The sequence below is a fragment of the Lysinibacillus sphaericus genome, assembly GCF_001629735.1.
Lineage (GTDB): Bacteria > Bacillota > Bacilli > Bacillales_A > Planococcaceae > Lysinibacillus > Lysinibacillus pinottii.
This window is the reverse complement of sequence record NZ_CP015224.1, coordinates 2,707,282-2,764,952: the sequence shown is the minus strand read 5'-3', so window position 1 is coordinate 2,764,952 and position 57,671 is coordinate 2,707,282. Positions and strand designations below refer to the sequence as shown.

The 57,671-nt window shown below is 37.6% G+C and carries 47 protein-coding genes, 1 pseudogene and 1 other annotated feature (1 of these 49 running past the window's edge); of the genes and pseudogenes, 35 read left to right on the top strand and 13 right to left on the bottom strand.

The window, feature by feature from the left end:
- The 4 genes from A2J09_RS13455 to A2J09_RS13440 all read left to right on the top strand — a co-directional run.
- A protein-coding gene (locus A2J09_RS13455; protein ID WP_012295720.1) for an amidohydrolase crosses the window boundary here: on the top strand, nt 1-946 show its 3' portion. 266 nt of this gene lie to the left of the window's left edge; only the last 946 of its 1,212 coding nucleotides appear in the window; its start codon lies off the left edge, out of view; it ends in the stop codon at nt 944-946.
- Between the two features lie 169 nt (nt 947-1,115).
- A complete protein-coding gene (locus A2J09_RS13450) occupies nt 1,116-2,021 on the top strand; it encodes a DMT family transporter (RefSeq protein ID WP_036162327.1) in 906 nt (301 codons plus the stop codon).
- 762 nt (nt 2,022-2,783) lie between these two features.
- Entirely contained in the window at nt 2,784-4,052 is a 1,269-nt protein-coding gene (locus A2J09_RS13445; RefSeq protein WP_012295718.1) for an L-lactate MFS transporter, read from the top strand.
- A 268-nt stretch (nt 4,053-4,320) separates the two neighbouring features.
- On the top strand, nt 4,321-5,013 hold the full coding sequence (locus A2J09_RS13440; protein WP_012295717.1) for an AIM24 family protein: 693 nt from the start codon (nt 4,321-4,323) through the stop codon (nt 5,011-5,013).
- A 40-nt stretch (nt 5,014-5,053) separates the two neighbouring features.
- Here A2J09_RS13440 and A2J09_RS13435 read toward each other — a convergent pair whose 3' ends face one another.
- Nucleotides 5,054-6,307, bottom strand: coding sequence for a BaiN/RdsA family NAD(P)/FAD-dependent oxidoreductase (locus tag A2J09_RS13435; protein ID WP_012295716.1), 1,254 nt, complete (start codon nt 6,305-6,307; stop codon nt 5,054-5,056).
- Between the two features lie 286 nt (nt 6,308-6,593).
- Between A2J09_RS13435 and asnB the strand changes: the two genes are divergently transcribed.
- The 4 genes from asnB (at nt 6,594) to A2J09_RS13415 (ending at nt 12,730) form a co-directional block, all read left to right on the top strand.
- The gene (gene asnB / locus A2J09_RS13430; RefSeq protein WP_012295715.1) at nt 6,594-8,441 is read left to right on the top strand and encodes an asparagine synthase (glutamine-hydrolyzing); all 1,848 of its coding nucleotides are present in this window, start codon (nt 6,594-6,596) and stop codon (nt 8,439-8,441) included.
- Between the two features lie 269 nt (nt 8,442-8,710).
- On the top strand, nt 8,711-10,324 hold the full coding sequence (locus A2J09_RS13425) for a putative polysaccharide biosynthesis protein (RefSeq protein ID WP_031418581.1): 1,614 nt from the start codon (nt 8,711-8,713) through the stop codon (nt 10,322-10,324).
- 10 nt (nt 10,325-10,334) lie between these two features.
- A complete protein-coding gene (locus A2J09_RS13420; RefSeq protein WP_012295713.1) occupies nt 10,335-11,048 on the top strand; it encodes a pseudouridine synthase in 714 nt (237 codons plus the stop codon).
- 164 nt (nt 11,049-11,212) lie between these two features.
- Nucleotides 11,213-12,730 (top strand): GGDEF domain-containing protein, encoded by a 1,518-nt coding sequence (locus A2J09_RS13415; protein WP_012295712.1) that lies wholly within the window; start codon nt 11,213-11,215, stop codon nt 12,728-12,730.
- A 58-nt stretch (nt 12,731-12,788) separates the two neighbouring features.
- Here the strand turns inward: A2J09_RS13415 and A2J09_RS13410 are convergent, their stop codons facing one another.
- On the bottom strand, nt 12,789-13,958 hold the full coding sequence (locus tag A2J09_RS13410) for an MDR family MFS transporter (RefSeq protein WP_012295711.1): 1,170 nt from the start codon (nt 13,956-13,958) through the stop codon (nt 12,789-12,791).
- 312 nt (nt 13,959-14,270) lie between these two features.
- Nucleotides 14,271-14,492, bottom strand: a complete 222-nt coding sequence (locus A2J09_RS13405; protein WP_004226074.1) for a DeoR family transcriptional regulator — start codon at nt 14,490-14,492, stop codon at nt 14,271-14,273.
- A 356-nt stretch (nt 14,493-14,848) separates the two neighbouring features.
- On the opposite strand from A2J09_RS13405, the gene pepV reads away from it, so the two are divergent.
- The 7 genes from pepV to A2J09_RS13370 all read left to right on the top strand — a co-directional run bounded on the left by pepV (nt 14,849) and on the right by A2J09_RS13370 (nt 22,276).
- The gene (pepV, locus tag A2J09_RS13400) at nt 14,849-16,255 is read left to right on the top strand and encodes a dipeptidase PepV (protein WP_036162322.1); all 1,407 of its coding nucleotides are present in this window, start codon (nt 14,849-14,851) and stop codon (nt 16,253-16,255) included.
- Nucleotides 16,256-16,282: 27 nt separating this feature from the next.
- Complete coding sequence (dat, locus tag A2J09_RS13395; protein WP_012295709.1) at nt 16,283-17,137, top strand: D-amino-acid transaminase; 855 nt, start codon at nt 16,283-16,285, stop codon at nt 17,135-17,137.
- Nucleotides 17,138-17,367: 230 nt separating this feature from the next.
- Complete coding sequence (locus A2J09_RS13390; RefSeq protein WP_012295708.1) at nt 17,368-18,369, top strand: nuclease-related domain-containing protein; 1,002 nt, start codon at nt 17,368-17,370, stop codon at nt 18,367-18,369.
- Nucleotides 18,370-18,371: 2 nt separating this feature from the next.
- Nucleotides 18,372-19,310: a diacylglycerol/lipid kinase family protein gene (locus tag A2J09_RS13385; protein ID WP_012295707.1), complete on the top strand. Its 939-nt coding sequence runs from the start codon at nt 18,372-18,374 to the stop codon at nt 19,308-19,310.
- A gap of 96 nt (nt 19,311-19,406) precedes the next feature.
- Nucleotides 19,407-20,057, top strand: a complete 651-nt coding sequence (gene trmB / locus A2J09_RS13380; RefSeq protein ID WP_012295706.1) for a tRNA (guanosine(46)-N7)-methyltransferase TrmB — start codon at nt 19,407-19,409, stop codon at nt 20,055-20,057.
- A gap of 11 nt (nt 20,058-20,068) precedes the next feature.
- Entirely contained in the window at nt 20,069-20,932 is an 864-nt protein-coding gene (locus tag A2J09_RS13375; protein ID WP_031418585.1) for a YtnP family quorum-quenching lactonase, read from the top strand.
- Between the two features lie 117 nt (nt 20,933-21,049).
- The gene (locus A2J09_RS13370) at nt 21,050-22,276 is read left to right on the top strand and encodes a carboxylate--amine ligase (protein WP_012295704.1); all 1,227 of its coding nucleotides are present in this window, start codon (nt 21,050-21,052) and stop codon (nt 22,274-22,276) included.
- Between the two features lie 57 nt (nt 22,277-22,333).
- Here A2J09_RS13370 and A2J09_RS13365 read toward each other — a convergent pair whose 3' ends face one another.
- Entirely contained in the window at nt 22,334-22,648 is a 315-nt protein-coding gene (locus A2J09_RS13365) for a hypothetical protein (RefSeq protein WP_008176726.1), read from the bottom strand.
- Nucleotides 22,649-22,812: 164 nt separating this feature from the next.
- On the opposite strand from A2J09_RS13365, the gene A2J09_RS13360 reads away from it, so the two are divergent.
- From A2J09_RS13360 to A2J09_RS13320, 9 genes are all read left to right on the top strand, one after another.
- Nucleotides 22,813-23,889, top strand: a complete 1,077-nt coding sequence (locus A2J09_RS13360) for a M42 family metallopeptidase (protein WP_012295703.1) — start codon at nt 22,813-22,815, stop codon at nt 23,887-23,889.
- Nucleotides 23,890-23,948: 59 nt separating this feature from the next.
- Nucleotides 23,949-24,470 carry a DUF84 family protein gene (locus tag A2J09_RS13355; protein WP_012295702.1) on the top strand — a complete coding sequence of 174 codons (522 nt, stop codon included), beginning with the start codon at nt 23,949-23,951 and terminating at the stop codon, nt 24,468-24,470.
- Between the two features lie 100 nt (nt 24,471-24,570).
- Complete coding sequence (locus A2J09_RS13350) at nt 24,571-25,089, top strand: hypothetical protein (RefSeq protein ID WP_036162320.1); 519 nt, start codon at nt 24,571-24,573, stop codon at nt 25,087-25,089.
- Nucleotides 25,090-25,161: 72 nt separating this feature from the next.
- Nucleotides 25,162-25,986: a DUF1444 domain-containing protein gene (locus A2J09_RS13345; RefSeq protein ID WP_012295699.1), complete on the top strand. Its 825-nt coding sequence runs from the start codon at nt 25,162-25,164 to the stop codon at nt 25,984-25,986.
- A complete protein-coding gene (gene ytpR / locus A2J09_RS13340) occupies nt 25,983-26,597 on the top strand; it encodes a YtpR family tRNA-binding protein (protein WP_012295698.1) in 615 nt (204 codons plus the stop codon). The genes A2J09_RS13345 and ytpR overlap by 4 nt, the downstream gene beginning before the upstream one ends.
- Nucleotides 26,598-26,858: 261 nt before the next feature.
- Complete coding sequence (locus tag A2J09_RS13335) at nt 26,859-29,987, top strand: DNA translocase FtsK (protein WP_036162318.1); 3,129 nt, start codon at nt 26,859-26,861, stop codon at nt 29,985-29,987.
- Nucleotides 29,988-30,214: 227 nt separating this feature from the next.
- Nucleotides 30,215-31,528 (top strand): UDP-N-acetylmuramate--L-alanine ligase, encoded by a 1,314-nt coding sequence (gene murC / locus A2J09_RS13330; RefSeq protein ID WP_012295696.1) that lies wholly within the window; start codon nt 30,215-30,217, stop codon nt 31,526-31,528.
- 108 nt (nt 31,529-31,636) lie between these two features.
- The gene (locus A2J09_RS13325; RefSeq protein WP_031418589.1) at nt 31,637-32,134 is read left to right on the top strand and encodes a DUF948 domain-containing protein; all 498 of its coding nucleotides are present in this window, start codon (nt 31,637-31,639) and stop codon (nt 32,132-32,134) included.
- Nucleotides 32,135-32,271: 137 nt separating this feature from the next.
- A complete protein-coding gene (locus A2J09_RS13320) occupies nt 32,272-32,763 on the top strand; it encodes a YtxH domain-containing protein (RefSeq protein ID WP_012295694.1) in 492 nt (163 codons plus the stop codon).
- A 52-nt stretch (nt 32,764-32,815) separates the two neighbouring features.
- Here the strand turns inward: A2J09_RS13320 and A2J09_RS13315 are convergent, their stop codons facing one another.
- Nucleotides 32,816-34,969, bottom strand: a complete 2,154-nt coding sequence (locus A2J09_RS13315) for a pilus assembly protein PilM (protein ID WP_012295693.1) — start codon at nt 34,967-34,969, stop codon at nt 32,816-32,818.
- A 174-nt stretch (nt 34,970-35,143) separates the two neighbouring features.
- Here A2J09_RS13315 and A2J09_RS13310 point away from each other — a divergent pair, with 174 nt between their 5' ends.
- Complete coding sequence (locus tag A2J09_RS13310) at nt 35,144-36,229, top strand: bifunctional 3-deoxy-7-phosphoheptulonate synthase/chorismate mutase (protein WP_012295692.1); 1,086 nt, start codon at nt 35,144-35,146, stop codon at nt 36,227-36,229.
- Nucleotides 36,230-36,403: 174 nt separating this feature from the next.
- A complete protein-coding gene (ccpA, locus tag A2J09_RS13305; RefSeq protein ID WP_012295691.1) occupies nt 36,404-37,408 on the top strand; it encodes a catabolite control protein A in 1,005 nt (334 codons plus the stop codon).
- 146 nt (nt 37,409-37,554) lie between these two features.
- Here ccpA and A2J09_RS13300 read toward each other — a convergent pair whose 3' ends face one another.
- Genes A2J09_RS13300 through A2J09_RS13290 form a run of 3 tightly spaced genes read right to left on the bottom strand, consistent with a single transcriptional unit; the run spans nt 37,555 to nt 40,019 of the window.
- Nucleotides 37,555-38,715: an acetoin utilization protein AcuC gene (locus A2J09_RS13300; protein ID WP_012295690.1), complete on the bottom strand. Its 1,161-nt coding sequence runs from the start codon at nt 38,713-38,715 to the stop codon at nt 37,555-37,557.
- The gene (locus A2J09_RS13295; protein WP_012295689.1) at nt 38,715-39,362 is read right to left on the bottom strand and encodes an acetoin utilization AcuB family protein; all 648 of its coding nucleotides are present in this window, start codon (nt 39,360-39,362) and stop codon (nt 38,715-38,717) included. The genes A2J09_RS13300 and A2J09_RS13295 overlap by 1 nt, the downstream gene beginning before the upstream one ends.
- 24 nt (nt 39,363-39,386) lie before the next feature.
- Nucleotides 39,387-40,019, bottom strand: coding sequence for a GNAT family N-acetyltransferase (locus A2J09_RS13290; protein ID WP_031418591.1), 633 nt, complete (start codon nt 40,017-40,019; stop codon nt 39,387-39,389).
- A gap of 330 nt (nt 40,020-40,349) precedes the next feature.
- On the opposite strand from A2J09_RS13290, the gene acsA reads away from it, so the two are divergent.
- From acsA to A2J09_RS13265, 5 genes are all read left to right on the top strand, one after another.
- Nucleotides 40,350-42,077 carry an acetate--CoA ligase gene (gene acsA, locus A2J09_RS13285; protein ID WP_012295687.1) on the top strand — a complete coding sequence of 576 codons (1,728 nt, stop codon included), beginning with the start codon at nt 40,350-40,352 and terminating at the stop codon, nt 42,075-42,077.
- Between the two features lie 234 nt (nt 42,078-42,311).
- Nucleotides 42,312-43,346, top strand: coding sequence for an N-acetyl-gamma-glutamyl-phosphate reductase (argC, locus tag A2J09_RS13280; protein ID WP_031418593.1), 1,035 nt, complete (start codon nt 42,312-42,314; stop codon nt 43,344-43,346).
- 44 nt (nt 43,347-43,390) lie between these two features.
- Nucleotides 43,391-44,623: a bifunctional ornithine acetyltransferase/N-acetylglutamate synthase gene (gene argJ / locus A2J09_RS13275; RefSeq protein ID WP_031418594.1), complete on the top strand. Its 1,233-nt coding sequence runs from the start codon at nt 43,391-43,393 to the stop codon at nt 44,621-44,623.
- Nucleotides 44,586-45,371, top strand: a complete 786-nt coding sequence (argB, locus tag A2J09_RS13270; protein WP_031418595.1) for an acetylglutamate kinase — start codon at nt 44,586-44,588, stop codon at nt 45,369-45,371. The genes argJ and argB overlap by 38 nt, the downstream gene beginning before the upstream one ends.
- A 73-nt stretch (nt 45,372-45,444) precedes the next feature.
- The gene (locus A2J09_RS13265) at nt 45,445-46,575 is read left to right on the top strand and encodes an acetylornithine transaminase (RefSeq protein ID WP_012295683.1); all 1,131 of its coding nucleotides are present in this window, start codon (nt 45,445-45,447) and stop codon (nt 46,573-46,575) included.
- 49 nt (nt 46,576-46,624) lie between these two features.
- On the opposite strand, the gene A2J09_RS13260 is transcribed toward A2J09_RS13265, so the two are convergent.
- Both A2J09_RS13260 and A2J09_RS13255 read right to left on the bottom strand, forming a co-directional pair.
- A complete protein-coding gene (locus tag A2J09_RS13260; RefSeq protein WP_012295682.1) occupies nt 46,625-47,506 on the bottom strand; it encodes an NAD-dependent epimerase/dehydratase family protein in 882 nt (293 codons plus the stop codon).
- Nucleotides 47,507-47,618: 112 nt separating this feature from the next.
- Nucleotides 47,619-50,675 carry a transglycosylase domain-containing protein gene (locus A2J09_RS13255; RefSeq protein ID WP_012295681.1) on the bottom strand — a complete coding sequence of 1,019 codons (3,057 nt, stop codon included), beginning with the start codon at nt 50,673-50,675 and terminating at the stop codon, nt 47,619-47,621.
- Nucleotides 50,676-50,777: 102 nt separating this feature from the next.
- Nucleotides 50,778-50,986 (top strand) — a binding site (T-box leader).
- Nucleotides 50,987-51,071: 85 nt separating this feature from the next.
- On the opposite strand from A2J09_RS13255, the gene tyrS reads away from it, so the two are divergent.
- Nucleotides 51,072-52,340 carry a tyrosine--tRNA ligase gene (gene tyrS / locus A2J09_RS13250; protein ID WP_036162315.1) on the top strand — a complete coding sequence of 423 codons (1,269 nt, stop codon included), beginning with the start codon at nt 51,072-51,074 and terminating at the stop codon, nt 52,338-52,340.
- A 53-nt stretch (nt 52,341-52,393) separates the two neighbouring features.
- Here the strand turns inward: tyrS and A2J09_RS13245 are convergent, their stop codons facing one another.
- Nucleotides 52,394-53,197, bottom strand: a complete 804-nt coding sequence (locus tag A2J09_RS13245) for a cobalamin-binding protein (protein WP_012295679.1) — start codon at nt 53,195-53,197, stop codon at nt 52,394-52,396.
- 140 nt (nt 53,198-53,337) lie between these two features.
- On the bottom strand, nt 53,338-54,546 hold the full coding sequence (locus tag A2J09_RS13240) for an iron-containing alcohol dehydrogenase (RefSeq protein ID WP_012295678.1): 1,209 nt from the start codon (nt 54,544-54,546) through the stop codon (nt 53,338-53,340).
- Nucleotides 54,547-55,292: 746 nt separating this feature from the next.
- Here A2J09_RS13240 and A2J09_RS23105 point away from each other — a divergent pair.
- Nucleotides 55,293-55,555, top strand: a pseudogene (locus A2J09_RS23105) (ATP-binding cassette domain-containing protein); the annotation flags it as partial.
- A gap of 506 nt (nt 55,556-56,061) precedes the next feature.
- Here A2J09_RS23105 and A2J09_RS13235 read toward each other — a convergent pair.
- On the bottom strand, nt 56,062-56,418 hold the full coding sequence (locus A2J09_RS13235) for a winged helix-turn-helix transcriptional regulator (RefSeq protein ID WP_012295675.1): 357 nt from the start codon (nt 56,416-56,418) through the stop codon (nt 56,062-56,064).
- 125 nt (nt 56,419-56,543) lie between these two features.
- Between A2J09_RS13235 and A2J09_RS13230 the strand changes: the two genes are divergently transcribed.
- Nucleotides 56,544-57,266: an SDR family oxidoreductase gene (locus A2J09_RS13230; RefSeq protein WP_012295674.1), complete on the top strand. Its 723-nt coding sequence runs from the start codon at nt 56,544-56,546 to the stop codon at nt 57,264-57,266.
- A 107-nt stretch (nt 57,267-57,373) separates the two neighbouring features.
- Nucleotides 57,374-57,553: a hypothetical protein gene (locus A2J09_RS13225; protein ID WP_036162313.1), complete on the top strand. Its 180-nt coding sequence runs from the start codon at nt 57,374-57,376 to the stop codon at nt 57,551-57,553.
- The last annotated feature ends 118 nt before the right edge of the window (nt 57,554-57,671 follow it).

The window sequence follows — 57,671 nt, the reverse complement described above, 5'->3', positions numbered from 1 at the left end:
GAACTTAAAGGAACGCTTGGCTCGTGAAGCACAAGAATTATCGATTCTTGCAACGACTGGTAAACAACGAGCAACAGCCATGATTGAGAAAATTCTCAATCATGGTGCCAATCATATCCGTACACATGTCAATATCGATCCGTACATTGGCTTAAAAAACTTAGAGGGTGTACTAGAGGCATTAGAAGATTATAAAGATGTTGTGACATCAGAAGTTATTGCCTTTCCACAGCATGGCTTACTAAGAGACGATGTGCCTAAATTATTACGTGAAGCCTTGCGCAATGGGGCAACGATGATTGGTGGGCTAGATCCTGCTGGCATAGATAATTCGATTGAGCCTTCTCTTTATGAAGTAATGAATATTGCACAAGAATTTAACGTAGATGTTGATATTCACCTCCATGATGGAGGCCATGTGGGTTATTATACAATCGATAAATGGATAGATATTGTAGAGGATGCAAACTATCAGGGGAGAACGGCTATTAGTCACGCCTTTTCACTTGGAGATGTATCGGCTTTGGAACAGCACAAAATTGCAGATCGTCTAGCACAACAGCAAGTAAAAATTATGTCAACGGTGCCATTTGATTTGAGACGATTAATCCCACCGATTGACTTACTAACAGAGCATGGAGTAGATGTTCGCTTTGGTTGTGATGGCTTTTATGATTCATGGAGTCCAAATGGCTCGGGAGATATTTTAGAAAAAGCAACAACTTTTGCAGATAATACACGTAAGCTAGATGAGCGTTCTATTCGACAAACCTTAAAATATATTACAAATGGTGTCACACCATTGGATGGCAATGGTCAAAAGGTTTGGCCAAACGTGCAAGATGAAGCGAGCTTTGTTTTCTTTGACGCCATTTCTAGCGCTGAAGTCATTGCACGTAAACCATCCAAACGGGTGGTGATGTCAAAAGGCAAGTTTATCAATTAAGTATCAATCTAAATCCCCCTTATTTAGATTACATAGCAAACTAGAAAATTTTCTAGTTTGCTATACTTATGTTTTAATAGATAGGAAGAAATACAAGAAAGGGAAGTAGATTTTTAAAAGAATTCATCATTAACGATGTAGAAGTCTCTTATATACAGGTGTGATAAATATGAAGCAACTAACAATCTATATGATTTTATTTAGCTGTGTATTTTTTTGGGCCAGTAACTTTATTATTGGCTCTATTTTAATTGAACATTGGTCTCCGATCATGGTTGCCATTTTTAGATTAATTGTCATTGTCCTATTTTTAGGCTGCATTAGTTGGAAGGCTATTATTCGTACAAGATTAACACGCAATGACCTCCTATTACTAATCATTGCAGGGATACTAGGTGTTTCCATCAATCACTTTAGCTTTTACGCAAGTCTTCAGCATACCTCTCCTATTACCGCGGCTTTAATTTTAGCCTGCGCACCGATTGTCACGTCTTTGCTTAATAAAATGATGTATCAGGAATCACGAAACGGTATATTTTGGCTAGGTGCAATCATTTCGTTCGTAGGAGTTGGCCTCATCATTACTAAGGGAGCCCTCATCACCATTTCTATAGGGAAGGGGGAGGTGCTAAGTTTAATAACGATGCTAAGCTTTGCCTTATTCCTTATTATTGTGAATCATCTCAGTCTGAAATTGTCAGCTCAGTCCATCACCTTCTATACAAACTTAATCGGTTTGCTAGTGCTTGTACCATTTTCGTTTACAATGTGGACACAAACAAATTGGCAAGTAGCATACCCTTATTGGATTCTACTCATTTTATCAGCGGTTATTATTCATGGGATTAGTAATTTATTATGGAATCAAAAAATGAAGGAGATTGGCTCAACGAATGCTTCGCTATTATTGAATTTTGAGCCAGCTATCGCAATGCTATTAAGTGCAATTTTTTTAAAGCAATTTCCTACAAGTGTCCAAATATACGGCTCCTTATTGATTTTACTAGGAATTCTACTATGTATTTACTATAAGGAAATAAGAACTTTACTTTTTATGAAAAGAAAAATAACTTAAACAATCTTTTTTTCCGTACAGTATGTTGGAAATGTTTCTAGCATGCTGTTTTTTTCTGTATATATTGTTTTTTTGAAAAAATAATATGTCTTAAAAAAGGGTCTTGTTCTGGCATGTTTGTCACCTGATAGAAGCGAATGATTCTGTTACAGAGTGTTGAGTGTTCAACTTTAAGTTGAAAAAATATATATTTGAATAATAAAAATGTAGAGATATTGAAAGTGATTTAAAAATTATACATTCCATGTATTGTTATAAAAATATCATTTTACAAATATAAGTAAAAAAACAGTCGTTATTATATTTTTAAGGTTATTTTTAATGATGAAAATTTTGTTCGTTTCTATTGTAAATTTCTCTCTTATTCTAAAAATTTCTACATTATATCTTTAGCGTCTGCTTCGTTTTAAGTGATAGAGAGGTACTGTTAGAAATGGTGAAAAGAGACGTATACATCTAGTGAATGTGAAAATATGCACAAAAATAATTATCTCAATATAATTAATAGTTATTTATAAAATAGAGTAGAAAAGTAATAATAGCTAAATGGTGTAATGTTTTTTGTAGGATAAACGCTGTTCTGCTTAGAGACTGTAAGGGTTATGTGATGAAATACACTAATGGGAAAACAAAATACTTTTTGGAGAAATAATATTTTTTAGAAAAACATCTTGCATTTGAATAATTCTAAGTGGTAAATTGTTTTACATGGACGTTCATAGAATTTTCACAGGTAGCAAAAGAGGGGAGAAATGAGAATTTATGAATAAAAATAGATGGTTAATTGCATTATCTGCAATCGCTATTCACCTTTCAATCGGTGGAGCCTATGCATACAGTGTATACAAGCTACCGATTGTCACAGAAATGGGATGGAGTGAAACAAAGGTAACGGTTGCCTTTACCATTATGATGGGGCTTGCTGGGTTTTCAGCTGCATTATTTGGTAGTTTAGTAGAGAAAATGGGACCACGTAAATCGGCGATGGTAGCAGCTGTCTTATTTGGAGCAGGACAAGCTGGTGCAGGTGTAGCGATTTCAATGGATTCTGTCGTGTTGTACTGGTTAACATATGGTGTACTAAGTGGATTAGGTATGGGGATTGGTTATATTGCGCCAGTATCAACGCTTGTAAAATGGTTCCCAGATCGACGAGGTCTAGCAACAGGGATGGCCGTACTTGGGTTTGGATCTGGTGCCCTGATTACTGCACCGGTGGCAGCCAACTTAATGGAGGCAGTTGGCATCTCTACAACATACTTTATTTTAGGTGCAAGTTATTTCACGTTAATGATTTTAGGGGCTTCATATATAGCGCCGCCTAAGCCTGGTTATATGCCAGCTAATATGAAGGCAGCAGCCGATAACGGCAAAGAAGTAGTAAAGAAAGATTTAGCAGTTATGTCAGCACGTGAGGCTGTCAAAACAAAGCATTTCTGGATGCTATGGTCTATGCATTTAGTTAATGTTACAGCAGGAATTATGATGATATCTGTTGCCTCACCAATGGCGCAGGAAATTGTTGGGCTATCAGTCGCAGGAGCAGCAGCGATGGTAGGAATCATGGGGTTATTTAATGGTGGTGGTCGTTTAATCTGGGCGGCTGTGTCTGATTATATTGGGCGTTCAAATGTTTTTGTTATTTTCTTTACAGCACAGCTAATCACATTTATCGTTTTACCACATACAACAAACGTAATTATTTTCCAAGCACTTATTTTCTTAGTAGTTAGTTGCTATGGTGGAGGGTTCTCAAATTTACCTGCTTTTGCAAGTGATTTATTTGGAACAAAGCAACTGGGTGTTATTCATGGGTATTTATTAACAACTTGGTCATTGGGTGGTATTTTCGGACCGTTGTTAGTAAGCACAATTAAAAATGCTTATGGAAGCTATATTCCTGTATTCTATGTATTTGCAGGTTTAATCGCTGCTTCATTAATCATTTCATTAACATTACGTGCAGATGTACGTAAACAAACAGCTTTAAAAGCGGCACAAAATGTTGGAGACGTTTCCGCTACTCAATAATATATTTTTGGGATAACTGTATAGGTGTCATTTCGCACGTGGCACTTATATAGTTATTTTTTTGCTTTTGTTGTTATATAACAATATTCAATTACTTATTTAATGTATAACAGCGCATTTCTGATGTCAATACCATTACTGGAAATAAAAAGATTTCTTTATTAAAAGAGAAAATTTGTAACGAAAGAGGAGATAAGGGATAAACAGCTAAAATTTGAATCTTTTCTCAAGGGTAATCGTATATAAAGTATTTAGGGAGGGATTTACTATGGGGAAATTTTCTTTAGATGAATTTGTTCAAAAAACACAGCAGGATGATCTAGAAAATGATTATTTTGAATTGGAAACTGAGCGTGTATTAGAGGTAAATTTAAACGGTGAAGTATGGTCCAAAATGGGCGCAATGATTTCCTATACAGGAGACATTAAATTCGAACGTGAGCGCGTGTTGGAGCACGGACTTGGTAAGATGTTTAAGAAGGCTTTAACAGGTGAAGGTACACAATTGATGAAAGCGAGCGGGAAGGGTAGACTTTATTTAGCAGATCAAGGCAAGAAAGTAACCGTCTTCGATTTGAAAAATGACAGTCTCTGCGTTAATGGTAATGATCTGCTCGCATTTGAGCCTAGCATCAACTGGGATATACGTTTAATGCGAAAAATGGCTGGCATCATGTCAGGTGGCTTATTTAATGTAACGTTACAAGGTACAGGAAAAGTAGCGATTACAACACATTTCGAACCATTAACCTTATTAGTAAAACCTGGCGAAACAGTATATACTGATCCACATGCTACGGTTGCGTGGTCAGGTAATTTAACACCTGAGTTTAAAACAGATATCAGCTTCCGTACATTTATCGGTCGTGGGAGTGGCGAATCAATCCAGATGGCGTTTTCGGGTGAGGGCTTTGTCATTATCCAACCATTTGAGGAAGTATATATGTCTAGTGAAAGCTAAAAAAAGCGTGTCCGTTTTGTCCGGACACGCTTTTCTTCTATTATTTTAATGCAGCGTGCATACCTGCAATGCGTCCTGTTACTAAGGCTGAGGTAATATTATATCCCCCTGTATAGCCGTGAATATCTAGAATTTCACCACAGAAGAATAATCCTTCTTTTCTCTTTGAAGCCATTGTTTTTGGTTCAATTTCTTTTACGGAGACACCACCGCCCGTAACAAATGCTTTATCAAGTGATTGTGTGCCACTTACCGTCAATGTGAAGTTAACGAGTAAACGCGCTAGGTGACGAATTTTATCTTGGGATAATTCAGCCCCTGTTAATTGTACATCGATATTGGCCCGTTCACATAAAAATAATAGCCAACGTTCAGGAGCAATACCTTTCCAAGCATTTTTCACAGCCTTTTTCGGATCTTCTTTAATCAACTTATTTAAATATTGGAGACATGTTTCTTCATTATAATTAGTTAATGTTTGTATACGCATTGTCACGGGCTCGTAGCCTGTTTTCATTAATTCTTTCACAACGAATTGGCTACAGCGTAAAACGGCAGGACCGCTTAAGCCAAAGTGCGTAAAGAGCATATCCATTTGATGGGTAACGAGTACCTTACCTTTTTTATTTAGCACAGAGACAGCAACATCACGCAATGCAAGACCCTGTAGTTCACGTGATAAAATAAAGTCCTCTTTCGATATGACAGGGACTTCTGTTGGGAATAATGTTGTGATTGTATGGCCAGCCCGTTCTGCCCATGGATAGCCATCACCTGTAGAGCCTGTTTGTGGGACAGCCTTGCCACCAACGGCCACAATGACGGCTTGGCTACGAATTTCTGAGCCATCTGCAAGGCGCACACCCAAAATTTTTTCTTCATCCATAACAAGCTTGTTAACGGCTGTGTGTAAACGAACTTCAACATGTAAACGTTGAAGCTGACGAATTAGCGCATCGACAACATCTTGTGCTCGGTTAGATACCGGAAACATTCTACCATGATCCTCTTCTTTTAAAGACACACCAAGCCCTTCAAAAAATGCGATAATATCTTCATTATTATAAACGGTAAAAGGACTATAAAGGAAACGGCCATTACCAGGTATATGTTTTACTATTTCTTCAACAGGCAAACGATTGGTCACATTACAGCGCCCGCCGCCAGAAATGGCTAATTTTTTGCCAAGTTTTGCACCTTTTTCTAACAATAAAACTTTCTTTTTCCGCTCTCCAGCAGCAATCGCCGCCATTAAACCAGATGGGCCACCACCGATCACGATTACATCATACATAGTTAGAAACTCACTTTCTTTTCAATTTAGGAATCTTTCCTATTATACATGAAGTCTATATAGAGGAGGGGCTTCTTTGACATTGAAAATATTAGCAAAGTGTTTTATAATTCTTTATCCCTTCCCTCGTGTAGAAGGGGATTTTATAGTAGAATGAAACACAATAAATTTTATTATACAATTATATCGATGAAAGTTTCCTTTATTAGCATTGTCAGCATGAAATGAATGTCTTTTCATGCTATTATGGTAAAGGTTATGCACTAAATTATGAGGTGAAAATAGAATGTGCGGATTTATAGGTTATATTAATGGAACAAATGTGATTGATCATCATCAAACAATTGAAAATATGATGAATACAATTATTCACCGCGGGCCAGATAGTGGTGGTATTCATAGTGACGATACAGTAACGTTAGGATTCAGACGATTAAGTATTATTGATTTATCGGATGTAGCGAATCAACCACTATATAGTGAAGACGGCAATATTGTGCTTGTATTTAATGGAGAAATTTTTAATTTCCAAGAGCTACGTGCAGATCTGATTGAAAAAGGACATACCTTTAAAACGCAATCAGATAGTGAAGTTATTATTTATGGTTATGTAGAATACGGTGTAGATTTTGTGAAAAAGCTACGTGGTATGTTTGCTTTCTGTATTTGGGATAAAAAGAATGATTTACAATTCATTGCTCGTGATGGCTTTGGCATTAAACCATTGTATTACTCTGAACATACAACAGACGGTACGTTTATTTTTGGTTCTGAAATTAAATCATTTTTACCACATCCTTCATTTATTAAAGAATTAAATAAAAAGGCATTACGTCCTTATTTAACATTCCAATATTCTTCGATGGATGAGACCTTCTTTAAAGGGGTCTTTAAATTACCACCAGCACACTATATGCTTATTCAAAATGGCAAAAAGCAAATTGTGCAATATTGGGATAAAAAATTCCATGCAAAAGAAGCTTCCATTGAAAAATACATTGAAGAAATTCGTACAACTGTTAAAGAATCAGTAGAGGCACATAAAATCAGTGATGTAAAAGTTGGTTCTTTCTTATCGGGGGGTATTGACTCAAGTTATATTACTTCATTATTGCGTCCCGATAAATCATTCTCAGTTGGGTTTGCTGATTATGAAGATATGTTTAATGAAACGAACCTCGCAAAAGATTTATCGGATACACTAAATATTCAAAATGAACGTAAATATATTACAGCAGACGAGTGCTTTGAAGCTCTTCCGAAAATCCAATGGCATATGGATGAGCCGCAATCGAATCCTTCTTCTGTACCACTGTACTTCCTTTCAGAGCTAGCCTCTAAAGATGTAACAGTTGTCCTATCAGGTGAAGGAGCGGATGAAATTTTTGGTGGCTACTCTTGGTATCAAAACTCAGGAAGAATGCAAAAATATGAAAAACTTCCATGGGGTGTTCGTAAAACGTTACGGGGAATAGCAGAAGCTCTACCTAAAAGCCAATATACTAACTTCCTCATTAAAGGTGGTCAAACGGTAGAAGAACGCTTTATAGGAGAAGCAGTAGTTTGGGATGAAGTAGATGCGATTAATGTTTTAAAGCCTGACTATAAAAATGCACCATCTGTAAAATCGATTACAAAACGTATTTATGACGAAGTACCAGGCGAAGATGATGTGACGAAAATGCAATACTTAGATTTAAATCTTTGGATGCCAGGAGATATTTTATTAAAAGCTGACAAGATGAGTATGGCGCATTCGATTGAATTACGTGTACCATTCTTAGATAAAGAAGTTATGGAATTAGCTAAAAATATTCCATCTCAATATCGTGTCAACGACATTGATACAAAATATGTTCTACGCCAAGCTGCACATCAAGAATTACCAGAAGAATGGGCAAAACGTCCAAAGTTAGGCTTCCCAGTGCCAATTCGCCACTGGTTGCGTGAAGAGAAATACTACAATATGGTAAAAGAAATGTTTACAACTGACTTTGCCAATGAATTCTTTGATACAAAACAATTGGTTGGCTATCTAGATGAACACTATGAAGGAAAAGCAAACCGTGGCCGTTATATTTGGACAGCCTATGTATTCCTAGTATGGTATAAAAAGTTCTTTGTGGACATGTAATAATGAAATGAGCTTTAATCGGTGGGGTTTTTGTAATCCTCACCGATTATTTTCAGGTCTTTTTTCATCAAGTATACTTTTAAATGAACTTTTTGTTGTTTTTATGCGTCTCATTTCCTATAAATATGTTAAGATTACAGTTGGTTTACTTATGAAACATACATGCTATAGCGCTTGTATGTTGTTACTTCAAAAAATAATAAAAAGATTTATAGGTCAGCTTTTGAGTATTTCTATAATATTGATTTTACAATGAATGGATGGGTATGATGTCCAATTTAATGAAAGGTACTGCGATATTAACATTGGGGATGTTTTTATCGAAGGTGCTCGGATTAATTTATATTTTCCCGTTTTATGCAATTGTTGGAGAGAAAAATATCGCGCTCTATCAGTATGCATACATCCCTTATTCTATTATGCTGGCAATTGCCATTTCAGGTGCGCCCATTGCCGTCTCTAAATTTGTTTCTAAATACAATGCAATGGGGGACTATCAATCAGGTCGTAAACTGATGAAATCGGGCATAATCATTATGATGATGACCGGTTTTGCAGCATTTATTGCACTCTTCTTCCTTGCTACGCCTATTGCGGGATTGGTTATTAAGAGTGAAGAACAAGTTTTTACAGTAGATCAGATTGCATCGGTTATAAGATGGGTTAGTTTTGCCTTAATCGTTGTACCATTTATGAGTCTTTGGCGAGGTTTCTTCCAAGGCTATGACAAAATGGAGCCTACCGCTGTATCACAATTAGTGGAGCAAATTGTGCGAATTGTCGTGTTACTAGGTGGTTCCTTTATCGTGGTTGTTGTGTTCAAAGGTAAACCTGAGACAGCCATTTCCTTTGCCGTATTTGCAGCCTTTATCGGAGCAATTGGTGGCTTAGGTGTTCTATATTATTATTGGAAAAAATATCAGCCTGAATTTAACTTACTACGCAGTCAAAGTGTAACCTCTACACAGCTGCCAATGTCCAATATTTATAAAGAAGTTATTACCTACTCCATACCAATGGTGTTTGTAGGTGTAGCCAATCCACTATTCCAATTAGTCGATATGCTTACTTTTAACGGGGCCATGACATCTATTGGCTTGGCTGAGGTGACAGATACCTATTTATCGATGATTAACTTTATGACACATAAGGTAGTTATCATTCCTGTCATGCTAGCAACAGGTTTTTCGATGGCACTTGTCCCAACCATTACAAAATATTACACACAGGGTGAATATTTATCCTTGCGTCATGCGATGGATAAAACCTATCAAATTTTAATCTTCATTACATTGCCAGCAGTGGTTGGTATTTCTCTGTTAGCAAATGAGATTTACTTTATGCTTTATTCCGAAAGTGAAATGGGTGCGATGATTTTAGCCCATTATGCACCTGTGGCCATTTTATTTGCGTTATTCCAAGTCACAGCAGCCCTATTACAGGGAATTGATTTTCAAAAATGGATTGTTTTCAGCTTATTATCAGGTATTTTCGTTAAGCTAGCGTTAAATATCCCATTAATTCGTTTGTTGGAGGCAGATGGTGCAATTGTAGCAACTGCTATCGGGTATAGTGTATCAATTCTTATTAATATACTTGTGCTACGTAAAACATTAAATTATCGATCAGAAATGGTCGTTCGGCGAGTCCTGTTAATTGCATTATTGACGATGGCAATGGCAATCAGTGTGTTGATTGTGCATAAGCTACTAGAATTACTAATGGGTCCTGTCGATAGTAAATTCTCTGCATTACTGTTCTCAGTTATTTGTGCAGTTGTTGGAGTGGCTGTCTACGGCTTCTTGTCACTTCGTATAGGTTTAGCACAGAAGCTATTAGGTGAACGGTTGACTCGTATTATGAGCAAGCTGGGAATGAAATAGGAGTGGTAAGATGCGTTTAGATAAATTACTTGCAAATATGGGGTATGGCTCGCGCAAGGAAGTTAAGCAGCTATTAAAGCAAAAAGCTGTCACAGTAGACGGTGCTTCTGTCAAGGATGCTGCCATGCATGTAGATCCAGAACAGCAAAATGTATCCGTCTATGGAGAGCGTGTCATTTATACGGAGTTTGTCTATTTTATGATGAATAAACCACCAGGTGTTATTTCTGCAACAGAAGATTTAAGAGATGAAACAGTTATTGACTTACTGGAGCCAGTAGACCAGCATTTTCAACCTTTTCCGGTTGGCCGACTCGATAAAGATACAGAAGGCTTACTGGTATTAACGAATGATGGCATATTAGCTCATAATTTATTGTCTCCTAAAAAACATGTGCCAAAGGTTTATTACGCACATATTGAAGGTGTTGTAACGGAAGAGGACGTAGAGAAGTTTGCGAATGGTGTGGAGCTAGATGACGGGTATATGACAAAGCCTGGAAAGCTTGTCATTCTCAAATCTGCACCACAATCTGAGATTGAGTTAACCATTCAGGAGGGCAAGTTTCATCAGGTGAAGCGAATGTTCGAGGCTGTAGGGAAACGCGTAACCTATTTAAAACGTATATCTATGGGGAATCTAAAGTTAGACGATCAACTGGAGCTAGGTGAATATCGTGAGCTAACTGTAGAAGAATTAGACTGCTTACAAAATAACCCTTAACATGTTCCTCGGTGCTGACTTAGCATCGGGGATTTTTATATACAGCCTTATAACCGTAACTGTATAATATGTAATGTGTTATCTTAATATAGTGAAGAAACGTATCATTCTCTAAGATATTTCCAAAAAATGATGGTGAAAATAAGTAGAGGGCGGGCCAATAAATGAAGAACCTGCGAATTAAATTATTACTATCTTTAATAGCTTTTGCAGTCATACTTGTTGCTGTGATTTCGTATGTGAATAGGCAAATATTAGCTGACGATATAGAAGAACAAGTAGCCAGAAATAGAGTGTTAATAGAAAATCATATTCTTACAGATATGCGAGCTGTAGATAATGCGCACTTATATTTTGATGCAAATATGTCAGACGAAATGGAGCAGGCACTTAGAGCTTTAAAAAACTATTATCGTGAGAACCCTAATGTTGCTACATGGGATTTACAACAATTGAAAAATAAACATGATATGGATATATACATATTAGATCAGACTAATACAGTGTTATACACAACATTTGATAAAGATATAGGTTTCAATTTTTCTAAGTGCTGTCAACGTTTTTCTGCCTTATTGGATGAACGGCGTGCGAGTGGAGAATTTTTTACAGACGGAATAGACATTTCCACAACGACAGGAGAATACCGAAAATTTGCCTACCTTGCGACACATGATAAGAAATATCTACTTGAACTAAGTATAGACTTATTGAAAAACCCAGTCTTTCAAACCTTTAACTTTGAAAAAACTTCAGAATATTTGGTAGCGAAATATGTTGATTTAGTAGAAGTGCAAACGATTAGTGCTGGTGGGGTTTTCTTTAATGATTCAAAATCGAAGCGGATAACCGTTCAAGAACAATCCGAACAGTTTCAGAAATATTTTGAGCTAGCAAGGAAGAAGATGCAGCCTGTCGAGTATCAAGAAGCATTTAATCAGGGTTATATGGAAACGCATCTTTTTTTACCATATGAAGCAGAGACGGTCAGAGGGGAGTCTTCCCACAGAATTGTTTATGTGAAGTATGCTAATTTCACAAAAATGGAAGCGCTTCAAAAAAACACAAAACAGTTTTGGGTTTTATTAACCATTGCTTTAATAACTGCCTTTGTCATGCTGTTAGTTATCAATAAAATACTCTCTAAAACAATCCATCTCGCCACTTTTGATCCGTTAACAGGTGTCTATAATCGAGCGACCTATATTCGAAAAATGGATAGCTTACTAAAGAAACGAAAATTAAATAGACCTGGACTATTGTTAATCGATTTGGATAATTTTAAACAAGTAAATGATCAATTTGGCCATGCGGAAGGCGATCAGATCCTAATTGGAACAGCCAAAATCCTAAAAAAAGTAGTGAAAAAAGACGGATTTGTCGTAAGATTTGGTGGCGATGAATTTGCCATGGTTTTGTACGATACAACAGAGCATCATATGCAGCAGGTAGCAGATGCTATCTTGACGCAAATAAGGACTCTTAAATTGGAAGATCATGCCATTCAAAAATGGTCCGTTCTATCAGTGAGTATGGGGGGGGCTATCTATCATCATCCCGAAGATTCAGAAATGAGCTTATTTGAACGAGCAGATCGAGCACTCTATCAATCGAAAAATGCTGGTAAAGACCAATATTCTAGCTTTGTCGAAGTGGCAGAGGTCGAAGATACCAAGATTTAAAAAAACGCCCCATACTATAGATAGCAAGGTGAGCTATTTTATAGATATGGAGCGTTTTTTAATGTGTTGATGTTTTAGATCGGTAAAAGATACAGCTACATAATACAAGAATGGCAATAATTGCAAACATGGCACCCATATAGTGCGTTAATAGCCAACCTCCAATAATGGGTCCTATAAAGCCCCCTAAATTTTTAAATTGTGCAGCGCCAAGGTAGGTCGCTTTTTGGGTGTCAGGCGCAATTTCATCAATCATGACATTCATTGTAGGGAAGGCAAAGATTTCGCCAATTGTAAAAATAATCATCGCGATGATATAGAGTGTATAGTTGCTAGAGAACCCAAACATAAATAGTCCGATAGCAAAAAACAGAATACCGACTAATAGAGTGGCGGAGGATGAAAATCGTTCAGACACAATACTAATAGGCAATTGTAATAATAAGACGACCGCTGCATTGAGTGAAATCAATAGGGAATACAATTTTGTCCCATTTTCAACGGTTAATTCAATAACTTGTGGTAATGTCGAATCAAATTGAGAGTAGCCAATATTGATAAGGATTGCTCCAAAAATAAAGCTAAGTAACACACGATTTGTTAAAAGGATTGTGAAGGTATGCAATATTTTTGTTTGAGTTACAGCTTTTTGTTGTTGCATTTGATAACGATTTAACACGAAAAATAAAAATACAGCGTAAATTATATACATAATACCTGTTAGCATAAAAGGTATACTAGGACTTGCTAACTGAGAGATATAGACGCCTATTATTGGACCAATGACTGCGGCAATATTAATGGCCGTGTAACGTAATGAAAAAAGTCTTTTCCGTTTATCAGCAGGTGTAAAATCAATCATTAATGCCTGAGTGGAAGGTTCAAAAAATGAGCGACAAAGACCATTCAAGGCGTTGAATAGAATAAATAACCAAACCGTATGGACAGTGGCAAAGCCAAAGAATACGAGGCTCCACACTATAATCGTTATTAGAATGACACTTTTCCTTCCAAAACGATCCGTTAAATATCCACCGAAAAACCCGCCAACAGTGGAAATAAGGGGTGCAATACCAATTGTCAATCCAATTTGTAAAGGAGTGGCTTCAATTTCATTATGTAAATAAATAGCTAAAAAAGGCATTGCCATAAAGCTTGCAATCCGTGTGAAAACTGTTCCACCTAAAATAATCCAAACTAATGGATGAAACAAATTTGACAGTTTCATATAAAGCCCTCCTCTCAACAATTTAGAATGTTTCGAGTTTAACGGATTGTTAAGCAACTGTAAATAGTCAAAATATTCTCTAGAGATACACGTCAGTGAAATAAACTAAATGACTGAACGAGCTACACTTCATTTAAAAGAGAAAAATGAGACAGAGCTACTACGTAGAAGACCGTTCAATTTGTTAGCTTATTTCCCTGCCGATTCAACACGATAAAAATTATCTAATAATCTTCTAACAACAAAAAAAGAATGACCCCGACGAAAGGTCATTCTTTTCCATACACAATGCTTTACGCATTCTACGTAAAACTAAGACGTCAATTTTACTTTTTTCTTCGTCGTTGTCCATCTGCCTCGACTTGGACTCGTCACCAAATCGTTAAAGGCTAACACGTTCAAATCTCTTTGAACGGTGCGAGGAGTGATACTAAACTCTTCGACTAAATCCTGTGTAGACACGGTTCCTTTGTCTAAAATAAACATGTACACGTCTTTAATACGATTAAGCATTCGATCAGTAGTTGGTTTCATTAAATGAACCACTCCTTCATCTTAATTCTCTTGGCAAAGACTAGCGGACGACAATATGTGCGGAGTGCACTTAGGCTATTAAGTAGCTGCCTTAGACATCCCCTTTTCTAATTTTTATGTCAGAACAATTATTCTGATAACTTCATTATATAGAAAAACTACATGATTTTCTAGTGAATGCAAGAGAAATTTACAATAGAAACATAAAATTTTCACTGTATTTTGTGGGAATACGTGAAAAACATGCTATATGTGGTAGTGTCAGTAGAAGTTACTGAAAATAGTTGTCAGAAAGAGGATTGTCATATATGTTGTAAGGTGTAGAATAATGTTACTACTTGAAGGAGGTACATGGTATGGATTGGTTACAGGCTGCAAAAGAAAGGCAAGATGAATTAGTACAAGAGTTACAGGAGCTTGTGCAAATTAATAGTGTTCTTGATGAGGATACGAAAACTACTGAGGTACCTTTTGGTAATGGTCCACTTCAAGCGCTTGAATGGTTACTTGCGAAGGGCCAAAAAGAAGGGTTACTAACGAAAAATGTTGATAACTATGCTGGACATATAGAAATGGGTACAGGTGAAGAATTATTAGGTATTTTATGTCATGTTGATGTTGTTCCAGTTGGAGATGAAGCTGATTGGACATACCCGCCATTTAGCGGTACTGTAGCTGATGGTAGGCTGTATGCACGTGGTGCAATTGATGATAAAGGCCCTACAGTTGCGGCATGGATGGCTATGAAGCTTGTCAAGGATGCAGGTATTCAATTAGATAAAAGAGTGCGAATGATTATTGGTACGGATGAAGAAACAGGGTTCCGCTGTGTCGACCACTATTTCAAACAGGAGGAAATGCCGTCAATCGGTTTTGCCCCCGATGCAGATTTCCCGCTCATTAATGCTGAGAAAGGCATTGCAGAGCTTGTGTTCTCTCAAAATAAAGTAGGTGATGTAACGAAAGAACAACTACTATTATTTAATGCAGGAAAGCGTCCAAATATGGTACCAGATTTGGCAGAAGCCTCAATTCAGCATGCCTCAGCGGAATTCGAACAGAATTTTCAAACATTCTTAAGCAAAAATCAGCTAGATGGCTCTTTATTAATGGAGGACTCTCGCTATATAATAACTATCAAAGGTAAAGCAGCCCATGCAATGGAACCAGAAAAAGGAATCAATGCAGCTGTTTATCTTGCTGCGTTTTTACAACAAGAGTTGACGACTGAGTCAAGTAAGCAATTTGTCGACTTTATCGCAGATGTTTTTTATCAGGATCATTATGGCCATCAGCTTGAGTTGCAATTCGAGGATGCCATGTCTGGTCAGACAACATTAAATCCAGGCATTGTTAGCTATGATGTCAGTAAAGGTGGCAGTTTAGTGATTAGTATGCGCTATTCTGTGTCCTATCCATTCGATGAAAAAATTACGGAGGCTCAACGTTTAGTTGTAAAAAGAGGATTTTCATTAGATATTCAAGACGACTCCAAGCCCCATTATGTCAGTGAAGATGATCCATTTATCCAAACATTAGCGGCTATTTATAGACGTCAATCAGGAGATACAGAAACACCGTTATTATCTACAGGTGGTGGAACGTATGCACGTGTGCTGAAAAAAGGCGTGGCCTTTGGCATGCTATTCCCTGGGGAGCAGGATGTGGCGCATCGGGCGGATGAGTTTGTAGTGATTGAAAATCTTGTAAAAGCAGCGGCTATTTATGCGGAAGCAATTGTTGAGCTTGCGGGAAAAAAATAACATAAAGACGAAAAGGATGAACGGAAAATGGCATATTCATTATGGAATGATCAAATTGTTGAAGAAGGATCTATTGCAATCTCACCAGAAGACAGAGGTTATCAGTTTGGTGACGGTATTTATGAAGTAATTAAAGTTTATAACGGAAATATGTTTACAGCACAAGAGCACATTGATCGTTTCTATGCGAGCGCCGAAAAAATTCGCCTTGTTATCCCTTATACAAAAGATGTTTTACACAAGTTACTACATGAGCTAATTGAAAAGAATAATCTAGAAACAGGACATGTTTATTTTCAAATCACTCGTGGGGCTAATTCACGTAATCACGTTTTCCCGGATGCAAGTATTCCTGCTGTATTAACTGGAAATGTAAAAGCGGGTGAACGTGCATATGAAAACTTTGAAAAAGGTGTTAAAGCCACTTTTGTTGAGGATATTCGTTGGTTGCGTTGTGACATTAAATCTTTAAACTTGCTTGGTGCAGTATTAGCAAAACAAGAAGCTGCGGAGAAAGGTTGTTATGAAGCGATCTTACATCGCGGAGATATCGTGACAGAATGCTCTTCAGCTAATGTTTACGGAATTAAAGATGGAAAACTTTATACACATCCAGCTAATAATTTCATCTTAAATGGTATTACACGTCAAGTCATTTTAAAATGTGCGGAAGAAATTAATTTACCAGTAATCGAAGAGCCAATGACGAAAGCTGATTTACTAACAATGGATGAAATCATTGTGTCGTCTGTATCTTCTGAGGTTACGCCAGTCATTGATGTGGACGGCAACCAAATTGGGGCTGGAGTTCCCGGTGAATGGACTCGTCAATTACAGCAATCATTTGAAGCGAAATTACCACTTTCAATGAATACCAAATAAAAGAACCTTGTAGAGAACTATCTGTATGGATAGTTCTCTTTATTTATGGGTGTAATGTTGGGTCTCGTCATGTAAAATAAAAAGGATAGTAGAATAATCTTACAGATTGAAATTTGTAGAGCAAATGTCGATGTAATGAATACATAAGAATGCATAGACTCTTTTTTACAAAAGGGATCGAGAAAAAAGAGAACTAAAGAGATGGTAAGTAAGAATGGAGTGACCTTTACATGGCACAATTAGTAAAAATACAAGATTATATTTCTCGCTATCAAATTGACTTAGCAAGATATCCTACACAATTTGTACGCTTGAAGAAAAGCCAATGGGACCGTATTAAGCGTCAATGGGAATTGGGCGAAGATATAAGCGAATGGCAACATATTGATAATGAGACAGAAGCGGATACTTTAGAGGAAAAAGAGCGATTTTCCTTCATAAAAAAAATATTTACTGGACGACAAAAAGAAACAGAAGATGTTGAAGATATAGAAATATCAAACGAACTCATAAGTAGTGAGGATACTATTCCAGAAGAAGAAACAACACTAACATTTGAACCTAAGATTGTGTATGCTCCACAATCCATCCATGAACTGAAGCGTATGTTTATTGATCAATTCTTCCATTTCCAAATGAAATGGGCTAGCTCAACATTACGTGAAAAATCATATGTAGATCCTCGCTTCATGCGTGATTCGTTACTACGTACTTTGTTACAAACATTACCAGATAATTTTTTGTTGTTTTATTATCCTATCCTACAAATCAGAAAAGCACCGATTGAGCTTGATGTCGTATTAATGTCTCCGACGGAGTGTATTTGTATTACCGTTTTAGAAGCAGAAAATCAAGCTGTATATGTTGGTGGCAGTGATCGCTTTTGGATGAAAAAAGTAGGAACAAAGGACTTAAAAGTTTTGAATCCAACGATAAACTTAGCACGTATGGAGTCGGTACTATCTCAATTATTTAAAGAAGAAAACATAGATATGCCCATTCGTAAAGTTGTACTAACGCGGAATGGTTATTTTGATTATCCGGGTTCACCGTATGGGGTTCGTTTTGTTGATCGCCGTAATTATGGAGAATGGATGGAGCATTTGCGAAAGGTTTCTTCTCCAATGAAGCATATGCAAATACGTGCGGCTCAAACAATTTTAAATACTGTACAAACCACTTCGTTTAATCGAGATATTTGGCAGCAAGCATCACAAACAACAGAGGACTAAGTATGCAGATTCTATTTATTGTCAATGAAGCTGCCGGGAACGGAAAAGGGAAGAAAGTTTGGACTCAACTTCAAAAGCACCTAACGATAGACTATCAAGTGACTTTTACGGAATATGAAGGACATGGACGAGAGATTGCCAAACAATGGGTATTACAACAGCTGAATCCAAAGTTACTTATAGTTGTTGGTGGAGATGGTACCATCCATGAGGTGTTTAGTGCTGTTGTACATAATGAATTGTTAGTACTGGGTGTGGTTCGTGCTGGCTCTGGTAATGATTTTGCTCGCTCGTTTCCTACATTTTACAATGCTCAGCAAATCGAGGACTATGTAATGGCTTCTACCATGGCATATACACAAATAGATGCAGGGAACATTCAGCTCAGCGATAGCTGGGATGAATTCTTTGTCAATAATGCTGGCATTGGTTTTGATGCATATGTCACAAAATCGATTAATACATCACGCCTTAAATTTTACCTCAATAAATTAGGATTGGGTAAGCTATCGTATGCTGTTGCTGTCATTAGAGGCTTATTTAGCTTTAAATGTTTTAACGTCACCATACGTTCTGATCATCAAGAGTGGCAATTCCAACGAGCATGGTTTGTCGCCATGTGCAATCAGCCTTATTTCGGCGGAGGTATGAAAATATCACCAGCCGCAAAAGCAGATGATGGCCGAATGGACATTACAATTGTCCATGATATTTCTCGTCTAAAATTATTACTTATTTTTGTTACTGTTTTTTTTGAAAGGCATACGAAGTTTAAAGAAATCACATTTTTACAAGGACAACATTTCGATATTATCGTGAATGATGATCACAAGGTTGATTGTCATATGGATGGTAATTATAGCGGACGTGTCCATCAGGGTACTACCATCCACTGTACAGTGCAACAGAAGGCATGGAATATTACGACAAAGAGTTCTTAAATAATATCATTGCGCAATAATTTTATGCGAATGTAAGAGGAATACGTTATACTATAAAAAATCAATAATTTTATAAGAAAGAAATGAGGAACAACAGTGAGATTAAGAAATAAGCCTTGGGCAGAGGAAATGATTACAAATCATCCAGAGGTAATCGTTCCGAATCCTGAAGACTTTAAAGGAAATTGGCAGGTTGTTTTCGGAAATAACAACCCCATTCATATTGAAGTTGGTACTGGGAAGGGACAGTTTGTTACGGGAATGGCTTTGCAAAATCCAGATATTAATTATATTGGGATCGAACTTTATGATAGTGTAATCGTTTGTGCATTAGAGAAAGTTCTAGAAGCAAAATCTCCAGCGAATTTACGTTTACTTAAAGTAAATGGCGCGGATTTAAATAAATTCTTTAATAAAAATGATGTAGCACGTGTGTATTTGAATTTCTCAGATCCTTGGCCAAAAACACGTCATGCCAAAAGACGTTTGACGCATGGGGATTTTTTGAAATTATATGAGTCGATTTTGGTGGATAATGGGGAAATCCATTTTAAAACGGATAACCGTGGTTTGTTTGAATTTTCGTTAATCAGTATATCTGAATATGGTATGTTATTAAAGTATGTATCACTCGACCTACATGCAAACATGCCAGAGGATAATGTGATGACTGAATATGAGCAGAAATTCTCTGCGAAAGGACAGCCGATTTACCGCTTAGAGTCGCAATTTATCACTAAATTGTAGGGGGAATATGGATGGATCAGTTACAGTTTCACAATATGTCATTATCATGGCTTAACGGGGGTGTTACGTGTCTAGATGGTGGTGCGATGTTTGGAGTTGTCCCAAAACCACTTTGGTCGCGCAAATATCCAGTCAACGAAAAAAATCAAATTGAATTACCAACGGAACCAATTCTTGTTCAATATGAGGGCAGAAACTATCTTATTGATACGGGTGTTGGCTTTAACAAATTAAATGAAAAACAGCTAAGAAACTTTGGTGTAACAGAAGAATCTTCGTTAGCGGATAGTTTACAAGAGCTTGGTTTAACGACAGCAGATATCCATGCGGTGCTAATGACACATTTACATTTTGATCATGCTGGTGGTTTAACTCAGTGGCAAGATGATGTGCTTGTGCCTACTTTCCCAAACGCTAAAATTTTCGTAACAAAAATTGAATGGGACGAGATGCGTAACCCAAATATTCGCTCCAAAAATACGTACTGGAAAGAAAATTGGGAGCCTGTACAGCACTTAGTTGAAACCTATGAAGGTACGTTGGAAGTAGCTCCAGGAATTGAAATGATTCATACAGGTGGTCATAGTGAAGGTCATGCTGTAATCAAACTTACTCAACAAGGTGAAGTACTTTTGCATATGGCAGACATTATGCCTACACATGCTCATCAAAATCCATTATGGGTTTTAGCTTATGATGACTATCCAATGACTAGTGTTTTTGCGAAAGAACGTCTTATGAAAGAAGCTCTTGCCAATAACTATGGCTTTATTTTCTACCATGATGCCTATTATCGTATGATTAAATGGGATGAAACGGGGAAAGAAATCAAGGCTAAGCTCGAACGTAGTAGACAAGCTGTTATTACATTCTAACAATGACGAGGTAGTTGACATGAAAATGTCGATACCTCGCTTTTTTGTTCGTGAAGATGATGGAAAATATGATACACTAAACACGAAACTAAAATATAAAAGAGAGTTGAAATAAACATGGCAGCTGAACAACCATTTTTACCAGTTTTACTAGGGTCAGATATGAATGCATATGGGATGGCCCGTGCATTTTATGAAGCATATGGAATTAAACCACTTGTCTTAGGACGTTCTCATTTAACAGCAACACAAGATAGCCATATCCTGGAGTTTCAAGAAATCGACCGTTTAAATGAGCAGGATGTCTTTGCACCTGCGCTTGCACAAGTTGCAAAACAATATGCTGATCAAAAGCTATTGCTATTAGCGTGTGGTGACGATTATGCTAAGCTTATTATTAAAAATAAGCCAGCGCTGCAGGAGCATTTCACAGTGCCTTACATCGATGAATCTTTAATGGATGAAATTTTACTTAAAGAGAATTTCTACAAGATGTGTGATAAATACGATTTTAAATATCCAGGGACAACGACTGTAACAGCAGATAATTATGAAAATTTTACACCTCCATTCGAGTATCCAATTATTTTAAAGGCGTCAAATTCGGTGGAATATTGGGCATGTAAATTCCCAGGGAAGAAAAAAGTTTTTGTTGCGCATGACGAGGCAGAAAAAACAGCTATTTTAAAAGCGATTTATAGCTCAAGCTATCAAGATACAATGATTATTCAAGAATTTATCCCTGGTGATGATTCTTATATGCGTGTGCTTAATGCTTATGTGGGCAAAGACGGGAAAGTGAAGCTAATGTGTCTAGGAAATCCTATTCTAGAAGAGCATTCACCTGAAGGAATCGGCAGTTATGCAGCTATCGTAACAACATACGATAAAGAATTAATGGACCAAGTACGTTTCTTCTTAGAGGACATCGGCTATACAGGCTTTGCCAATTTCGATATGAAATACGATATTCGTGATAAACAGTACAAGCTGTTTGAAATTAATTTACGTAATGGACGTTCCAGCTATTATGTAACGGCAAGTGGCCATAACTTAATGAAGTATGTTGCTGATGATCATATGTTAAACATTAAGCAAGAAGTTACTTATGTAGAGGATAAACATCTATGGATGATTATTCCAAAAGGTGTATTGTTCAAATATGCATCGAACGAAAAGCTTAAATTAGAGGCAAAAAAATTAATTAGCGAGGGTAAATACACAAACTCCCTTTACTATAATGAAGATATGAATACAAAGCGTTGGGTGAAGCTAACACTCAATAACTTAAATTACTATCGTAAATATAAAAAATACTTTAATAATAAAGGTTTATCAGAATAATAAAGAGAAGCCATCTCAATTAAAAAGGAGATGGCTTCTTTTGCTTCTTTTTTAGCGCTAAACCTCTGTTAATTCAACTACAACGCCTGAGCGTGCATCAGCGGCAAATTCAAATGTTTGCATGTCACCTTCATGCATACGTGAGATTCCTCCACGATAGACAGGAATAGTAATGATACCATTTGTATAATCTTCTGTTTTCATAAAAATCCAGGAACCATCAATCGGTGCATCCTTTTTAAATTCTTTTTTTATGTTTTCAAGTACTTGTCCTGCAGGTACGAACGGAGAAACTTTTTCACTAGCTTCTTTAATAATGACTGCGGCAGCTAAGCCAGTTGCAACACCAATTAAAAAATCACGTAATTTCATACATCTTCCTCCTTTTTCTGTACCTATATTTTAGCATAGCCTATAGAGTGAATGCACGTTCACACGATAACAGTTTTAGGAAATGTATCAATATTTCGAATTCGGAAATAAATATGTTACAATAGGCGAGGAAGAATATTCTACTTCGTGGGGAGAGAGTCAACATGAATGAGGAAACATTGCAATTATTTAAAACATTAACAGAGTTACCAGGTGCTCCTGGTAATGAGCACGCTGTTCGCGCGTTCATGCGATCTGAGTTGGAAAAGTATTCAGATGAAATCGTTCAAGACAATTTAGGGGGGATTTTTGGGGTAAAGCATAGTGAAGTTGCGGATGCTCCAAAAATTTTAGTTGCAGGTCATATGGATGAAGTAGCATTTATGGTTACTTCTATTACTGATAACGGCATGATCCGCTTCCAGACGTTAGGTGGCTGGTGGAGCCAGGTTATGCTTGCACAACGTGTAGAAGTCTATACGAAAAATGGAGCTATCCCTGGTGTGATTGCATCTATTCCACCGCATTTATTAACGGATGCAGAGCGCTCTAAGCCCATGGATATAAAAAATATGTTAATCGATATTGGCGCTGACAACAAGGAAGATGCGGTAGCAATGGGGGTTCGTCCAGGACAATCCATTATTCCTGTTTGTCCATTTACACCTATGGCCAATCCGAAAAAAATTATGGCCAAAGCTTGGGATAACCGTTATGGCTGTGGTTTAGCAATTGAATTAATGAAAGAAGTCAAAAATGATAAGCTCGGATCTCATTTATATTCAGGCGCAAATGTAATGGAAGAGGTTGGTTTACGTGGTGCTCAAGTGTCAGCAAACATGATTAAACCAGATTTATTCTTTGCATTAGATGCATCACCTGCAAATGATACTTCAGGTAAAAAAGATCAATTTGGACAGCTTGGTAAAGGAACATTACTTCGTATTCTAGACCGTACAATGGTGACACATCGTGGAATGAGAGAGTTTATTTTAGATACGGCCGAGTCCAACCATATTCCATACCAATACTTTGTATCACAGGGTGGAACTGACGCTGGGCGAGTACATACAGCGAACGATGGTGTACCAAGTGCAGTAATTGGTGTTTGCTCACGTTATATTCACACATCTGCGTCTATCATTCACATTGATGATTATGCAGCTGCTAAAGCATTAATTGTTGAATTAGTGAAAAAAGCAGATCGTTCGACTTTAGAGTCTATTCGCGCTAATGTATAAGTAGTTGGAAAGATGCCTGTAAAAGGCATCTTTTTCTATGGAAAGAAAGTAGGGGTTTGATGAAAATAGCAATTGGAACAACTAATAAAGCGAAAACTGAAGCAGTTGAAGCTATTGCTCAAAATTATTTTGTGGATACAATCTTTACATATGTGAAAGCTGCTTCAGAAGTGTCAGATCAACCTATGTCGAATGAGGAAACGAGATTAGGTGCCATCAACCGCGCCAAAAATGCCATGCTAAAAACAGATGCATCATTATCCTTTGGCTTGGAAGGCGGTGTCACTGAAATCGAAGGCGAGATGTATGTATGTAATTGGGGTGCATTAACAGTCTCTGATGGGACAACGTTTACAGCGGCAGGTGCACAAATTATTTTACCAAAAGAAATTGCCCAGGAAATTAGAGCTGGTGGAGAGCTTGGCCCACTCATGGAGCAATATACACAGCGCAGAGATATTCGACAGGGGGCTGGAGCAGTAGGGATTTTCACTCAAGGTTTAGTCAGTCGACAAATGATGTTTGAGCATATTGTATCACTATTGGTTGGTCAATATTTGTTCACATTTCCCGAAAAATAGTTAAATGGAATTAGTGGTGCGTATGCGGAGAGGTTGCATCTTCCTAATAATTTTTTTAAAATAGAAAAAAGTTAGTAGTGAAAGAGAAAGGAAGAGAGACATGTCATATAAATGGCTAAAAGCTATTGGCCTGACGCTGTTACTTCTGATGCTTTCTGGCTGCAATCAATCGATCGATGAGCAAATTGCCAACGGGCTTCAATTCACAGAAACGGTTTTTGCAGAAGAGCCTGAAGAACATACCGAGGAAATTGGAGATATTAATTTTTACCTACCTTCAAATTTTAAAGTTGAAGATAGTTCAGATGCTTACAATATTGTTATTTCAAAAGGAAAAGAAAGCTATATCCTTTTCATTAACGATAGAGAGGCACCAAATAGTAAACTTTATTATCAACTTTTAAAAGAAAATGAAGCTAATAAAATCATTCAGGAAACCACTTATGATAAGGATGGTCGTTTTGGCTTTACAGCGGTACTAAAAACAGATGATGAGAATGAAATGGAGCTCATTGTGAGTAGTGGTGGCGTGAAAATGACCACGATTTCTCAGGCAAAGCATATAGAAGATAATTTACGAGAGATGACGAAAATAGTTCATTCGGTTAAGATAAAGTAAATAAACAAGATTGAACAAAACGGTTCACAAACATGTGAACCGTTTCATTTTGAAGACAGGATGTGAGAAAGAATGAAGCAATTGAAATCAGAGCAACTTGTAGAGCTTTTAAAAAAACGATTAAACGCAGAGAAATACGATTTTCATTTCGATAAAAAGCACGAAAAATTAAGATTGAATCATAAAACGATTGAAAAAGGTATGGAGCTTTCACTACCTGGGATTTTAGCAAAATACAATGATAAACAAGAGGCAGCTATTGATGAAGTTGTGTATACGATTACACAAACTTTTAATGCGATGGAACAAGAAAAAGAACAGGGTTTTCAAATGACTACACAAATTTATCCTGTTATACGTGCCACATCATATCCTCAAGCATCGAAAGAGGGCCATGCATTTATTACAACAGATCATACAGCGGAAACACGCATCTTTTATGCGCTTGATTTAGGCAAAACCTATCGTTTTATCGATGAATCTATGCTAGAAGCTTTACAATTAAGTGTAGAGCAAATTCGTGAAATGGCACGTTTTTCAGTAAAACAATTACCTACTTCCTATAAAAAGGATGAGGTCGCCGATAATATCTTTTATTTTGTTAATATGAATGATGGCTATGATGCCAGTCGAATTTTAAATGAGAGCTTTCTAAAAGATATGCGGACTCAGATAGAGGGGGATATGACATTGTCTGTGCCTCATCAAGATGTGCTGATTATAGGTGATATTCGGAATGAAACAGGGTATGATGTATTAGCGCAGATGACTATGCATTTCTTTGCAGTCGGTACAGTACCGATCACGTCGTTATCTTTTATTTATGAAGATGGGGAATTAGAACCGATCTTTATCTTAGCAAAAAACAGAGTGAAAAAGGAGCAAGAAAAACAATGAATGTATTTTACAACAAAGAGCATGTAGGAGATGTATTACTAGTTCAACTAGCAACGGAGTCTATCGTGAACACAGCAGTAGAACGTGCTGGGGATATTGCTATATTAAAAGAAGCTCAAACTGGTGAAATTAAAGCATTTAATTTATTTAACGCGAGCCAATATATACAAACAGATGCAAAAGGATTAGTTGAGGTAACACCAGTGTTAGTTGAACAATTAGCTGCAGCAATCGAAAAGAACGGTGCTAGCATTAGCCTAGATGTTGACTTTTCTCCGAAGTTTGTCATAGGTTTTGTAGAAACGAAAGAAAAGCATCCAAATGCTGATAAATTAAGTATCTGTTCTGTAAACGTTGGAGATGAAACTTTACAAATTGTTTGTGGCGCACCAAATGTAGAGGCGGGACAAAAGGTGGTTGTTGCAAAAATTGGTGCGGTCATGCCTTCAGGAATGCTTATAAAAGAAGGGAATTTAAGAGGCGTGGATTCATTTGGCATGCTTTGTTCAGCACGTGAGCTAGCAATTCCGAATGCTCCTTCTGAAAAAGGAATCTTAGTTTTGCCTGAGGATGCTATCGTTGGTAGTGCATTTGAATCATCAGGTAAATAATAAATACATCTTTTGATAATAAAGTTATTAAAAGTTTAGTTTTTTATCATGATATTATCCAATGGGTCAAGGTGAAAATCCCTAAATCGTTATGTTACTAATATGCTAGTAACATAACGATTTTTTTGTGTAGAATGAGCCTCTAAATGCAAGTTTCGCGATCGTTTTTATGGTATGCTTTTGATATAGACATTGAGCTATTGATTTGAAGAAAATTAGACAATGCTATAAATGAAGTGTAAGAGAAATGAGTGAAATGAAGTGAATTGGTTTAAAAAACAAATAAATAAAATTTTAAATAAAGATGAATATGAGTACGAGTATGAAGAATTTTATGAGGACTACGAAGAGGAACAAACAGAACAGCTACATATGCAGCAAGAACAACCCATGACTAAGCAAAAAACTTTCCGTTTCCCATTGATTGACGATGATGAGGAAGGCGTCGTGTCACAAACGCGCCAAAAAGAAATGTTTGATCAGGTAGAAAATGATGATTATTATGGGCAAATTGAGGATTTATCTTTACCCAAGCATTTAAATCAACATATCGTTGATTCAAGTGTTTACGATGTAGATGTTACAGGGATTCGAGATTTGTTAGCGAATCGTTCAAAACGCACTGGTAGAAAATCAACAATGAAAAGTCAACCAGTCCAACACGAACATCGTTCAAGAGCGAGTTTAGTTTTTCGAGATGCACAAGATCGAGAAGAGTCAATCATACCTCAGACTACATCTGTACCAAAAGATAAACTCGAGTGGAAAGAACAAAAAGTTCAAAAAGTAGATAGCGATTTTCTTGAAAATCGTAAACGCTTTATCCCAACGGACGTACCTTCACCCGTCTATGGGTTTGCGAAACCAAGTCCTATTAATGAATTATTGGATAAAAGAAAAGAAGAACATGAGTCACAAGAAACAACTAGGATGACCTCTGATTTATTGACAATTCATCAGCCATTAAAAGAAGCGACAACAAATGAGGCTAATGAAAATATACTAGAAGAAAAAGAGCCGCCTAGTACAGCTCATCGTGTTGAATTCGAACATGAAATCCATGAACCGATTGTTGAACCTATTACATTTGATGATGATGTATTGGATGAAGAAAAGGATGTACCAGACAGTGCGCTCACGGATATAGTGGTACCACAAACCACACCTTTTGCCATGGCATTTGAAGATCAAGTGAAGGAAGCTGCTAAGCAAGATCAAACCATACAACAGCTTTCAGCAGATCAGTCTGAGATTCATGTTAAAGAATTGATTGTGGAACAAGTCCAAATTGAAAATTCTACCATTCATATTGGAGAGGTAACGGTTGTACAGCCTCCGAGTAATGAAGAGGACCATCCGGTGAAGCTTGATGAACAATCATCATCAGATGCTATCCCAAAAGAAGAAAAAAGTCGCATTCCTTTCAATGTGCTAATGCTAAAAACAGATAAAGAAAAATGGCGAATTCAACAGCAAATGAAAGTGGTCCAACCTATTCGTGTGGAAAGTAATCCGGAAGCGGTAGAAGATGTGCTGATTGATGGGGCGGAAGCTAAAGAAGAGGAACACTCGCCTTCTGAGAGCATAGATTCAAATGCTATACAGCTAGTTGAACCACAGCTGGAGGAAGAAAGTGATTCACAATCTGCTTTTTGTAGTCAAGAAGATGTTGAATGCCATCGACACGAAGAAAACAGAGATTTTAACACAGAAACTAAATCAGAAAGTCCGGTAGCGGTTATTACGATGGCTCCTGTAACAACTTTGACTAGTGTATCCGAGAATGATGCAATAGAAATTGAAAGAATTAATGCTGATGAAGTTGCTGCAACAACAGAGCTAGAAGCAGAGGTCATTTCAGTTACTGAAGTTCTTCCTGAAATTGTAGAGGATTCTCCAGTTAAACCTGTGGAAAACCAACAACAGGTTTTAGAAGCAGAACAGGAGCTACCAGTTGAGGAAAAAACAAAACCTGTTCATGTTTATCAAAAGCCTACTGACGAATATTTAGAGCCACCAGAGGAAAAAACACAGGATACAGATTGGATGGAGCAGCAGGGTGATACATTGGTGGAAGCACTTTCTTATTTCCAGGTTTCTGCTCAAATTGAATCGATTATGCAGGGACCTGCAGTTACTCAATTTGAAATTACTGTGAGTCACGGTACGAAAGTAAGCAAGATTAGAAATTTAGCAGATGATTTAAAGCTTGCTTTAGCAGCAAAGGATATTCGTATTCAAGCACCGATCCCTGGGAAAAGTTCGATTGGTATTGAGATTCCAAACCGAGTATCAAGAGCTGTACGATTATCTGAAGTGACGAATAGCGCATCCTTCCTTGAATCAAATTCGCCGTTAGAGGCAGCTTTAGGTCTTGATCTAACAGGTAAGCCTGTTACACTAGATTTACGAAAAATGCCCCACGGTTTAATTGCTGGTGCGACAGGCTCGGGTAAATCCGTTTGTATTAATTCTATTTTGGTTAGTTTATTATATAAAGCTGCACCACATGAACTAAAACTAATGTTGATCGATCCTAAAATGGTAGAACTGGCGCCATTTAACCATATCCCACACTTAGTAAGCCCTGTAATCACAGATGTGAAGGCTGCAACAGCAGCACTTAAATGGGCTGTAGAGGAGATGGAACGTCGATATCAACTGTTTGCGCATGCAGGTGCAAGGGATATTACGCGTTATAATGCAATTGCAGATAAAAATAATGAACATAGCCTGAAATTGCCATATATTTTAATTGTTATTGACGAGTTGGCCGATTTAATGATGATGTCTCCAGCAGATGTAGAGGAGGCAATTTGCCGTATTGCTCAAAAGGCACGTGCATGTGGAATTCATTTAATTGTTGCAACACAAAGACCATCTGTAGACGTTATTACAGGATTAATTAAATCCAATATTCCTACACGTATTGCCTTTGCAGTATCTTCACAAATTGATTCTCGTACAATTTTGGATGGGCAGGGAGCAGAAAGGTTACTTGGACGAGGCGATATGCTATATTTAGGTAACGGTATGTCTGCACCAGTACGTCTCCAGGGAACATTTGTTACAGATGATGAAATTGAAGCAATTATCGAGCATGTTCGTGAACAAGGAGAGCCTGATTATATTTTTGATCAAGAGGAACTATTGAAGAAAACAGAGGTATCCGCAGAACAGGATGATTTATTTGAAGATGTTTGTCGTTTTGTTTTTGAACAGGGGGGAGCTTCTACGTCATTGATTCAAAGAAAATATCATATTGGCTATAATCGTGCTGCTCGTTTAATTGATATGTTGGAATCACATGGCTTTATCTCAGAGGCAAGAGGTAGTAAGCCGCGTGAAAGTTTCATTACAGAAGAAGATTTAATTACTATGTTTGAATAAGAATTGCCTTGTTTTCGTCTACATTAACTAATTTACGTCGAAATTAGTTTTTTTAGAAAAGTTACACATCTATCCTTATGCATAAAAAGTGCTATAATAGACAAGATGTGTTGAATAGTACGTATTTTTTAATACTTGTGAAGGTATTAATACCTAATCAACCTTGAAATAATACGATACACCTAAGATGATAGATGGGATATTGAAATTCCCGGGGGGTTTAATTAATGACAGTTTTTCATTTCACAGGCATTAAAGGTTCTGGCATGAGTCCACTTGCACAAATCTTATTTGATGCTGGTGAACAAGTACAGGGCTCAGATGTCGATAAATATTTCTTCACGGAGCAGCCGTTACGTGAACGAAATATTCCAATTTTTACATTTAATGCAGATAATATTAAAGAAGGCATGACTGTAATTGCAGGTAATGCTTTTCCTGATGACCATCCAGAATTAATTCGTGCACGAGAAATCGGAGTAGAGATTATTCGTTACCATAAATTTTTAGGAGAATATATCGGTAACTATATATCCATTGCCATAACAGGTGCCCACGGTAAAACTTCAACTACAGGTTTAATGGCACATGTGGTAGGTGGTTACAAACCAACTTCTTATTTAATCGGTGATGGTACTGGTGCTGGTCATGCAAATGCTGACTTCTTTGTGATGGAGGCATGTGAATACCGACGCCATTTCTTAGCATATAATCCTGACTATGCGGTAATGACAAATATTGATTTTGATCACCCAGACTACTTTGCAAATATAGAGGATGTCTATTCTGCTTTTCAATCATTAGCTTTACAAGTAAAAAAAGCTATTATTGCATGTGGTGATGATGAACAACTTCAGCGTATCCAAGCAAAAGTACCAGTTGTTTATTATGGATTTGGTTCAGAGAATGATTTCGAAGCTCGTAATGTTGAAAAAACGACAGAAGGTACAAAATTTGATGTTTTCGTTCGCAATGAATTTTATAGCACTTTCTTTATTCCATTATTTGGGGATCATGCGATTTTAAATACATTAGCGGTCATTACTCTATGTGAATATGAAGGAATTTCACCTGACATTATTCAAGATCGTTTGCACACATATAAAGGTGTAAAAAGACGTTTTACCGAAACAGATATAGGGGATAATGTATTAATAGATGACTATGCCCATCATCCAACGGAAATTCGTGCTACCATTCAATCAGCGCGACAAAAGTTCCCAGATCGTGAGCTAGTTGCTATATTCCAACCACATACATTTACACGTACACAAGCTTTTTTACAAGATTTCGCAGATAGTCTAAGCCTTGCAGATACAGCCTATTTATGTGATATTTTTGGCTCTGCAAGAGAAACGCAAGGCGCACTTTCTATTCAAGATTTGGCGTCATTAATCGAGGGCAGTGCAGTGATTACCACTGAAGGAATTGATATACTAACAAAACATCAAGGTGCAGTATTCTTATTTATGGGTGCTGGAGATGTTCATAAATTCCAAGATGCTTTTGAAGCCGTGCTTAAAAACGATGAAACAGCTTAGTCCGTAGGGGTTAAGCTGTTTTTTTAAAATTTGAGCAGGAATTCCGTTTTTTTTGTCGAAGATAGGGAAAGTAATAGTAAAGAGAATTTACTAGCAGGAGGTCAACTTATGGAAGTGATTTTGTATATTGCAGCCATTATCGCTGCAATCGGGTTTTTAATTTTATGTGTGAGTGTAGGAATGACATTATTCTCGCTCAAGTCCATCTTAAGCAGTTTATCTGGGACATTATCAGGTATTGAAGGACAAATGGAAGGGGTCACACGTGAAACGACTTCTTTATTAACCAAAACAAATAGCTTAGCAGAGGATATTCAACATAAATCTGAACAGTTAAATTCAGTGGTTCAAGCTGTTAAAGGTATTGGTGATTCTGTCAATGGTTTAAATAATTCTGTACAGCAAATTACTTCTTCTGTTTCGAAAAGCGTAGAACAAAATGAAGAAAAAATTGCGCAAGTAGTACAGTGGAGCAATGTTGCAATGGGTATTGCTGATAAATGGAAAAAGCGCAAAATCATAGAGCAAGAATCTGTATCTGAGGATGTGTATGGCTTTGAAACGGTACAAGTAGAAAAGCCAAAAAGAAAATGGGGTCGTAAATAGTGAAAATTATTCAGTAAGTATTTGATACTGTCTGAATAAAAATAAAGTCTTGGACATAAATTGAACATGCCTCTGTAAAAAGTAGATGGACAACCTGTCCAGACAAAATTGATAATATGATGGGGAGGAATTGTTGCATGACAACACAAAAGCCAAATTTTAATGAAGTAAAGGAAAAACAGCTTGAAAGTTCATTGCCTCAGCTTTATCATCCGCAAGACTCGATTTATGAAGAGGAGCGTGTAAACATGAAAGATTTTGTGATTGGCGCATTAGTAGGTGGAATTGTAGGTGCTGCAGCAGGTCTACTATTAGCTCCAAAATCAGGAAAAGATTTACGTAGTGATGTGGCTGTACAAGCTGTTCATTTAAAAGATAAGAGTGCAGACTTCTCGACAACTGCAAAAGATAAAACAGTACAACTTTCTAAACAAATTCAAGAACAATCTACACAATTAGTGGAGAAAGTAAAAACTTTAAAAACGGCAAAGGCCCCTGCTGTTTTTGACGATGGTACGGTTTCCTTTGAGGGCGAGGAACCACTAGAGGATTTTATTCCTAACGAGGAAGTCAAAGCAGAAGAGAAAAAAGACGAAACAAAAGAGTCAAATGAAGAAGTACGTGCATAATGCATAACGAAAAGGGATACGTTACATGATCGTCGTGTAACGTATCCCTTTTTTAAACGATAGGGGTTTCGGCTAATAGTATTTCAAGTCGATCGCCACCGAAAATTTCCGTATCAAAACTTGCAGGCTGACCGTTTCTTAAAATGGTGAAGTTTCCTTTGAATGTGCTTGGGAGCTGCCAATTAGAAAAGCGAAATACATCTTGATAGATCCAAGGACTACGATCTTTTTCTGTAAAAATTACAGTGGCTCCATTCGGTACAGTTGAAAGAGGAGATACAATCATTTGATTGACCAGTGCTTCATGTACTGTTTTGGAAAGCTCCACTACTTCATTTTGGAAATGAATGATCATTTTATCTTCCAGCAAAAGATTCATTTGGTCCGCAATTCGCTGAACAGTTGGCAATGATTGCTGCTGAAAGTTAATCACATCGCCATCCTGCACTGCATAGCTCAATTTTGCCGTTTTTCCATTTATCATTAATGGAGAAGAAAACTCAGGTAAAAATAATGGCTGTCCATCGACATGAATGGTATAAGACTCAAATTGCTTTAATAAATCCCAATTATTTGTAACTTTGAAAATTTCCTCAATGGTTTCCGCTATATCAAAAACGACGCTATCACGATCATTTAAAACAGTATCAATGGATGCAGGAGAGTGATTGACTGTAATTTTCGGCTCAATTACATATTTTGTATTTTGGATAGTAATGGTCTTGATTGCAGCATTATCAATAAGATCTCTCACCGTTACTGTGGCTGGCTGTCCATCTTGTCCCTCCACTAGCTGAATGGCATCGCCTGTTTTAATCAATGTTTTCGTTGATGCCTGTTGTCCGTTTACTACTATTTCAGCCGGCTGCCCATGACCACCAGGAATGAATATATCTTGTCCATTGACACTAATAGATAAACCGTGGCCAGGTTTTCCATATAATTGTTTAGCACGGATATTGGCCGCTAAAAAAGCATCGGCAACTGTCATTTCTTTCAGCTCAAAAAGACGGACCACCTGATTATTGACAGTTAAACTCATATATTGGATGGGCATTTTTTTCGCTGCAATGGCAATACCGATTGGCGTAACTAACTCTGGTGATGCTTTAATATGCTCTTCCTTCGTCAGGTTTTGAATAGCATCAATGCCTCTAACAGCTATACGGTTTGCTGGTAAATCTAGGACTAGACCAAGTTCTGTTGTTAGGTTAGGTGTTAAGCTACCTCCTCCAACAAGCATAACAGCCTTTGGAGCCACTCGGTTATTGAGTCGTAAAATTTCTTCGCCAATGGACTTGGCAAGCTGCTTGACGGCAGGTTCAATGGCTAATAAAACTTCAGTCTTTGGGTAATACTGATCAAAACCAAGAATATCTTGAATCAATATTTCTTCTGCTGTTTGGAGCTGACGTTTTGCTATTTCGGCAACAGGGAAGTCTAGTAAATAATGGTCACTTAAAGCTTCTGTTATTTCATCGCCTGCTGTTGGAACCATACCATAGGCCACAACAGTACTTTTATCAGTAATGGCAATATCAGAAGTACCTGCGCCTATATCGACTAGAGCCACATTTAAGCGACGCATAGTTGAAGGAATAAGGACATTTATAGCTGCGATAGGTTCTAATGTCAAAGCTTCCATCTCTAAATCAGCTCGTTTTAAAGCGGCAATTAGTGATTCGACTACCACACGAGGTAGGAAAGTGGCAATGACTTCAATTTGTGCCTCATCCCCTTGTTGATCTAAGAGGCTGCCAATTTCTTCACCATCCAAGCGATAGTAGAGAACTGAGTAGCCTACGCAGTAATAGTGGCTTATTTTAGCATCTTCTTTATGTTGTAAAAGTTGTTGTTGGGCTTGTTGAACTGCTTGGAGCTCTAAGCGGCTTATATCTTCTTCTGTAAAAATAGGACGATTACGTATATTAATCGTTACGCTAGCTTGTTCAGTTTTCAAGGATCGGCCCGCTGCCGCAACACTTACTTTCGTAAGAGGACCATGTTTCTCTTCAAGTTCGTATTTAATTGTATTAATTAATTCTGCCACATACATGACATTATGTATTTGACCATCTACCATGGCACGTTCTTTATGCTCTTTCACTACTATATCTTCCACGTGAAAATGGTCATTTTCTTCTTGAAGAATAATCCCGACCACTGAGCGTGTACCAATATCAAGTGCAAATAATTTAGAACTCAATGTAATCGCTTCCTTTCGCGTTATATCTCAATTTCAATTTAGCGAGTTGAAGCGCTAAATTAAAAATGCGTGACATTCTGAACAACATTGATTATAATATTGCTATTATCTAAAAATGTAACATACATTTCAGAGTTCTGAAAGTGTCTGTCATGAGGAGAGGAGCAAGAAAGCATGAGCCAAAAAGATTTAGAAAGCTTACGTAGCCAAATCGACGAATTAAACTTAGAAATTCTTCGTCTTATTAACGAACGTGCAGCTGTAGTTGATGAAATCGGTAAAATTAAAGAAAAACAAGGTGTAAATCGCTATGATCCACTGCGTGAAAGACACATGCTTGATCTTATTAAAGAACACAACCAAGGTCCATTAAACCAAATGACGGTAGACTATATATTTAAACAAATCTTTAAAACAGCTTTAAAGCAGCTTGAAGCTGATAAAAAGAAAGAATTACTTGTATCTCGTAAGAAAAAATCCGAAGATACAGTTATTAATATCAATGGTGAGTTAATTGGTCAAGGGAAGCCATCTTTCGTATTTGGTCCTTGTGCTGTTGAATCTTATGAACAAGTAGCTGCAGTAGCGGCTTCTATTAAAGCAAAAGGTGAAAAGCTAATCCGTGGTGGTGCCTATAAGCCACGTACTTCTCCATACGACTTCCAAGGTCTTGGATTAGAGGGTTTAAAAATTTTAAAACGTGTGTCTGAGGAATATGGTTTAGGTGTGATTACAGAAATTGTGACACCAGGTCATTTAGAGGAAGCCTTAGATTATATTGATGTGATTCAAATCGGGGCACGAAATATGCAAAACTTTGAATTATTAAAAGCAGCAGGTGCAACTAATAAACCAGTCCTACTAAAACGAGGTTTAGCTGCAACAATTGATGAGTTCATCCATGCAGCAGAATACATTATGTCTAAAGGAAATGAAAATATTATCCTTTGTGAACGTGGTATTCGTACTTATGAAAAAGCAACTCGTAATACGTTAGATATTTCTGCTGTACCAGTGTTAAAACAAGAAACGCATTTGCCAGTATTCGTAGATGTAACACACTCAACAGGTCGTCGTGATTTATTGTTACCATGTGCCAAAGCAGCCATTGCAATCGGTGCTGATGGTGTCATGGCAGAAGTACATCCAGATCCATCTGTAGCACTTTCTGATTCACAACAACAAATGGACATCCCAACATTCGATGCATTCTATGAAACAATACAAAAATTCATGAAAAATCATGAAATTCATGCTTAATTGTTAACAGCACACACCGCTTGCTTACTTTAGCAGGCGGTGTTTGTTATATCGTGACAAAATAATGTCTAGAATAGGACTATTAGTACTTGGTTTTTACGTAGTTCTTCTTGAAAGTAATATGAAAATTATCGTATGATAAGGCTATAATAGGAAAAAAGGGAGGCACGTACGATGACTGTTACAATTTATGATGTTGCAAGAGAAGCAAATGTTTCTATGGCAACCGTCTCTCGTGTAGTCAATGGCAATCAAAACGTAAAACCAGCAACACGAAAAAAAGTACTAGAAGTAATTGAACGATTGGAATACCGTCCAAACGCAGTAGCGCGTGGATTAGCAAGTAAGAAAACAACAACAGTTGGCGTGATTATCCCAGATATTGCAAACAATGTTTATGCAGAGCTGGCTCGTGGTGTAGAGGATATAGCCACAATGTACCGTTATAATATTATTTTAGCCAACTCAGATCAACATGAAGATAAAGAGTTACAGTTACTTGATACTATGCTTGGGAAACAAGTAGATGGTATTGTGATGATGAGTGATGAAGTAACAGAAAAGATGCAACAAACAATGGATCATTCACCAGTCCCGATTGTACTAGCAGGCTCTGTAGATGAATCGCAAACAATAGCTACGGTCAATATAGACTATTTCCAAGCGGCTTATGAAGCGATATCTTTACTCATTCAAAATGGACATACGCGCATTGGCTTCGTAACAGGTCCACTTTCGTATACAATTAACGGAAAATTCAAGCTAGCAGCCTATAAGAAAGCATTACAGGATGCTGGCTTGCCAATAGATGAAGCATTAATTGCTGCTGAAGAATCAAGCTATGACATGGGCTTAGAAGCTTGGGAGATTTTATCAGTGCTTGAGCAGCCACCTACAGCCTATTTTGCGGGTAGTGATGAATTGGCAATTGGTTTAATTCATGGTGCACAAGATGCTGGTAAAAATGTTCCAGAGGATATCGAAGTAATTAGCTTTGAGAATTCTAAGCTAGCACGAATGGTTCGTCCACAACTAACAAGTGTTGCATTACCCCTGTACGACATTGGTGCTGTTGCTATGCGCTTACTTACTAAATTGATGAGTAAGGAGCCTGTCGAGGATGAGGCAGTGATTTTACCACATCGTATTGAACATCGACAATCTGTTAAAAGTAAATAATAAGTAGGAACACGTAAATCTTATCAAGGATTTGCGTGTTTTTTAATTTAAAATGGAGCGGGAAAGAGGCATGATAAAATGACCAAAGCAGGGAGATCTGGCTGCAAACCAATGAAAAAACCCCACGAAAATCGTGAGGAAAAGTGCTAATCTCGTTTTTCATTTCGAATAAGGTGTAGTGCTTTTGCTAACATTTGAGCATTTTTTTCCTCTATTTCTGCCTTCCTTGGAATGGGCTCATACAGAGGAATTGGGTCCTCCCAAGTTGGAATAAAAGGTACGGGAGCTTCGGGTTGCCATTGGTCAAGCCATGCCTGTGGGAGAGGTCCAGTTGGTAACGCTTGGTCAGTCATTTCTAACCAAAGTAGGGACCAAGCACGTGGAACTACTCGCCATATATCATAGCCTCCTCCACCCACTGCAATCCACTTACCATCGCAATATTCATGGGCTAATTGATGTGCGAGCTTTGGGATTTCACGATATATATTCATTGTGCCATGAAGGTGTGTCAAAGGATCAAAAAAATGGGCATCTGCTCCATTTTGTGTGAGTACAACATCTGGCTTGAAATATTCGAAAACCTCTCTCATGGATTGTTCATAGATTTCTAGGAAACTTTCATCCTCTGTAAAAGCATCCATAGGGAAATTAAAGGAGGTACCATATCCTTGTCCGTTGCCTCTTTCGGTAATATTTCCAGTTCCAGGAAATAGATAGCGTCCTGTTTCGTGAATAGACAATGTACAAACATTTGGGTCCTCGTAAAAGCTCCATTGTACTCCGTCCCCATGATGTGCGTCTGTATCAACATATAGTACACGGGCATTATATTTTTCCTGTAAATATCGAATCGCAACCGTACTATCATTGTAAATACAAAATCCTGATGCGCGACCACGAAAACCGTGATGTAGCCCTCCTCCAAGATTGAGAGCATGCTCAGCTTTACCTTCCATTACATAATCAACGGCAGTTAACGTCCCACCGACTAGTTGGGCACTTGCTTCATGCATATTTTCAAAAATCGGTGTGTCTTCAGTGCCGATACCATAGCTTTCACATTGGGCTACCGATAATTCACCATGACCTGCCCTCTTCACAATATCAATATACTTAGGGTCATGGGCAAGCAGTAGCTCCTCTTCTGTTGCAACACGAGCGGGAATAATGTCTACATCATCAAGTCCATCTATATTTTTTAGTAAATCCATCGTTAGCGTCAAGCGTTTATGATTAAAAGGATGTGAATCTGAAAATTTATATCCGAGTTGTTCTGGCGAGTAAATGAATACAGCCTTTTTCATTATAACGAAACACCTGGCAAATTAGGCCATAGTACATCAAAGCCTTCTTTGCGAAGGTCTTGAATCATAGCTAAAGGATTCAGTGTTTTTACTCGGACGCTTAAAATTTTATTTTGCGTATTTTCAGAATCAGGATAAACTAAGACGCTTTGGACATTGGCATGATGATGATGAAATATCTTTGTTATTTCAAATAAAACACCTGGCGTGTCAGCTACTCGAATTTCAATTTTTGAGCCAGGTTCCGTTCCGCCGGTCAGCTCTATATATGTATAGAGTAAATCCGTTGTAGTAACAATTCCTACTAATTTCCCTCCAGAGACAATAGGTAAACACCCTACTTTAGATTCATAGAAGGTAAGAGCGACTTCTTCAACAAAATCAAGTGGATGACCAACAAGCGGATCTTTGACCATTATTTCTTCTACTTTTGCATGAAAAACAGGAGAATTAGGTTCATCTTGTAAAGAGGAGGGCAAAACTTCTTTAATGTCTCGTTCTGTAATCACTCCTATAACGTGACGTTCCTCATCTATAACAGGTAAATGGCGAACTTTTTTGTCACGCATTAGCTTTAGTGCCTCCAACACGGTATTGGTAGGAGCTAATGTGTAAGGTTCTTCATTCATAATTTCTTCTACGATCATATACGTATCCCCTTTGCATTGGTTTTAATACATGAAACGATTTCTAAAACGAAGTCTATCAAATCTTTCGATGGTCTCAGGAGGCACGCGCTTACCTTCGCGCGCCATTAAACAATTAGCTGGGTGTGATGTAATTTCTGGATCATCCGTAGCAAAATATTCAAATCCGACAGAGCTCATCATCTTCTCCATCATTTTGCGGTAGTCCCAAACATTTAAGCCGGTCCCCTTTAAATCCCAATGCCAATAATATTCGGTAGTTATCACCAGATAATCCTCCATTTCATCACCCATAAATGAAACGGCTAGTAATGCCTTTCCTGAACCTGTTCCGCGATAGTCAGGAATCACTTCAATGGCACCTAATTCAATCATGTCATCGATTCGATCCTCTGCCCATCGTTCAAGTGGATCAGGATAAAGATAGGTCACATAGCCTACAATAATATCTTCGTTTCGAATAATAACTATACGTCCTTCAGGAAGCCCCGCAATTTCAATAATAGCTTGTTGTTGCTGTTTTGGAGGTCTAAAGGCAACCAAGCCTTCATGGAAAGAATATGTAGCTAATTTTTCTGGAGGCACAGGTCCTTCCACATACACAGTACCATGCTTAGTTTCCCTTTTGACAGAAAAAAAAGTTTTTTTATGTTCCATAATGACACCACCTGAGTTTAATAATTCCATTATAGCTGATTTCGTGCGTAAAAACGCTTATTTTTGCAAAATATACCTGTATTTTTGGAAAAGTGAAAATATTAAGACAATCCCCTTGGATTCGTGTAAAATATAATATATCGCTTCTGTTATTTAACAGATAAAAGTAGCGTAATTAAGAGTTATGACATTTCTGATGCGGTAAACTGTTATATAACAAAAGCTAGGTAAATATGTTGCTTAGAACGTAAATTTATTATTTCAGCAGAGGGGATTGTTGAAAATAGCAAATGAACAGTTTGAAGCAAACGTAAAGAAAGGGGTAGTTTCATGGGGATGAAAATGAAGGAGAAGTTAGCGGCTTTAGCTGGTCAGCACCAGTTAATGAATTATGAAGAAGTGGCAAAGTCTCATAATTGGGCTGATACAGAAAAAGCATTTAGTTGGTACGAGACAGGTTTAGTGAATATGGCGTATGAGGCAATCGATCGCCATACTGAAACACATCGTAAAAATAAAGTTGCTCTTTATTTTAATGATGGTAAACGGAAAGAGGCGTATTCATTTAATGAAATGAAAAGGTTAACAAACAAGGCTGCTAACGTTCTTAAAACAGCTACTAATCTACAAAAAGGTGATCGTTTATTTATTTTTATGCCACGGTCGCCTGAGCTCTATTTTTCATTATTAGGTGCGTTGAAAATGGGTGTTATTGTTGGACCATTATTTGAAGCTTTTATGGAAGGTGCTGTGTATGATCGGCTAGCAGATAGTGAGGCAAAAGTATTGGTTACGACACCGGCGTTACTTGAACGTGTACCTATAGCTAAATTACCTCACCTAGAGCATGTCCTTTTAATAGGTGAAGATATTGAAGAAACATTACAAATTCTAGACTTTAATCAACGATTAAAAAGGGCTTCAGCTCAATTTGATATAGAGTGGGTAGATCAGGAAGATGGGATGATTCTTCACTATACTTCTGGATCAACTGGTGCGCCAAAAGGAGTGCTACATGTTCATTATGCAATGCTTCAACAATACCAATCTACGCAATGGGTTCTTGATTTACGTGAAGATGATATTTATTGGTGTACTGCTGATCCAGGATGGGTGACAGGAACAGCCTATGGTATTTTTGGTCCATGGTTAAATGGGGTAACAATGGTGATTGTTGGGGGAAGATTCTCACCGCAGGCATGGTATCAAGCCATTGAAGATTATGGTGTTACGGTATGGTATAGTGCACCAACTGCATTCCGTATGCTGATGGGGGCAGGGAGTGGCTTGCTTGAGTGCTATGATCTATCATCTTTGCGTCATGTGCTATCTGTCGGTGAACCATTGAACCCCGAAGTGATTCGCTGGGGAGTAGAAGAATTGGGTCATCGAATCCATGATACATGGTGGATGACAGAAACAGGAGCGCATATGATTTGTAATTATCCTTCGATGGATATTAAGCCAGGCTCAATGGGAAAACCACTTCCAGGTATTCATGCGACGATTGTAGATGATGCTGGCAACGAAGTACCACCGTTTACAATGGGGAATTTAGCTATTCAACGGGGGTGGCCAGCTATGATGCGTCAAATTTGGGGCAATCCAGAGCGCTATGAATCTTATTTCTTAAAAGGGAAATGGTATGTATCTGGAGATTCTGCCTATATGGATGATGACGGATACTTCTGGTTCCAAGGTCGAGTGGATGATGTCATTATGACGGCCGGAGAGCGTGTGGGACCATTCGAAGTGGAAAGCAAGTTATTGGAGCATCCAGATATTGTTGAAGCAGGAGTCATTGGAAAACCAGACCCAGTACGAGGGGAAATCATCAAAGCCTTTGTATCCTTACGAGAAGGAGTAGAACCTTCCGAACGATTAATTGAGGATATAAGAGATTTTGTTAAAAAAGGGTTATCGGCTCATGCAGCACCACGTGAAATTGATTTTAAGGAAAAACTACCAAAAACACGCAGTGGTAAGATTATGCGTCGTGTATTGAAGGCATGGGAGTTAAATTTACCTACGGGTGACCTATCGACGATGGAAGACTGATAAAGTAAAGAACATCAATTGATATTTATACAACATATGCATAAAAAGAAGGCAAGCATTCTTTCATCAATCGAGTGAATGCTTACCTTCTTTTTTCTGCATTTACAATGCTTAAGAGCTGTATTAACGAGAAGTATTTAAATGCGTAAAAAATATAGAATTAAATAAAAATTCAGTTGACTTAATATTTATGCAGACGTATACTATTTTTAACTTATTTCAGAGGTGAGTGCATTGAAAGTAGGAATTGTAGGAGCAACAGGTTATGGTGGACTAGAGCTTATTCGGTTTTTACATAATCATCCAGCTGTAGAGCAGCTAGCGTTATTTACTTCTTCAGAGGAGGGAGTTCTTTTTTCTTCAAAATTTGGTCATCTTATGACGATTATTGATAGGCCATTACAGAAAATAGAGGAAGATACTTTAGCGGAATTTGATGTAGTTTTTACAAGTACACCATCTGGCGTAACAAGTAAGTTATTACCATCATTGGTTAACACGGGTCCGAAATTTATAGATTTGTCTGGTGATTACCGGTTAAAAAATCTTGCAAGCTATGAAGCGTGGTATGGCAAACAAGCAGCACCATTTGATACGGTTCAGCAAAGTGTTTATGGTTTAACTGAATGGAATTCAGAGCATATTCGACAGGCTACTCTTATTGCTAACCCAGGTTGTTACCCAACAGCGGTGTTATTATCATTACTACCGCTAGTGAAGGAACGATTAATTGATCCGAGCTTTTTAGTAATTGATGCGAAAAGTGGCATCTCAGGAGCTGGTAATAAGCCGTCACAAACTACTCATTTTAGCGAGGCGAATGAGAACTTCTCTATCTATAAAGTAAATACACATCAACATATACCAGAAATAGAACAGGCATTATCCGTATTTGCTCATACTGAAACAAACATTACTTTCAATACTCATTTAGTACCTATGACAAGAGGGATTTTAGCGACATCCTATGCGCCAGTAATGGCAGGCGTTACAGAGGCTCAGTTGGTTGGTTGCTTGCAGGAAACGTATGAAAAGCATCCATTTGTTCGAATGGTTACAGATGCTACTAGCTTAGGAACTAATCGTGTTAAGGGGTCCAATTATTGCGATATTTTGGTGAAAGTAGATTCTCGTACAAATCGTGCCACGATTGTAAGTGTGATTGACAATCTAGTCAAAGGGGCTGCAGGGCAAGCTATCCAAAATATGAATGTACAATTTGACCTACCACAAACGACAGGTCTTGATGTTGTACCGTTCTTTATTTAACAGTTTTTATGTTTAGTTTGATGAAAAATAAGGAGGAATTATGGATGACAGTTACTACATCAATAAATGTAATGAAAAAGTTATCAAGTAAAAATATCGTTTCACCAAAAGGCTTTAAGGCAGCTGGGTTACATTGTGGTTTAAAACATAAGAAGAAAGATTTAGCCATTTTAGTAAGTGAGGTACCAGCTAGTGTTGCTGGTGTTTTTACAACAAATGCTGTGCAGGCAGCCCCGTTAAAAGTAACAAAGGAAGTTGTTTACACAACAAAAAAAATGCAGGCGATAATCGTGAATTCGGGCAATGCCAATGCTTGTACAGGGAAGCAAGGCGTTAAGGATGCCCAAACAATGCAGGCGCAAGTGGCTGAAAAATTAGGGATTGCGCCTGAATTGGTGGGAGTTTGTTCAACGGGCGTCATTGGCGAAATGATGAAGCTGGAGCCAGTAGTAAATGGTATTCAACAGCTAGAACCGAAGGACAATTTAGAAAGTGCTATTGACTTTGCGCAGGCAATTTTAACAACAGATACAGTTATGAAGAACACAAGCTATAGTACAACGGTAGATGGCAAGGAAATCATTATCGCTGGTGTTGCGAAGGGTTCAGGCATGATTGAACCAAATATGGCAACCATGTTGGGCTTTATTACGACAGATGCCCAAATAGAATCTGATGTATTACAAAGTGCATTATCCGATATTACCAATCTCACGTTTAATGCCATTACCGTAGATGGGGATACATCTACAAACGACACAGTTGTTGTATTGGCGAACGGCTTCGCAGGAAATAAGACGTTAACACCTGATCATCCAGATTGGTTAAATTTCTATTACACATTGAAAACGGTAGCCGAAGATTTAGCAAAAATGATTGCCAAGGATGGAGAAGGGGCAACTAAGCTCATTGAAGTGGAAGTTGTTGGCGCAGTTGCAGATGAAGAGGCACGAAAAATCGCCAAGAGCGTCGTAGGCTCGCCACTTGTAAAGACTGCTGTTTTTGGCTGTGATGCGAACTGGGGACGAATTATTGCAGCAGTAGGGTATAGTGGTGCCACTGTAGACCCAGATAAAATTACGATTCAAATTGGAGGCGCTACAATGGTAGAAAACGGCGAACCAATTCCTTTCTCAGAGGATGAATTAATACAAATTTTAAAAATGCATGAAGTGAAAATATATGTGTCTCTTGGCATGGGTGAAGGTAAGGGGCATGCTTGGGGATGTGACTTAACGTATGACTACGTCCAAATCAACGCATCATACCGCTCGTAAACGAATGGTGATTAAGCTCGGTGGTAGTACACTGGAGGGCTTAAATAAAGATTTTTTTTATCATTTTAAAAAACTTCAAGATAGCGGTGTGGAGCTTATTATTACTCATGGCGGGGGCCCAGCTATTAATCGTGAATTAGCTGCTCGAGGCATAGAATCGCATACATTAAATGGTATACGTGTGACAAATGAGGCAGCTATGAATGTTGTCCAATCCACTCTAATTGGGCAGGTTAACCCTGCTTTAGTTCATGACTTAACAAGTGCTGGCGTCGAGGCCATTGGGCTAAACGGTTATGATGGTCAATTAATGGTGGCAGATTATTTAGATAAAGATGTTTATGGTTATGTAGGAGCAGTAAAAGCCATCCATACAGCCTTACTTGAAGCTTTATTGTCAGTGGGAATTGTACCCGTTATTGCTTGTGTTGGAGTAAGTGAAGCAGGTCAGGCTTTAAACATTAACGGCGATACAGTCGCAAGTGAAATAGCATTAGCCTTAGGGGCAGATAGCTTATTACTCGTTACAGATGTAAGTGGTATTCGAGTCTATGATGAATATCAAACAATGGCAACACCCACTCTCATTAATCAATGGATAGAACAAGGGCATCTATATGGAGGGATGATTCCGAAAGTACAAGGAGCGATCGATTGTTTACGTGCAGGTATACCTTCCGTGCAAATTGTGGGAGAGACATTGATTGGCACTACGATTGTCACTTCCGATAAACTTCATGCTACCTAGTGTTCTAATAAGAGCTTATGAAAAGTATAGATGTTGAAAGAAGACCATTTCAAATAATAGCGGAGATGATAACATGAGTGCGTTATTCGGGAACTACGGTAAACGTCGTGCGCAAATTGTCAAAGGGCAGGGCACCGTTGTAGAGGATTCTACAGGAAAACAATATTTAGATTTTACTAGTGGTATTGCAGTAGCAAGTCTGGGGCATGCGCATCCAGCCATTGTGCAGGCACTACAAGAGCAAAGTGAAAAGCTGTGGCATATATCGAACCTTTTTGATATCCCTGGTCAGGAAACCGTGGCTAAAAAATTAATCGCTCATACGCATTTTGCACATGCTTTTTTCTGTAATAGTGGAGCGGAGGCAAATGAAGCGGCCATTAAGTTAGCACGAAAGCATACAGGGAAAAACCATATGATTACTTTCGAAAAATCATTCCATGGTCGCACATTCGGAGCAATGTCTGCAACAGGTCAAGGCAAAATACATAACGGCTTTGGACCACTCGTTGAAAAATTTACGATTTTACCATTCAATGACGCTGCCGCACTAGAAGCTACTATTGATGACTCTGTAGCAGCCATTATGCTGGAAATGATTCAAGGAGAAGGTGGCGTTAATTGTGTATCGTTAGAATTCGCTACCGCGATTGCAAAAGCATGTGAGGACAAGGGAATATTACTCATTATTGACGAAGTACAGACTGGAATTGGAAGAACAGGAACACGCTATGCGTTTGAGCAAACGGTGTTAAAGCCACATATAGTGACATTAGCAAAAGGCTTAGGTGGTGGCTTTCCGGTAGGGGCAATGCTAGGAACTGCCGAGCTTTATGCAACCTTTAGTCCGGGTACACATGGCACTACATTTGGGGGAAACCCACTTGCAATGAATGTAGCTCAGGCCGTCTTAAGTCATGTATTTGAGCCAGCATTCTTACAGCAAGTACAAGAACAGTCAGCCTATTTTGTCGCACAACTAAAAGCGCATTTACCTTCTAATTATACCATTCAGGGTAAGGGATTAATGCTTGGAATTGGCTGTGGTGAAACAGAAGTAGCCGCGTATATTGCTGCTGCAGAAGAGAAGGGTCTCTTATTAGTAGGGGCAGGGCCAAATGTTATTCGACTATTGCCGCCACTAACTGTAACGAAGAAAGAGATAGACGAAGCAGTAGCCATTTTAAAGACCATATTATATTAATTTACTGACAAAGAATCTGCTTATTTAGCAGACTCTTTGTCTTTCTTTTTTATTGAAGCTGTTTTACTAATGTATTTACTAGTTTTGGCAACCAATCATGAAGTTGACTAAATGTAAATCCTGCTTTCTCTGCTTTCGCATTTGTCATATACCAGTCAGCAGGTACACCATATGGTGATTGTGATTCTTCATCGCCACCAACAAGTGAAATTTTTGCGCGCTTCCCACTCTTTTCTTCAATTAACGCAAGGAGTTCCTTCAATGACATGGCACCAGATGCTGTAGCATTGTATGGTCCTTCTATAGGTGTCATGCCTGCAAAATATAAGAAATTAGCTGCTTCCTCATCTGTAATATAGCTCATCTGCGCATCGATATTCGGTAAGGAGATTGGCTGATCGTGTAAAATACGTTCCACATGAAAATGCAATCGACGTGTGTAATCATGTTCACCCATGACAATTGGGAAACGTACAGCAACAACTGGGAATGAAGCCTCTTTAAACAATACAGCCTCTGCCTGTCTTTTTCCTTCTCCGTAGGAAAATTCATTTCGATCCCCCATGAGAATTTGATAATGATAAGGATCGAAATCTTCTTCCTTTTTCATCTTGCCATCAACTTCATAGGTTGAAAGAGTTGAAGTAAAGACAAGTTTTTTCGTTTTCCCTTTTAAAAGCTCACAAATGGTATGTGCCTCGTTAGGAGAGTAGCAAATATTATCATAAACAATATCCCACGTTGTATGGGCGAGAGCATTTTCTAATGCGTCACGATCATCCCGATTAACCATTAATTGTTTGACAGCTGTTCCAAAAGGATTGCCGCTTTGACCGCGTGTTAAAATCGTTACATCATGTCCATTCTCAATGCAAAGTTCCACTAATTTTTTTCCGAAAAAACGTGTGCCCCCTAAAACTAAAATGTTCATATTTTTCCTCTCCTTCAAAATAGTAGTCTTCTTAATAATGACAAAAAAATAGACTTACTACAAATCAAAAGTGAATTGTAGTAAGCCTGTTTGACACAGAAAATGAAACTGATTATCGCCTTGATGTTTCAGGGGGAGTTGTATTGCCGTTGTCTCCTCCATTTGAGCCATCTTCAGGTTGACCTGATCCGTTACCACCAGATCCATCCCCATTGTTGGAGCCGTTGCCATTGCCACCAGATTCATTCCCGTTGTTGGAGCCGTTGCCGTTGCCACCAGATCCATTCCCGTTGTTAGAGCCGTTGCCATTGCCACCAGATCCATTCCCATTGTTAGAACCGTTACCATTATTACCAGACCCATTGCCATTTGTAGGCGGTGTTGTAGGTGGAATTGTTTCTTGACCATTATCCTCTGGATCAGGTTCATTTTCACTACCACCAGTAGAGGCTACATTAGAATGTGGTGACACTAAGCCTGTAATATCTACAGCCACTACAACATAGGCCTGTCCACTAGCGACCGTTATACTTTGTGTAGATTCAAGAACAGAAGTTACTAATGTGTTGGCACCATTTGTAACATTGTAAATCCGATAGCCAACTACATCGTTTGATGACTCTGTCCAAGATAAAGTGGAGCCATTTACGGATGCTGTTACTGCTGCAGGTGCACTTCCATCCGCAGGGAAATCAACGGCCGAAACAGATGAATTGGTTAAAGTTGAATTTTTCGGTAATAAACTTGCTGGGTTACCGCCAAGACGGCCTAACATACGTTTAATAAACGCCTGATTAATACCTGCGCCACCTGATTTGACAAATTCAGCTGGTGTACTAGGTAATGCATTATAAGTTTTTCCTTTAATCGTTACAACACTTGAAGCAGCTAAGCTATCATCTGGTTGTGAAGGTAAAAATACTTTCGCATTAAATAAGTCTGAACGAACTAAACCTGCATCTGCACAGGCAGCAGAAGGTGCCATTCCAGAAATTCCGCAGAATGAAGCGGTCACCACATTTTTAGGTGCCTTAAAGCTTGTTGGTGGGTCAATAAACTCAGGAGCCACATCGTAAACGGAATTCATTAAAGTACCCCATAATTTATTGACACGAACACTTGGCTGTAGGTACGTATTATTAAATGCGTACAACGTACGAGGTTGGTCGTAACCCATCCAAACACCTAGAGATACATTAGGGTTATAGCCAACTAACCAAACATCTTTATACTCTTGAGAAGTCCCTGTTTTAGCAGCGAAATCAGAAGAGAATTTTAATGTATTACGAGCAAGAGTTCCTGTTCCTTTTGTTAATACGTCACGTAGCATATCTGTCACAATATAAGATGTTTCTGGACTAAATACTTGGACGGGTTCTACTTCGTGTTTGTAAATAATATTTCCTTCTTGATCTTCAATTCGATCAATCATATAAGCATCAATGAATTGACCACCATTTGCAAAAGTAGCAAAGGCATTCGTATTCTCTTCTACAGTAGTCCCCTCACTTAAAGCACCGATACCGGTTGCAAGGTTAGTGAAATCATCGGGGTGTAATTTTGTGAATCCCATTTTTACTAATAGATCAGCTGGTCGTTTGTTAATAATATCATTATATAAACGTAACGCTGATATGTTTTGAGAATCTGCTAAAGCTTCACGCGCCGGAATAAGTCCTCGCTCATCACTAGTAATATAGTTACTTGGGCTCCATGAACCAATTGAGAATTTTACGTCAACGAGTGGGCTACCTGCACCAATTACGCCATACTCAATAGCAGGTGCGTATACAAGTAATGGTTTCATCGTAGAACCATTTGAACGATAAGCTTGTGTTGCATGGTTAACTTGAGTTGTATTAAAGTCTCGACCACCTACAAAACTTAAAATGCGACCTGTCGTATTCTCCATTAAAATACTGCCCACTTGTACGGGCATTTCGATATCAACTTCCTCACCGGTTACAGGGTCTTTCCCTTTACCAGTATATGTGTGGCCGTAATATTGGAAGTCCTTAGCAGCTTTTTGCATGGCATCATACATATCTTTGTTAATGGTTGAATAAATACGATAACCTTTTGAGCGAACATCTCGATCTGCTAAGATTTTATATTTATCTTTTAATTTTTTTTCTGTTTTTAATCGCTCTGGGTCAATACCGTCATCTTCTGCGAGTTTTTCTGCAATAATATCTTTTGCACGGCTCTCAAGCTCATATGTAAGCCATGGATAACGATCCTCCGCTCGCATTTCTGGACCACGGAAGTCAGCAGCAATATCATAATTCAGTGTTTCTTTATATTGAGCATCGTCAATATAACCAGCTTCTTTCATACGATAAAGAACTGTTTTCATACGATCAATACCTGGTTTTAAAGCTTCCTCACTTTTCAGTTCACCCGTATTTGTAAAAGGTGTGTAAGCAAATGGCGCCTGAGGAATACCAGCGATGTAAGCTGCTTGCGCAAGTGATAAATCCTTAGCTTTGACACCAAAGATTCCTTCTGCGGCTGTTTCTACGCCTGCAATATTTCGCCCTGAAGAGTTACGACCGTATGGAATAATATTTAAATAAGCCTCTAATATTTCTTCCTTTGTCATAAAATGCTCTAAACGCATAGCAAGTAAAATTTCTTTTGCTTTACGTTCATAGGAAACTTCATTGGTTAATACTTGGTTTTTAATAAGTTGTTGCGTAAGGGTAGAGCCACCTGTCTGTGTAGCAGAATTCGTAACATCTTGTAATAAGCCTCGTACAACCGCTTTTGGTACAATGCCGTTATGTTCACGGAAATACTCATCTTCTGTTGCCAGTACTGCATTAATAACATCTGGTGCAACATTTTTTAGTGAAGTTTCGCGGCGATCTAAATCTGTCCGTAATTTTCCGATATAAATATCGTTGGCAAAATAAATTTCACTTGTTTCTTCATAGCTAAAAATTTGATCTCGCAATTCATCTTTTGAGCGTAAAGGCTCTTCTTTTACAAGAGAAGCGAAATAACCAGCTCCTACTGAACCGACAAATACAGTGCCAACCAATGCAAAGACTAAAAATAGTAAAAATAAGTTCCAGGTAACGCTACCTGAAATACGTAATTTCTTCATCCATTTTTGTTCAATTAATGTATCGATCTTTGCATTGATTTTTTCAATCCAATCCTTCAATGTATCGACCTCCTAAAATCTTGTTTATTATAGCACATATTGTTTTAGCTCGAACATAGTTATTGACTTTGAAATAGATTCGTATAGAATAATGTTTATAGTTTTCTAGTGATGAAGAGTTTGGAGTAGTTTCTATATTCCCTGTTTAGAGAGCCAGTGGTCGGTGAAAACTGGTCATAATGTAGAGACGAATTACGTGCTTGGAGCTTAGACGTGCGCGCCTGCGATAAAGGCGGTTGAATGAAGTGGAAGGTGGATGACATCTTCAAGCCGGGTGGTACCGCGTTAATTTACAATTTAACGTCCCTGCATGCAATTGTTTGCGTGTAGGGATTTTTTTATTTCATGAACTTGTCCATGCACGTAGCGAATTTCAATCAATTAGGAGGAATCATCATGACAAACGAATTATTACAAGATTTAGAATGGCGTGGGCTGCTATACCAACAAACCGATGCTGATGGTATGGCAAAACTATTAGAAGAACAGTCCGTCTCTTTATACTGTGGTGTTGATCCAACAGCAGATTCTATGCATATCGGGCATATTGTCCCGCTTTTAACATTACGTCGCTTCCAAAAAGCTGGTCACCGTCCAATTTTACTTGTGGGTGGGGCTACAGGCATGATTGGAGATCCATCAGGTCGTTCAGAAGAGCGTCAATTACAAACTGTGGAGCAAATCGATAAAAATGTTCAAGGGATTCGCGGTCAACTAGAACGAATTTTTGACTTTGCTGAAGATGGTAATGGCGCTCAGCTTGTGAACAATCGTGACTGGATTGGCAATATAAATACGATTGAATTTTTACGTGATTATGGGAAATTAATTAATGTTAACTACATGTTGGCAAAAGATACAATTGCTTCTCGTCTTGACACGGGGATATCTTTCACAGAGTTTGCTTATACATTAATTCAAGGGATTGATTACAATCATTTATACAACCACTACAATTGTCGTATTCAAGTAGGTGGCTCTGACCAATGGGGTAATATTACAACAGGTTTAGAGGTTATTCGTAAGACACATGAAGAAGAAACTAAAGCCTTTGGGATTACGATTCCATTAGTAACGAAAGCAGATGGTACGAAATTTGGTAAAACAGCTGGTGGTGCTGTCTGGTTAGATGGTAAGAAAACATCTCCATATGAATTCTATCAATTTTGGATCAATGCTGCTGATGCAGATGTCATCAAATACTTGAAAATATTCACTTTCCTTACTCGTGAAGAGATTGAATCATTAGCTGTTTCTGTAGAAGAAGAGCCACATTTACGTAAGGCTCAAAAATCACTTGCTGAGGAAATGACACGATTAATTCATGGTCAAGCGGCGTTAGAGCAAGCTATTCGCATTACAGCAGCTTTATTTTCAGGCGATTTAAAAGCACTTTCGGCTGAAGAAATGAAGGATGCCTTTAAAGATGTTCCTTCTATTGAAATGGCAAAAGAAGATAAAAATATTGTGGATCTTCTTGTAGAAGCTGGTATCTCATCATCGAAACGTCAGGCACGTGAGGACGTTTCGAATGGTGCAATTAGTGTCAATGGTGAAAAAGTGACGGATTTAGAATATGTAGTCGATGCAAAGGATCGTCTAGAGGATGCCTTTAGCATTGTTCGTCGCGGTAAGAAAAAATATCATATGGTAAAGTTTGTATAATGATTTTAATTTAAACAACATCCCCGATCATAAAGGGGATGTTGTTTTTTTTATTATAGAAAACTTGGCGATTTTATGTGTTCATATTGCTGAGGGTGCAGTATTTTTGCCAGTTTTATAGCCCCTTCAATAAGACGGGGAGAAGGCCGACAATAAAGCCATTCCTCCATTACATGAAGCTGTTCCATTTTCACAGCATGTAGCTCACTTGCATGGGGACGCTTTAATAAGTTGGCCGGCTGTATACGCTCAAAAGCTACACCTACCCAAGCCATCATGATATAGTCGGGCTTTCGTTTAACAACATCTGCCCAATCAGTTTGAACACTGGCTAGTTCTACATCGTGAAATAAATTGACTCCGCCTGCAATAGCACTAATTTCTGTTAGCCAATTTATTTTTCCTGGTGTAAAAATTGGGTTTGGCCACCATTCCCAGTATAGAGTAGGTTTCTTCGTGAGGGAGTTAGCAACTATACGCATTTTGTCAATGGATTGCAAATATTCTTCTGCGATTATTTTAGCACGTTCTTCTACATGGCAAGCTCTCCCGAGTGAAAGGAGATCTTGTGCAATTTCCTCTAACGAGTTCGCATTAAAAACAATATGAGGGATATTTCTTCTTTGCAATTCCTCGATGTTTTTTTCCATTCCAGGCACACTTAAAGAAGCAAGAACAAGATCGGGGTGTAATGCCTCTAAATCGTTCATATTAATAGATAAATCTGGACCAAGCTGTGGCAAATCTTTAACGCTTGATGGCCAATCGGAGAAATCATCTACTCCAACAAGCTGGTCTGTCAGTCCTAAATAGGCTACAAGCTCTGTATTGCTTGGACATATCGAGATTAAACGCATTTGTTATCTCCTATTCTTTTTAATAAAAGTATAGCGAGAGTTTCCATTCTAAACAATGTGTTTACATCATTTTCATCTTTGAGCATAGAAAAAAGGTGGAGAAAAACTTGGTTTATCTCCACCTTTTGTTTTTTTATTAATTATGAAAGAGCAGCAACTGCTTCAAGCGATTCCTCTTTTTTCACGATAGGGCCCATTGCATTTGTAATAATTTGTTTAATATCATCTAATGTTGCTTTACGAGGATTTGTCTCAGCGCAAACATCTAACATCGCATTTTTTGCTAAAATTTCAATATCCTCATCTTTTGCACCTAGTTCGCGGAAGCCACTAGGAATATTTAAATCCTTTGATAGCTTTTCAATAGCTGAAATAGCTTTTTCAGCAGCATCACGCTTACTTAATCCTGTCACATTTTCACCTAATAATTCAGCAATGCGAGCAAAACGCTCAGTACGTGCTGTTACATTGAAGCGGCAAACATGTGGTAATAAAATGGCATTACATACGCCATGAGGTAGATTATAATAGCCACCTAACTGATGAGCAATCGCATGGACATAGCCTAGTGAAGCATTATTAAAAGCCATACCAGCTAAAAATTGTGCATATACCATTTGTTCACGTGCTTCTAAATCAGCTCCATTTGCATAGGCACGTGGTAAAAATTCAGGAACTAGTTGAAGTACCTTCTCAGCACAAGCGTCTGTAATTGGTGTTGCATTTGTCGAAACAAATGATTCAATAGCATGTGTCAATGCATCAACACCAGTAGCAGCTGTTAGAGCAGGAGGTAACCCAATCATCAGTTCGGAATCATTAATCGAAAGTAACGGGGTCACATGTTTATCAACAATGGCCATTTTTACTTTACGTGCTGTATCTGTAATAATCGTGAAACGAGTCATTTCACTAGCAGTACCAGCCGTTGTATTAATAGCAATTAATGGCACAAGTGGATTTTGTGATTTATCAACGCCTTCATAATCTTGAATGCGTCCACCATTCGAAGCAATAAGTCCGATACCTTTTGCTGCATCATGAGCGCTCCCTCCTCCAAGAGAAACGATTGAATCACAGCTTTCAGCATGGTAATCTGCTATGCCATCTTCAATATTTTGATCTGTTGGATTTGGTTCTGCTTTAGGGAAAATTGCTACATCAATTCCAGCAGCTGTAATGATGTTTGCAATTTGTTCAGAGAGACCTAATTTGTGTAAGCCCTCATCTGTTACGATTAATGTCTTCTTCACTTCTAAATCATTTAAGTGTTTACCAACTTCTTGAATTGCTCCAGGTCCAAATAAGTTTTTTTTCGGCATAACAAATTGCTTTAGAACGTCTGACATACTTCCAACCCCTTTTTAAAAATTATTATTGCTTGAATGATGGTGAACCACCTTTCGGAATTTATCGTATTCTATTTTTTATTAAAGTTCAACTCGTATTTTTATTAAAATTGCTCGCTTTATCCTTGTTATTATTTTACAAAAAAGTTAGCTTGTTAAAATGTTCTTTAAGAATGTGAAAGGTATAAGAATGCTGATTGTAATATGTTTTATAAAATGTTTTACTATAAAAATAAAATATATTTTTTTGGAAATGGTTCTATTTGAAGGGGTCTAAGAATAGTAAATAACTGATATTTGTTTTTTAATATTAAGATAGTGGTTATGTTATTTTGAAGCGATGTAATTATTATTTTAAAGTATATAAAATTTTCATAAGTGAGAGGGAGTTATGATTGTTGATTATAATAATATTAAGAAATTCTGAATATACGGACGGTGTATTTCTAGAATAACCCTCATACCAATCTCTACGCCCTGAGAACCCAAGGGATATATAAGAAAAGAAGCTTATTTCGTTAATGCCCTCATCTTCAGATAGTTTAAATTTTTTAAATGGCTAATTTGTTGAATAGCGCAACCAAGAAATTGATTGAAATGGAAGTTTTCAATTTCGTTAAAAATTATTTTTAAAAATTTGTTCAATAAAAGAGCATTATTCAACTTAAGTTATAGTCCTTTCAACTGCTCTTTTAATCCAAGATAGTCATTGATGACAAATAATAAAGAATCCAATTCTCTCTTAGAGTGACGGTCAACAGCAATGTATTGCAATTGCTAGGGCACTTGCCCCTAAACCTCGTTTACTACTGTTAGACGAGCCTTTTAGTAACTTAGATACCGAGCTTCAAGTAAAAATTAGAAAAGATTTACGTGACATTTTAAAGCGCGCAAATATTACATCTATTTTGTTACACACGATGAAGAGGATGCCTATGCTATCGCTGATTTTATCGTGCAATTAAAAAATGGAAGAATCGAACAAATGGGAAATCCTTGCTATCTTTAAAAAAAGGGGTAAAAGATTGTCCTAACTTTGTTTGAACATAGTGTGAAAATATCATTTAACAATTTAGGGTACTGAGAAATTAGAGCTTCACAGTACCTTCTTCGTCTTTGTTTAATAAGGGGGCGGGTTTTGGTAGTCAAACTGAGGCTAAAAAGTTTTTTATAAAGTGTTTAAAAACTCATGTGTCTTGAAGGTGATAAAACGACCTCTTAAACAAGTGGAAACATTAAAACAGCATTTCTCTGACCGAGAATACTATCAACTTTCTGTCAATAATAACACGTTGATTTCCATCCTTCTCTAACTTAAATCTAACGTGATAAGGGCTTTACTTCTCTCAACTAATTCCCTTTTCTTTGAATTTAAGGATCTCTGTAGCAATAAAGGGAAATCATTAAGCATTAGTTAAATAAAAAAATCTATTTATCAAAATGCAATTTCTAGAAAATGATACTCTTGAGAATAAAGCAACATATTCTTCAATGAACAAGTAATTGGTTGTTTATTTAATTCTCCTCCAACCCACATAACACACGTTCTAAATGTTCCTTCTTTACATGAGTAATTCCCCATTCACAAATCATATCGAGTAAAGGAATAAGGGACAATCCTTTTTTAGTTATGGAATATTCTACACGAGGAGGAACTTCTGGATATACATTTTTTACTATTAATCCATCCATTTCAAGTTCTCTTAATTGTCTGGATAGTGTTTTATGTGAAATATCCTCAATATATCTTTGAAGCTCTCCAAATCGTTTGAGAGGGTTTTCGTATAGTTCATATAAAATCATTATTTTCCATTTTCCTTGAATAATTTGCATTGTAGCATCAAACTCATTTAAATATTTTTTCTTATCCAATTCATTGCTCTCCTTTATTAAGTACCTTAAGGTTACTAAGGGACAAAGAGGTGCCTACTTTATCTTAAGTAGATTTAATTGTAAACTGATTTTACTTAGAAATCAAAGAAGGAGTGACAATCAGAATGAAAACAGGATATATTGCAATTACAGGTGCTTCATCAGGTATTGGTGAAGCAACAGCAAAGAAGTTTATACAAAATGGATATAACGTTTTAGTTATAGCACGTCGTGCACATTTGTTAGATCAATTTACAGGAGATAATGTAATTAAAGCAAGTGTGGATGTAACAGATAGAGAGGCTTTAGATAAAGCTCTTATGGCAGCTGAAGACAAATTTGGACCAGTTGAAGCAATCGTAAATAATGCTGGACGTATGTTATTGGGCGATATCGCTAAACAAAATCCTCTTGAATGGAAAGAAATGTATGATGTAAATGTGTTAGGTATGTTAAATGGAATGCAAGCAGTATTGCCTTCTATGATTGAACGTCAAACAGGAACTATTATTAATGTAAGTTCTATTGCTGGAAAGAAAACATTTGCTGATCATGCGGCATATGTGGGGACGAAATTCGCAGTTCATTCAATGAGTGAAAATGTTCGTGAAGAGGTTTCAAAGCATAACGTACGTGTGATAACAATTGCACCAGGTGTGGTTGAGACCGAGTTACTATCACACACATCTGATGAACAAATTAAAGAGAACTACATAGAATGGAAGGAATCAATTCATGGTGGTTTAAATCCAAGTACAGTAGCAGAAACAATTTATTTTGTATTTAATCAGCCTCAAAGTGTAAATATTAGAGAAATAGTATTAGCACCAACAAAACAACAAGCATAAAATGAAGAGAATAATATAGACCGCTCTCTTTTATTATACTGATGTTATATACTGGTATATTATCGTGAGTAATTATGTATTCTTGCGAAAAAAACGGGGCTGATAGTGTGAGTGAAAAAATGGTGCAACAAACATTATTGGGAGATCTGGAATGGAAAAATCCAATTGAAATGGTCGATATAGAATTGTTTGAAGAGTATATTTATTATAACTGTATTTACTTTAAGTCGCCTGAAGAACAAGACTATATTTCTTTATTACGAAGGGAAATTTTAAAGCGAATGTGAGATTTATCGAAGGAGTAGCACTAGCTGCTCTTTTTCTTTTTGAGCTCTTGAAAAAACATCCGTTTCTTTAACGAAATGGACGCAATGAGCAGAAATTTTTGAGTGATTGATCAATTAA

What these genes read in the sequence shown, in the direction of transcription:
- A2J09_RS13450 (WP_036162327.1), top strand. Translation starts at nt 1,116, where the DNA reads ATGAAGCAACTAACAATCTATATGATTTTATTTAGCTGTGTATTTTTT.
- A2J09_RS13445 (WP_012295718.1), top strand. Translation starts at nt 2,784, where the DNA reads ATGAATAAAAATAGATGGTTAATTGCATTATCTGCAATCGCTATTCAC.
- A2J09_RS13440 (WP_012295717.1), top strand. Translation starts at nt 4,321, where the DNA reads ATGGGGAAATTTTCTTTAGATGAATTTGTTCAAAAAACACAGCAGGAT.
- A2J09_RS13435 (WP_012295716.1), bottom strand. Translation starts at nt 6,307, where the DNA reads ATGTATGATGTAATCGTGATCGGTGGTGGCCCATCTGGTTTAATGGCG.
- asnB (WP_012295715.1), top strand. Translation starts at nt 6,594, where the DNA reads ATGTGCGGATTTATAGGTTATATTAATGGAACAAATGTGATTGATCAT.
- A2J09_RS13425 (WP_031418581.1), top strand. Translation starts at nt 8,711, where the DNA reads ATGTCCAATTTAATGAAAGGTACTGCGATATTAACATTGGGGATGTTT.
- A2J09_RS13420 (WP_012295713.1), top strand. Translation starts at nt 10,335, where the DNA reads ATGCGTTTAGATAAATTACTTGCAAATATGGGGTATGGCTCGCGCAAG.
- A2J09_RS13415 (WP_012295712.1), top strand. Translation starts at nt 11,213, where the DNA reads ATGAAGAACCTGCGAATTAAATTATTACTATCTTTAATAGCTTTTGCA.
- A2J09_RS13410 (WP_012295711.1), bottom strand. Translation starts at nt 13,958, where the DNA reads ATGAAACTGTCAAATTTGTTTCATCCATTAGTTTGGATTATTTTAGGT.
- A2J09_RS13405 (WP_004226074.1), bottom strand. Translation starts at nt 14,492, where the DNA reads ATGAAACCAACTACTGATCGAATGCTTAATCGTATTAAAGACGTGTAC.
- pepV (WP_036162322.1), top strand. Translation starts at nt 14,849, where the DNA reads ATGGATTGGTTACAGGCTGCAAAAGAAAGGCAAGATGAATTAGTACAA.
- dat (WP_012295709.1), top strand. Translation starts at nt 16,283, where the DNA reads ATGGCATATTCATTATGGAATGATCAAATTGTTGAAGAAGGATCTATT.
- A2J09_RS13390 (WP_012295708.1), top strand. Translation starts at nt 17,368, where the DNA reads ATGGCACAATTAGTAAAAATACAAGATTATATTTCTCGCTATCAAATT.
- A2J09_RS13385 (WP_012295707.1), top strand. Translation starts at nt 18,372, where the DNA reads ATGCAGATTCTATTTATTGTCAATGAAGCTGCCGGGAACGGAAAAGGG.
- A2J09_RS13375 (WP_031418585.1), top strand. Translation starts at nt 20,069, where the DNA reads ATGGATCAGTTACAGTTTCACAATATGTCATTATCATGGCTTAACGGG.
- A2J09_RS13370 (WP_012295704.1), top strand. Translation starts at nt 21,050, where the DNA reads ATGGCAGCTGAACAACCATTTTTACCAGTTTTACTAGGGTCAGATATG.
- A2J09_RS13365 (WP_008176726.1), bottom strand. Translation starts at nt 22,648, where the DNA reads ATGAAATTACGTGATTTTTTAATTGGTGTTGCAACTGGCTTAGCTGCC.
- A2J09_RS13360 (WP_012295703.1), top strand. Translation starts at nt 22,813, where the DNA reads ATGAATGAGGAAACATTGCAATTATTTAAAACATTAACAGAGTTACCA.
- A2J09_RS13355 (WP_012295702.1), top strand. Translation starts at nt 23,949, where the DNA reads ATGAAAATAGCAATTGGAACAACTAATAAAGCGAAAACTGAAGCAGTT.
- A2J09_RS13350 (WP_036162320.1), top strand. Translation starts at nt 24,571, where the DNA reads ATGTCATATAAATGGCTAAAAGCTATTGGCCTGACGCTGTTACTTCTG.
- A2J09_RS13345 (WP_012295699.1), top strand. Translation starts at nt 25,162, where the DNA reads ATGAAGCAATTGAAATCAGAGCAACTTGTAGAGCTTTTAAAAAAACGA.
- ytpR (WP_012295698.1), top strand. Translation starts at nt 25,983, where the DNA reads ATGAATGTATTTTACAACAAAGAGCATGTAGGAGATGTATTACTAGTT.
- murC (WP_012295696.1), top strand. Translation starts at nt 30,215, where the DNA reads ATGACAGTTTTTCATTTCACAGGCATTAAAGGTTCTGGCATGAGTCCA.
- A2J09_RS13325 (WP_031418589.1), top strand. Translation starts at nt 31,637, where the DNA reads ATGGAAGTGATTTTGTATATTGCAGCCATTATCGCTGCAATCGGGTTT.
- A2J09_RS13320 (WP_012295694.1), top strand. Translation starts at nt 32,272, where the DNA reads ATGACAACACAAAAGCCAAATTTTAATGAAGTAAAGGAAAAACAGCTT.
- A2J09_RS13310 (WP_012295692.1), top strand. Translation starts at nt 35,144, where the DNA reads ATGAGCCAAAAAGATTTAGAAAGCTTACGTAGCCAAATCGACGAATTA.
- ccpA (WP_012295691.1), top strand. Translation starts at nt 36,404, where the DNA reads ATGACTGTTACAATTTATGATGTTGCAAGAGAAGCAAATGTTTCTATG.
- A2J09_RS13300 (WP_012295690.1), bottom strand. Translation starts at nt 38,715, where the DNA reads ATGAAAAAGGCTGTATTCATTTACTCGCCAGAACAACTCGGATATAAA.
- A2J09_RS13295 (WP_012295689.1), bottom strand. Translation starts at nt 39,362, where the DNA reads ATGATCGTAGAAGAAATTATGAATGAAGAACCTTACACATTAGCTCCT.
- A2J09_RS13290 (WP_031418591.1), bottom strand. Translation starts at nt 40,019, where the DNA reads ATGGAACATAAAAAAACTTTTTTTTCTGTCAAAAGGGAAACTAAGCAT.
- acsA (WP_012295687.1), top strand. Translation starts at nt 40,350, where the DNA reads ATGGGGATGAAAATGAAGGAGAAGTTAGCGGCTTTAGCTGGTCAGCAC.
- argJ (WP_031418594.1), top strand. Translation starts at nt 43,391, where the DNA reads ATGACAGTTACTACATCAATAAATGTAATGAAAAAGTTATCAAGTAAA.
- argB (WP_031418595.1), top strand. Translation starts at nt 44,586, where the DNA reads ATGACTACGTCCAAATCAACGCATCATACCGCTCGTAAACGAATGGTG.
- A2J09_RS13265 (WP_012295683.1), top strand. Translation starts at nt 45,445, where the DNA reads ATGAGTGCGTTATTCGGGAACTACGGTAAACGTCGTGCGCAAATTGTC.
- A2J09_RS13260 (WP_012295682.1), bottom strand. Translation starts at nt 47,506, where the DNA reads ATGAACATTTTAGTTTTAGGGGGCACACGTTTTTTCGGAAAAAAATTA.
- tyrS (WP_036162315.1), top strand. Translation starts at nt 51,072, where the DNA reads ATGACAAACGAATTATTACAAGATTTAGAATGGCGTGGGCTGCTATAC.
- A2J09_RS13245 (WP_012295679.1), bottom strand. Translation starts at nt 53,197, where the DNA reads ATGCGTTTAATCTCGATATGTCCAAGCAATACAGAGCTTGTAGCCTAT.
- A2J09_RS13240 (WP_012295678.1), bottom strand. Translation starts at nt 54,546, where the DNA reads ATGTCAGACGTTCTAAAGCAATTTGTTATGCCGAAAAAAAACTTATTT.
- A2J09_RS13230 (WP_012295674.1), top strand. Translation starts at nt 56,544, where the DNA reads ATGAAAACAGGATATATTGCAATTACAGGTGCTTCATCAGGTATTGGT.